The organism is Micromonospora sp. CPM1, from assembly GCF_023896895.1.
Lineage (GTDB): Bacteria > Actinomycetota > Actinomycetes > Mycobacteriales > Micromonosporaceae > Micromonospora > Micromonospora tulbaghiae.
On sequence record NZ_JAMHIU010000008.1, the window covers coordinates 113,484 to 167,817 of the forward strand.

Annotated in this window: 64 protein-coding genes and 1 riboswitch (2 of these 65 only partly in view); of the genes, 50 read left to right on the forward strand and 14 right to left on the reverse strand. The window is 72.5% G+C overall.

The window, feature by feature from the left end:
- The 26 genes from rpsC to truA all read left to right on the forward strand — a co-directional run.
- A protein-coding gene (gene rpsC, locus M8C11_RS12055; RefSeq protein WP_013473694.1) for a 30S ribosomal protein S3 crosses the window boundary here: on the forward strand, positions 1-574 show its 3' portion. 314 nt of this gene lie to the left of the window's left edge; only the last 574 of its 888 coding nucleotides appear in the window; its start codon lies off the left edge, out of view; its stop codon occupies positions 572-574.
- Positions 575-577: 3 nt separating this feature from the next.
- Positions 578-1,003, forward strand: a complete 426-nt coding sequence (rplP, locus tag M8C11_RS12060) for a 50S ribosomal protein L16 (RefSeq protein ID WP_007465292.1) — start codon at positions 578-580, stop codon at positions 1,001-1,003.
- Positions 1,003-1,239 (forward strand): 50S ribosomal protein L29, encoded by a 237-nt coding sequence (gene rpmC / locus M8C11_RS12065; protein WP_013288628.1) that lies wholly within the window; start codon positions 1,003-1,005, stop codon positions 1,237-1,239. The genes rplP and rpmC overlap by 1 nt, the downstream gene beginning before the upstream one ends.
- Positions 1,236-1,511, forward strand: a complete 276-nt coding sequence (gene rpsQ / locus M8C11_RS12070) for a 30S ribosomal protein S17 (protein WP_013288627.1) — start codon at positions 1,236-1,238, stop codon at positions 1,509-1,511. The genes rpmC and rpsQ overlap by 4 nt, the downstream gene beginning before the upstream one ends.
- A 98-nt stretch (positions 1,512-1,609) precedes the next feature.
- On the forward strand, positions 1,610-1,978 hold the full coding sequence (rplN, locus tag M8C11_RS12075) for a 50S ribosomal protein L14 (protein ID WP_007073026.1): 369 nt from the start codon (positions 1,610-1,612) through the stop codon (positions 1,976-1,978).
- Complete coding sequence (gene rplX / locus M8C11_RS12080; protein ID WP_013288626.1) at positions 1,975-2,295, forward strand: 50S ribosomal protein L24; 321 nt, start codon at positions 1,975-1,977, stop codon at positions 2,293-2,295. Before rplN ends, rplX begins: the two co-directional genes overlap by 4 nt.
- Positions 2,295-2,864 carry a 50S ribosomal protein L5 gene (rplE, locus tag M8C11_RS12085; protein ID WP_135242072.1) on the forward strand — a complete coding sequence of 190 codons (570 nt, stop codon included), beginning with the start codon at positions 2,295-2,297 and terminating at the stop codon, positions 2,862-2,864. The genes rplX and rplE overlap by 1 nt, the downstream gene beginning before the upstream one ends.
- Position 2,865: 1 nt before the next feature.
- The gene (locus M8C11_RS12090; protein ID WP_007073023.1) at positions 2,866-3,051 is read left to right on the forward strand and encodes a type Z 30S ribosomal protein S14; all 186 of its coding nucleotides are present in this window, start codon (positions 2,866-2,868) and stop codon (positions 3,049-3,051) included.
- Between the two features lie 98 nt (positions 3,052-3,149).
- On the forward strand, positions 3,150-3,557 hold the full coding sequence (gene rpsH / locus M8C11_RS12095; RefSeq protein WP_013288624.1) for a 30S ribosomal protein S8: 408 nt from the start codon (positions 3,150-3,152) through the stop codon (positions 3,555-3,557).
- 16 nt (positions 3,558-3,573) lie between these two features.
- Positions 3,574-4,116, forward strand: coding sequence for a 50S ribosomal protein L6 (gene rplF / locus M8C11_RS12100; RefSeq protein ID WP_073828942.1), 543 nt, complete (start codon positions 3,574-3,576; stop codon positions 4,114-4,116).
- Entirely contained in the window at positions 4,113-4,502 is a 390-nt protein-coding gene (rplR, locus tag M8C11_RS12105) for a 50S ribosomal protein L18 (RefSeq protein ID WP_013288622.1), read from the forward strand. Before rplF ends, rplR begins: the two co-directional genes overlap by 4 nt.
- Before the next feature lie 33 nt (positions 4,503-4,535).
- Positions 4,536-5,150 (forward strand): 30S ribosomal protein S5, encoded by a 615-nt coding sequence (rpsE, locus tag M8C11_RS12110; protein WP_013288621.1) that lies wholly within the window; start codon positions 4,536-4,538, stop codon positions 5,148-5,150.
- The gene (rpmD, locus tag M8C11_RS12115) at positions 5,150-5,332 is read left to right on the forward strand and encodes a 50S ribosomal protein L30 (protein WP_013473693.1); all 183 of its coding nucleotides are present in this window, start codon (positions 5,150-5,152) and stop codon (positions 5,330-5,332) included. Before rpsE ends, rpmD begins: the two co-directional genes overlap by 1 nt.
- Entirely contained in the window at positions 5,332-5,775 is a 444-nt protein-coding gene (rplO, locus tag M8C11_RS12120) for a 50S ribosomal protein L15 (RefSeq protein ID WP_091426377.1), read from the forward strand. Before rpmD ends, rplO begins: the two co-directional genes overlap by 1 nt.
- A gap of 235 nt (positions 5,776-6,010) precedes the next feature.
- Positions 6,011-7,339 carry a preprotein translocase subunit SecY gene (gene secY / locus M8C11_RS12125; protein ID WP_091426376.1) on the forward strand — a complete coding sequence of 443 codons (1,329 nt, stop codon included), beginning with the start codon at positions 6,011-6,013 and terminating at the stop codon, positions 7,337-7,339.
- Positions 7,340-7,993 carry an adenylate kinase gene (locus M8C11_RS12130; RefSeq protein WP_013288618.1) on the forward strand — a complete coding sequence of 218 codons (654 nt, stop codon included), beginning with the start codon at positions 7,340-7,342 and terminating at the stop codon, positions 7,991-7,993.
- A gap of 96 nt (positions 7,994-8,089) precedes the next feature.
- Complete coding sequence (gene map / locus M8C11_RS12135) at positions 8,090-8,944, forward strand: type I methionyl aminopeptidase (protein WP_120573090.1); 855 nt, start codon at positions 8,090-8,092, stop codon at positions 8,942-8,944.
- A gap of 81 nt (positions 8,945-9,025) precedes the next feature.
- The gene (locus M8C11_RS12140; protein ID WP_194801540.1) at positions 9,026-9,550 is read left to right on the forward strand and encodes a DUF1707 domain-containing protein; all 525 of its coding nucleotides are present in this window, start codon (positions 9,026-9,028) and stop codon (positions 9,548-9,550) included.
- Between the two features lie 232 nt (positions 9,551-9,782).
- Entirely contained in the window at positions 9,783-10,004 is a 222-nt protein-coding gene (gene infA, locus M8C11_RS12145) for a translation initiation factor IF-1 (RefSeq protein ID WP_007073013.1), read from the forward strand.
- Positions 10,005-10,094: 90 nt separating this feature from the next.
- Entirely contained in the window at positions 10,095-10,208 is a 114-nt protein-coding gene (gene rpmJ / locus M8C11_RS12150; RefSeq protein ID WP_012184307.1) for a 50S ribosomal protein L36, read from the forward strand.
- 211 nt (positions 10,209-10,419) lie between these two features.
- Positions 10,420-10,800: a 30S ribosomal protein S13 gene (rpsM, locus tag M8C11_RS12155; protein WP_013288614.1), complete on the forward strand. Its 381-nt coding sequence runs from the start codon at positions 10,420-10,422 to the stop codon at positions 10,798-10,800.
- 18 nt (positions 10,801-10,818) lie between these two features.
- A complete protein-coding gene (gene rpsK / locus M8C11_RS12160; protein WP_013288613.1) occupies positions 10,819-11,226 on the forward strand; it encodes a 30S ribosomal protein S11 in 408 nt (135 codons plus the stop codon).
- A 14-nt stretch (positions 11,227-11,240) separates the two neighbouring features.
- The gene (gene rpsD, locus M8C11_RS12165; RefSeq protein ID WP_120573092.1) at positions 11,241-11,867 is read left to right on the forward strand and encodes a 30S ribosomal protein S4; all 627 of its coding nucleotides are present in this window, start codon (positions 11,241-11,243) and stop codon (positions 11,865-11,867) included.
- Between the two features lie 95 nt (positions 11,868-11,962).
- Positions 11,963-12,985: a DNA-directed RNA polymerase subunit alpha gene (locus M8C11_RS12170; RefSeq protein ID WP_007073009.1), complete on the forward strand. Its 1,023-nt coding sequence runs from the start codon at positions 11,963-11,965 to the stop codon at positions 12,983-12,985.
- A gap of 34 nt (positions 12,986-13,019) precedes the next feature.
- Positions 13,020-13,580 carry a 50S ribosomal protein L17 gene (gene rplQ / locus M8C11_RS12175; RefSeq protein WP_013288611.1) on the forward strand — a complete coding sequence of 187 codons (561 nt, stop codon included), beginning with the start codon at positions 13,020-13,022 and terminating at the stop codon, positions 13,578-13,580.
- Between the two features lie 70 nt (positions 13,581-13,650).
- Positions 13,651-14,484 carry a tRNA pseudouridine(38-40) synthase TruA gene (gene truA, locus M8C11_RS12180; protein WP_120573093.1) on the forward strand — a complete coding sequence of 278 codons (834 nt, stop codon included), beginning with the start codon at positions 13,651-13,653 and terminating at the stop codon, positions 14,482-14,484.
- Positions 14,485-14,491: 7 nt separating this feature from the next.
- Here the strand turns inward: truA and M8C11_RS12185 are convergent, their stop codons facing one another.
- On the reverse strand, positions 14,492-15,721 hold the full coding sequence (locus M8C11_RS12185; RefSeq protein WP_252449593.1) for a hypothetical protein: 1,230 nt from the start codon (positions 15,719-15,721) through the stop codon (positions 14,492-14,494).
- A gap of 125 nt (positions 15,722-15,846) precedes the next feature.
- Between M8C11_RS12185 and M8C11_RS12190 the strand changes: the two genes are divergently transcribed.
- From M8C11_RS12190 to M8C11_RS12205, 4 genes are read left to right on the forward strand one after another with little or no spacing between them, the layout of a single operon-like run.
- Entirely contained in the window at positions 15,847-16,452 is a 606-nt protein-coding gene (locus tag M8C11_RS12190) for a class I SAM-dependent methyltransferase (RefSeq protein ID WP_121685025.1), read from the forward strand.
- A gap of 41 nt (positions 16,453-16,493) precedes the next feature.
- The gene (locus M8C11_RS12195) at positions 16,494-18,173 is read left to right on the forward strand and encodes an ABC-F family ATP-binding cassette domain-containing protein (protein ID WP_252449594.1); all 1,680 of its coding nucleotides are present in this window, start codon (positions 16,494-16,496) and stop codon (positions 18,171-18,173) included.
- Entirely contained in the window at positions 18,170-18,976 is an 807-nt protein-coding gene (locus M8C11_RS12200; protein ID WP_252449595.1) for a nucleotidyltransferase family protein, read from the forward strand. The genes M8C11_RS12195 and M8C11_RS12200 overlap by 4 nt, the downstream gene beginning before the upstream one ends.
- Positions 18,977-18,997: 21 nt before the next feature.
- A complete protein-coding gene (locus tag M8C11_RS12205) occupies positions 18,998-19,960 on the forward strand; it encodes an aldo/keto reductase (protein ID WP_252449596.1) in 963 nt (320 codons plus the stop codon).
- 270 nt (positions 19,961-20,230) lie between these two features.
- Here the strand turns inward: M8C11_RS12205 and M8C11_RS12210 are convergent, their stop codons facing one another.
- A complete protein-coding gene (locus M8C11_RS12210) occupies positions 20,231-21,142 on the reverse strand; it encodes a DUF559 domain-containing protein (RefSeq protein WP_252449597.1) in 912 nt (303 codons plus the stop codon).
- 118 nt (positions 21,143-21,260) lie between these two features.
- A riboswitch (TPP riboswitch) is annotated at positions 21,261-21,372 on the forward strand.
- On the opposite strand from M8C11_RS12210, the gene thiE reads away from it, so the two are divergent.
- The 7 genes from thiE (at position 21,370) to thiC (ending at position 27,183) form a co-directional block, all read left to right on the forward strand.
- A complete protein-coding gene (gene thiE / locus M8C11_RS12215; protein ID WP_374668009.1) occupies positions 21,370-21,993 on the forward strand; it encodes a thiamine phosphate synthase in 624 nt (207 codons plus the stop codon). It overlaps the preceding riboswitch by 3 nt.
- Positions 21,990-23,075: a glycine oxidase ThiO gene (thiO, locus tag M8C11_RS12220; protein ID WP_252449599.1), complete on the forward strand. Its 1,086-nt coding sequence runs from the start codon at positions 21,990-21,992 to the stop codon at positions 23,073-23,075. Before thiE ends, thiO begins: the two co-directional genes overlap by 4 nt.
- The gene (gene thiS / locus M8C11_RS12225) at positions 23,066-23,266 is read left to right on the forward strand and encodes a sulfur carrier protein ThiS (RefSeq protein ID WP_013288601.1); all 201 of its coding nucleotides are present in this window, start codon (positions 23,066-23,068) and stop codon (positions 23,264-23,266) included. Before thiO ends, thiS begins: the two co-directional genes overlap by 10 nt.
- Positions 23,267-23,271: 5 nt before the next feature.
- Positions 23,272-24,045 (forward strand): thiazole synthase, encoded by a 774-nt coding sequence (locus M8C11_RS12230; RefSeq protein WP_252449600.1) that lies wholly within the window; start codon positions 23,272-23,274, stop codon positions 24,043-24,045.
- 71 nt (positions 24,046-24,116) lie between these two features.
- Positions 24,117-24,788: a thiamine phosphate synthase gene (locus tag M8C11_RS12235; protein WP_252449661.1), complete on the forward strand. Its 672-nt coding sequence runs from the start codon at positions 24,117-24,119 to the stop codon at positions 24,786-24,788.
- On the forward strand, positions 24,785-25,573 hold the full coding sequence (thiD, locus tag M8C11_RS12240) for a bifunctional hydroxymethylpyrimidine kinase/phosphomethylpyrimidine kinase (protein ID WP_252449601.1): 789 nt from the start codon (positions 24,785-24,787) through the stop codon (positions 25,571-25,573). Before M8C11_RS12235 ends, thiD begins: the two co-directional genes overlap by 4 nt.
- A 17-nt stretch (positions 25,574-25,590) precedes the next feature.
- The gene (gene thiC / locus M8C11_RS12245; protein ID WP_252449602.1) at positions 25,591-27,183 is read left to right on the forward strand and encodes a phosphomethylpyrimidine synthase ThiC; all 1,593 of its coding nucleotides are present in this window, start codon (positions 25,591-25,593) and stop codon (positions 27,181-27,183) included.
- A 46-nt stretch (positions 27,184-27,229) separates the two neighbouring features.
- Here the strand turns inward: thiC and M8C11_RS12250 are convergent, their stop codons facing one another.
- From M8C11_RS12250 to M8C11_RS12265, 4 genes are all read right to left on the reverse strand, one after another.
- Complete coding sequence (locus M8C11_RS12250; protein WP_252449603.1) at positions 27,230-30,034, reverse strand: hypothetical protein; 2,805 nt, start codon at positions 30,032-30,034, stop codon at positions 27,230-27,232.
- A gap of 74 nt (positions 30,035-30,108) precedes the next feature.
- The gene (locus tag M8C11_RS12255; protein WP_013288595.1) at positions 30,109-30,417 is read right to left on the reverse strand and encodes a cupin; all 309 of its coding nucleotides are present in this window, start codon (positions 30,415-30,417) and stop codon (positions 30,109-30,111) included.
- Positions 30,414-31,364 carry an LLM class F420-dependent oxidoreductase gene (locus M8C11_RS12260; RefSeq protein WP_252449604.1) on the reverse strand — a complete coding sequence of 317 codons (951 nt, stop codon included), beginning with the start codon at positions 31,362-31,364 and terminating at the stop codon, positions 30,414-30,416. Before M8C11_RS12260 ends, M8C11_RS12255 begins: the two co-directional genes overlap by 4 nt.
- A gap of 2 nt (positions 31,365-31,366) precedes the next feature.
- Positions 31,367-32,149 carry an ABC transporter ATP-binding protein gene (locus tag M8C11_RS12265; RefSeq protein WP_252449605.1) on the reverse strand — a complete coding sequence of 261 codons (783 nt, stop codon included), beginning with the start codon at positions 32,147-32,149 and terminating at the stop codon, positions 31,367-31,369.
- 286 nt (positions 32,150-32,435) lie between these two features.
- Here M8C11_RS12265 and M8C11_RS12270 point away from each other — a divergent pair, with 286 nt between their 5' ends.
- Both M8C11_RS12270 and M8C11_RS12275 read left to right on the forward strand, forming a co-directional pair.
- Positions 32,436-33,464: an ABC transporter substrate-binding protein gene (locus tag M8C11_RS12270; RefSeq protein WP_091426339.1), complete on the forward strand. Its 1,029-nt coding sequence runs from the start codon at positions 32,436-32,438 to the stop codon at positions 33,462-33,464.
- Between the two features lie 105 nt (positions 33,465-33,569).
- Positions 33,570-34,400 carry an ABC transporter permease gene (locus M8C11_RS12275; protein ID WP_120573107.1) on the forward strand — a complete coding sequence of 277 codons (831 nt, stop codon included), beginning with the start codon at positions 33,570-33,572 and terminating at the stop codon, positions 34,398-34,400.
- A 161-nt stretch (positions 34,401-34,561) separates the two neighbouring features.
- Here the strand turns inward: M8C11_RS12275 and M8C11_RS12280 are convergent, their stop codons facing one another.
- Entirely contained in the window at positions 34,562-35,743 is a 1,182-nt protein-coding gene (locus M8C11_RS12280; RefSeq protein WP_252449606.1) for an ABC transporter substrate-binding protein, read from the reverse strand.
- Positions 35,744-36,190: 447 nt separating this feature from the next.
- Between M8C11_RS12280 and M8C11_RS12285 the strand changes: the two genes are divergently transcribed.
- From M8C11_RS12285 to M8C11_RS12300, 4 genes are all read left to right on the forward strand, one after another.
- A complete protein-coding gene (locus tag M8C11_RS12285; protein ID WP_252449607.1) occupies positions 36,191-39,253 on the forward strand; it encodes a nitrate- and nitrite sensing domain-containing protein in 3,063 nt (1,020 codons plus the stop codon).
- Entirely contained in the window at positions 39,250-39,657 is a 408-nt protein-coding gene (locus tag M8C11_RS12290) for a roadblock/LC7 domain-containing protein (RefSeq protein WP_013288588.1), read from the forward strand. The genes M8C11_RS12285 and M8C11_RS12290 overlap by 4 nt, the downstream gene beginning before the upstream one ends.
- Before the next feature lie 62 nt (positions 39,658-39,719).
- The gene (locus M8C11_RS12295) at positions 39,720-40,082 is read left to right on the forward strand and encodes a DUF742 domain-containing protein (RefSeq protein WP_013288587.1); all 363 of its coding nucleotides are present in this window, start codon (positions 39,720-39,722) and stop codon (positions 40,080-40,082) included.
- A complete protein-coding gene (locus tag M8C11_RS12300) occupies positions 40,063-40,680 on the forward strand; it encodes an ATP/GTP-binding protein (protein ID WP_013288586.1) in 618 nt (205 codons plus the stop codon). Before M8C11_RS12295 ends, M8C11_RS12300 begins: the two co-directional genes overlap by 20 nt.
- Positions 40,681-40,691: 11 nt before the next feature.
- Here M8C11_RS12300 and M8C11_RS12305 read toward each other — a convergent pair whose 3' ends face one another.
- The 5 genes from M8C11_RS12305 to M8C11_RS12325 are packed head-to-tail and all read right to left on the reverse strand — an operon-like array spanning position 40,692 to position 48,232.
- Positions 40,692-41,780, reverse strand: a complete 1,089-nt coding sequence (locus M8C11_RS12305; protein ID WP_252449608.1) for a uroporphyrinogen-III synthase — start codon at positions 41,778-41,780, stop codon at positions 40,692-40,694.
- Complete coding sequence (gene nirD, locus M8C11_RS12310; protein ID WP_120573111.1) at positions 41,780-42,127, reverse strand: nitrite reductase small subunit NirD; 348 nt, start codon at positions 42,125-42,127, stop codon at positions 41,780-41,782. The genes M8C11_RS12305 and nirD overlap by 1 nt, the downstream gene beginning before the upstream one ends.
- Entirely contained in the window at positions 42,124-44,655 is a 2,532-nt protein-coding gene (gene nirB / locus M8C11_RS12315; RefSeq protein WP_252449609.1) for a nitrite reductase large subunit NirB, read from the reverse strand. Before nirB ends, nirD begins: the two co-directional genes overlap by 4 nt.
- Entirely contained in the window at positions 44,652-46,124 is a 1,473-nt protein-coding gene (locus tag M8C11_RS12320; protein WP_252449610.1) for an FAD-dependent oxidoreductase, read from the reverse strand. The genes nirB and M8C11_RS12320 overlap by 4 nt, the downstream gene beginning before the upstream one ends.
- Positions 46,121-48,232, reverse strand: coding sequence for a molybdopterin oxidoreductase family protein (locus M8C11_RS12325; RefSeq protein WP_252449611.1), 2,112 nt, complete (start codon positions 48,230-48,232; stop codon positions 46,121-46,123). Before M8C11_RS12325 ends, M8C11_RS12320 begins: the two co-directional genes overlap by 4 nt.
- A 147-nt stretch (positions 48,233-48,379) precedes the next feature.
- On the opposite strand from M8C11_RS12325, the gene M8C11_RS12330 reads away from it, so the two are divergent.
- Entirely contained in the window at positions 48,380-49,090 is a 711-nt protein-coding gene (locus tag M8C11_RS12330; protein ID WP_252449612.1) for a class I SAM-dependent methyltransferase, read from the forward strand.
- Here M8C11_RS12330 and M8C11_RS12335 read toward each other — a convergent pair.
- Together M8C11_RS12335 and M8C11_RS12340 are read right to left on the reverse strand one after the other, a co-directional pair.
- The gene (locus M8C11_RS12335; protein WP_121685008.1) at positions 49,063-49,662 is read right to left on the reverse strand and encodes a PIN domain-containing protein; all 600 of its coding nucleotides are present in this window, start codon (positions 49,660-49,662) and stop codon (positions 49,063-49,065) included. The two genes, M8C11_RS12330 and M8C11_RS12335, sit on opposite strands and share 28 nt — an antisense overlap.
- A gap of 40 nt (positions 49,663-49,702) precedes the next feature.
- Positions 49,703-50,170, reverse strand: coding sequence for a helix-turn-helix domain-containing protein (locus M8C11_RS12340; protein WP_121685007.1), 468 nt, complete (start codon positions 50,168-50,170; stop codon positions 49,703-49,705).
- 175 nt (positions 50,171-50,345) lie between these two features.
- Between M8C11_RS12340 and M8C11_RS12345 the strand changes: the two genes are divergently transcribed.
- The 6 genes from M8C11_RS12345 to glmM all read left to right on the forward strand — a co-directional run.
- The gene (locus tag M8C11_RS12345) at positions 50,346-50,603 is read left to right on the forward strand and encodes a DUF6364 family protein (protein WP_181726592.1); all 258 of its coding nucleotides are present in this window, start codon (positions 50,346-50,348) and stop codon (positions 50,601-50,603) included.
- Positions 50,593-50,886, forward strand: coding sequence for a type II toxin-antitoxin system PemK/MazF family toxin (locus M8C11_RS12350; RefSeq protein ID WP_120573117.1), 294 nt, complete (start codon positions 50,593-50,595; stop codon positions 50,884-50,886). The genes M8C11_RS12345 and M8C11_RS12350 overlap by 11 nt, the downstream gene beginning before the upstream one ends.
- Positions 50,887-51,009: 123 nt before the next feature.
- Positions 51,010-52,377 (forward strand): MFS transporter, encoded by a 1,368-nt coding sequence (locus M8C11_RS12355; protein ID WP_252449613.1) that lies wholly within the window; start codon positions 51,010-51,012, stop codon positions 52,375-52,377.
- Positions 52,378-52,586: 209 nt separating this feature from the next.
- A complete protein-coding gene (gene rplM, locus M8C11_RS12360) occupies positions 52,587-53,030 on the forward strand; it encodes a 50S ribosomal protein L13 (protein WP_013288574.1) in 444 nt (147 codons plus the stop codon).
- Between the two features lie 20 nt (positions 53,031-53,050).
- A complete protein-coding gene (gene rpsI, locus M8C11_RS12365; protein ID WP_018784602.1) occupies positions 53,051-53,515 on the forward strand; it encodes a 30S ribosomal protein S9 in 465 nt (154 codons plus the stop codon).
- 117 nt (positions 53,516-53,632) lie between these two features.
- Positions 53,633-54,334, forward strand: the 5' portion of a protein-coding gene (gene glmM, locus M8C11_RS12370) for a phosphoglucosamine mutase (protein ID WP_073828911.1). It continues 654 nt past the right edge of the window; only the first 702 of its 1,356 coding nucleotides appear in the window; its start codon is at positions 53,633-53,635; its stop codon lies off the right edge, out of view.

Below are 54,334 nucleotides of genomic sequence, written 5' to 3' on the forward strand. Positions count from 1 at the left end.
GAAGAACCCCGAGTCGGACGCGCAGCTGGTCGCCCAGGGCGTCGCCGAGCAGCTGTCCAGCCGGGTCAGCTTCCGTCGGGCCATGCGCAAGGCGATGCAGTCCGCGATGAAGAACCCCGCCTGCAAGGGCATCCGGGTTCAGGTCTCGGGCCGTCTGGGCGGCGCCGAGATGAGCCGGACCGAGTTCTACCGCGAGGGCCGGGTTCCGCTGCACACGCTGCGGGCCAACATCGAGTACGGCTTCTTCGAGGCCCGTACCACCTTCGGCCGGATCGGCGTGAAGGTCTGGATCTACAAGGGCGACGCCGTCCCGGGCCGCGAGGCCCCGGCCGAGGCCGCCCCGTCGCGCGGCCCGCGCCGCGACCGTGGCGACCGGCCGGACCGGCCGCGCCGTGGACGCTCGGGCTCGTCCGGTACGACCGCCGGTGGCACCGAGGCCGGCCGGGCTGCCGCGACCACCATCGCGCAGCAGGCGGAGACGCCGGCCGGTGAGCCGGTCGACAGCAGCGCTGTCGCCGCAGCCGCCTCGGCTCCGGTCGGTAACCAGCCGGCAGAAACGCAGCAGGAGGGCTGACAGATGCTGATGCCGCGCAAGCCCCCGAAGGGCTTCCGCAAGCCGCACCACCCGGACCGCAGTGGCGCGTCCAAGGGTGGTAACCGGGTGGTGTTCGGCGAGTTCGGGATCCAGGCTCTCGAGCCGGCGTACGTGACCAACCGCCAGATCGAGTCGGCGCGTATCGCGATGACCCGCCACATCAAGCGTGGCGGCAAGGTCTGGATCACGATCTTCCCGGACCAGGCCCTCACCAAGAAGCCGGCCGAGACCCGGATGGGTTCCGGTAAGGGTTCGCCCGAGTGGTGGGTCGCCAACGTGAAGCCGGGGCGGGTTCTCTTCGAGATGTCCTTCCCCAACGAGCAGATCGCGCGAGAGGCGATGCGTCGCGCGATCCACAAGCTCCCGATGAAGTGCCGCATTGTTACGCGCGAAGTGGGTGAATCCTGATGGCAGCGGGCGTCAAGCCCTCCGAGCTGCGTGAGCTCTCCGAGGAGGAGCTGGTCACGAAGTTGCGCGAGGCGAAGGCGGAGCTGTTCAACCTCCGCGTGCAGGCCGCAACCGGGCAGCTGGACAACAACCGGCGGCTGCAGGTCATCCGTCGGGAGATCGCCCGGATCTACACGATCATGCGTGAGCGTGAGCTGGGTCTCTCGGCCGCGCCGACTGAGGTGACTGCATCATGAGTGAGAACACCACCGCCCCCGCGCGGTCCCGCCGCAAGGTCCGCGAGGGCCTCGTGGTCAGCGACAAGATGGACAAGACCGTCGTGGTCGAGGTCGAGGACCGCGTCAAGCACGCGCTGTACGGCAAGATCATGCGCCGTACGAGCAAGCTGAAGGTGCACGACGAGCAGAACTCGGCCGGCATCGGCGACCGGGTCCTGATCATGGAGACCCGGCCGCTGTCCGCCACCAAGCGCTGGCGGCTCGTGGAGATCCTCGAGAAGGCCAAGTAGCGAAGGCTCGAGCTCGGCCGGGTCTCGGTCGGGCGCAGGTTCCGCCAGGCTCCGGCCGCCCCGAGCGGCCGGAGAACCGGCAGACATAGGAGATAGACGTGATTCAGCAGGAGTCGCGACTGCGCGTCGCCGACAACACGGGTGCCCGGGAGATCCTGTGCATCCGGGTGCTCGGCGGCTCCGGTCGGCGCTACGCGAGCATCGGCGACGTCATCGTGGCGACCGTCAAGGACGCGATCCCCGGTGCCGGTGTGAAGAAGGGCGACGTCGTCAAGGCCGTCGTCGTTCGGACCGCCAAGGAGAAGCGGCGGCCGGACGGGTCGTACATCCGCTTCGACGAGAACGCCGCCGTCATCATCAAGGACGGTGGGGACCCGCGCGGTACCCGTATCTTCGGCCCGGTGGGCCGGGAGCTGCGGGACAAGCGGTTCATGAAGATCATCTCTCTCGCGCCGGAGGTGTTGTGACCGTGAAGGTCAAGAAGGGCGACACGGTCGTCGTCATCGCCGGCAAGGACAAGGGTGCCAAGGGCAAGGTCATCGCGGCCTACCCGCGGCAGGACAAGGTCCTGGTCGAGGGCGTGAACCGGGTCAAGAAGCACACCCGTATCAGCACCACCCAGCGTGGCGCCAAGACCGGTGGCATCGTCACCCAGGAGGCCCCGATCCACGTCTCGAACGTGATGGTCCTGGACTCCGACGGCAAGCCGACCCGCGTCGGCTACCGGATCGACGACAACGGCCAGAAGGTCCGCATCGCGCGTAGCACCGGTAAGGACCTCTGATGACCACGGCTACCGAAACCAAGACCCTGCCGCGCCTCAAGGAGCGGTACCGCAACGAGGTGGTGGCCGAGCTGCAGAAGCAGTTCGAGTTCGGCAACCCGATGCAGGTGCCGCGGCTGGTCAAGATCGTCGTCAACATGGGTGTCGGCGAGGCCGCTCGCGACGCCAAGCTGATCGACGGGGCCGTCCGCGACCTGGCCACCATCACCGGCCAGAAGCCGCAGGTCCGGCGGGCCACCAAGTCCATCGCGCAGTTCAAGCTCCGCGAGGGCATGCCGATCGGCGCGAAGGTCACCCTTCGCGGCGACCGGATGTGGGAGTTCCTGGACCGGCTGCTCTCGATCGCGCTGCCGCGTATCCGTGACTTCCGCGGCCTGGACGGGCGCAAGCTCGACGGGCACGGCAACTACACGTTCGGCCTGACCGAGCAGTCGGTGTTCCACGAGATCGATCAGGACAAGATCGATCGCCAGCGGGGCATGGACATCACGGTGGTCACGACCGCCACGACCGACGACGAGGGCCGGGCGCTGCTCAAGCTCCTGGGCTTCCCGTTCAAGGAGAACTGAGATGGCCAAGAAGGCGCTGATCCTCAAGGCGGCCGCGAAGCCGAAGTTCTCGGTTCGCGCGTACACCCGCTGCCAGCGGTGCGGGCGTCCGAAGGCGGTCTACCGCAAGTTCGGTCTCTGCCGGGTGTGCATCCGGGAGATGGCCCACCGCGGTGAGCTGCCCGGCGTGTCCAAGGCTTCCTGGTAATAGCCCGGCGCGCTCCGGCGCGTCAGCTGAACTGTCTCTTCGCCGTAGGCCCCGGGCCTGGCCCGGGGAACCCCGGCGAGAAAGGTTGACGAGTTTTCATGACGATGACCGACCCGATCGCAGACATGCTCACGCGTCTGCGTAACGCCAACCAGGCGTACCACGACCGGGTGACGATGCCCTACTCGAAGATCAAGGCGAACATCGCCGAGGTCCTCAAGGCCGAGGGTTACATCGCCACCTGGTCGGTCGAGGAGCCCGAGGAGGGCGCCGTCGGCAAGCGACTGGTCGTCGAGCTGAAGTACGGCCAGAACCGCGAGCGGAGCCTGGCCGGCATCAAGCGCGTGTCCAAGCCCGGTCTCCGGGTGTACGCCAAGTCGGACGGGCTCCCGCGGGTGCTCGGCGGGCTGGGCGTGGCGATCATTTCGACGTCCCAGGGGCTGCTCACCGACCGGCAGGCCCGCAAGCGGAGCGTTGGCGGGGAAGTCCTCGCCTTCGTCTGGTAACGGGAGACAGGTAGAAATGTCGCGTATTGGACGTAAGTCGATCCCGGTGCCTGCCGGCGTCGACATCACGATCGACGGCCGGACCGTCAAGGTCAAGGGCCCCAAGGGCGAACTGAGCCACGTGCTGGCCGAGCCGATCACGGCGGAGCGGGGCGAGGACGGCGAGCTGCACGTCAACCGGCCCAACGACGAGCGCAAGGCCAAGGAGCTGCACGGCCTGAGCCGTACGCTGGTGGCCAACATGATCGTCGGTGTCACCGAGGGCTACCGCAAGAGCCTGGAGATCGCCGGCACCGGTTACCGCGTGACCGCCAAGGGCAAGGACCTGGAGTTCGCGCTCGGGTTCTCGCACCCGGTCCTGGTGCAGGCGCCGGACGGCATCACCTTCACGGTCGAGAAGCCGACGCTGTTCCACGTGGCCGGCATCGACAAGCAGCAGGTCGGCGAGGTCGCCGCCAACATCCGGAAGATCCGTCCGCCGGAGCCCTACAAGGGCAAGGGCGTGAAGTACCAGGGCGAGGTCATCCGCCGCAAGGCTGGAAAGGCAGGTAAGAAGTGAGCGCCACGCTGCTCAAGCGCCGCCGCGGCGTCGCCGCCAAGCGTGCCGTCGGGCGTGCGCGTCGGCACTTCCGGGTCCGCAAGAACGTCAGCGGCACCGCCGAGCGTCCCCGCCTGGTCGTCACCCGCTCCCTGCGCCACGTGGTGGCCCAGGTCGTGGACGACACCAAGGGTCACACCCTGGCGTCGGCCTCGACCATGGACGCCTCGCTGCGCGGCGCCGAGGGCGACAAGAGCGCCCTGGCCGGCAAGGTCGGCGCCCTGCTCGCCGAGCGCGCCAAGGCCGCCGGCGTCTCGAAGGTCGTCTTCGACCGCGGTGGCAACCGGTACGCGGGGCGTGTCGCCGCGCTTGCCGACGCCGCCCGCGAAGCCGGGCTCGAGTTCTAGAAACCCCGTCACGAGAGAGAAGGAAGGCTGCTGATGCCAGGTCAACAGCGCCGTGGCGGCGGGTCCGGTGGCAACGAGGGTGGTCGCCGCGACAACCGCCGTGAGGGCGGCCGCGGAAACGCGCCCGTCGAGAAGACCCCGCACCTCGAGCGGGTCGTCGCGATCAACCGCGTCGCCAAGGTCGTGAAGGGTGGTCGTCGCTTCAGCTTCACCGCCCTGGTGATCGTGGGCGACGGCGACGGCACCGTCGGTGTGGGCTACGGAAAGGCCAAGGAGGTGCCCGCGGCGATCGCCAAGGGTGTCGAGGAGGCCAAGAAGCACTTCTTCAAGGTGCCGCGGATCGGTCAGTCGATCCCGCACCCGGTCACGGGCGAGGACGCGGCCGGTGTGGTGCTGCTCAAGCCGGCTTCCGCCGGTACGGGCGTCATCGCCGGTGGTCCGGTGCGTGCCGTGCTGGAGTGCGCGGGCATCCACGACGTGCTCTCCAAGAGCCTCGGCTCGTCCAACCCGATCAACATCGTGCACGCCACGGTGGCGGCCCTGAAGGGGCTCGAGTCCCCGGAGCAGGTCGCGGCCCGTCGTGGTCTGCCGGTCGAGGACGTCGCGCCGGCCGCCATGCTGGCGTCGCGGGCGGGGGTGGCGTCCTGATGGCACGCCTGAAGGTCACCCAGGTCCGGTCCGAGATCGGGACCAAGAAGAACCAGCGTGACTCGCTGCGTTCCCTCGGTCTCAAGCGGATCAACGACGTGGTGGTCAAGGAGGACCGGCCGGAGATCCGCGGCATGATCTTCACGGTCAACCACCTCGTGAAGGTCGAGGAGGTCGAGTAATGACGATCAAGGTGCACCACCTGCGTCCGGCTCCGGGTGCCAAGACCGACAAGACCCGCGTGGGTCGCGGTGAGGGCTCGAAGGGCAAGACCGCCGGTCGCGGTACCAAGGGTTCGAAGGCCCGGAAGAACATCTCGCCGGCGTTCGAGGGTGGGCAGATGCCCATCCACATGCGCCTGCCGAAGATGAAGGGCTTCAAGAACAAGTTCAAGGTCGTGTTCCAGGTGGTCAACCTGGACCGGCTGGCCGAGCTGTTCCCGAACGGCGGCCAGATCGGCCCGGTCGAGCTGGTCGAGGCCGGCGCGGTCCGCAAGGGTCACCCGGTCAAGGTGCTCGGCACCGGCGACCTCGGTGGCGTGTCTCTCCAGGTCTCGGCGCACGCGTTCAGCGCGTCGGCCAAGGAGAAGATCACCGCCGCCGGTGGCTCGGTCACCGAGCTGTAAGGCGATGTCCACGGCGCCCGCTCAGTTGTTCGCAACTGGGCGGGCGCCATGGTCTACCGGCCACGTGTGCGCCGGGTAACATCGGATTCGTTTTATGTAGCCGGGCACATCTGCCCGGACCGGGATCGGACTGTTAGAGTCCGTTCCCAGCCATGGATACCGGGCATGCCGCCCGGCACCACCCCGCCCCGCCAGGATTCGTCACCGGCGGCCCGCGTCGCGCAGGAGGAAGAAGTTGCTGTCCGCCTTTCTCAGTGCGTTCCGTACGCCTGACCTGCGCAAGAAGCTGCTGTTCACAGTAGGCATCATCGCGGTCTACCGGTTGGGCGCCACGCTGCCCAGCCCGGGCGTCTCGTACGGCAACGTGCAGAAGTGCCTCGACACGATCCAGGGTGGCAGCACGGGAGTGCTCAACCTGCTGGATCTGTTCTCCGGTGGCGCGCTGCTCCAGCTCTCGGTCTTCGCGCTGGGCATCATGCCCTACATCACCGCGTCGATCATCCTGCAGCTGCTGACGGTGGTGATCCCGCGCCTGGAGCAGCTCCGCAAGGAGGGCCAGGCCGGGCAGGCCAAGATCACGCAGTACACCCGCTACCTGACGCTGGGCCTGGGTGTACTCCAGGCCTCGGCGTTCGTGGCGCTGGCCCGCTCCGGCCAGCTGTTCAACAACCAGTGCGACCAGTTCCCGATCGTGCCCGAGGGCACCGGCATCCCGAACTGGCTGACCCTGGGCATCCTGGTCATGACCATGACCGCCGGCACCGGCGTGGTGATGTGGCTCGGTGAGCTGATCACCGACCGGGGCGTCGGCAACGGCATGTCCGTGCTGATCTTCACCTCGATCGCGGCCCGCCTCCCCAGCGAGGGCTGGAAGATCAAGACCACCAAGGGCTGGGGGATGTTCCTCCTCGTCATCGCCCTGGTGCTGGTGGTCATCACCGCTGTCACGTTCATCGAGCAGGCGCAGCGCCGCATCCCGGTGCAGTACGCCAAGCGCATGATCGGCCGGCGGATGTACGGCGGCACGTCGACCTACATCCCGCTGAAGGTGAACCAGGCGGGTGTCATCCCGGTCATCTTCGCCTCGTCGCTGCTCTACCTGCCGCAGCTCGCGCTCCAGTTCTTCGATCAGAACGACCCGGGCAAGGCCCAGGCGTGGATCCAGAACCACATCGTGAAGGCGAGCGCGCCGGAGCACATCGCGATCTACTTCCTGCTGATCATCTTCTTCACGTACTTCTACGTGTCGATCACGTTCAACCCGACCGAGGTCGCGGACAACATGAAGAAGTACGGCGGCTTCGTGCCGGGCATCCGCCCCGGCAAGCCGACCGCCGAGTACCTCGACTTCATCCTCAGCCGGATCACCCTGCCGGGCGCGCTCTACCTGGGCATCGTCGCGATCCTGCCGAACTTCTTCTTCATCTGGCTCGACAACCAGCAGTTCCAGAACTTTCCGTTCGGCGGCACCGCTGTGCTCATCATGGTCGGCGTCGGTCTGGAGACCGTGAAGCAGATCGAGAGCCAACTCATGCAGCGGAACTACGAAGGGTTCCTGCGGTAGATGCGACTCGTTCTGGTTGGCCCGCCGGGCGCGGGCAAAGGCACACAGGCGGAGTTCGTCGCCGCGCACCTCTCGGTGCCGAAGATCTCGACCGGTGACATCTTCCGGGCGAACGTCTCCCAGGGCACGCCGCTGGGCGTCGAGGCCAAGCGGTACATGGACGCCGGCAAGCTGGTCCCGGACGAGGTCACCATCAACATGGTGCGGGACCGGCTCGCCGAGCCGGACGCGAGCGAGGGCTTCCTGCTCGACGGCTTCCCACGGACCACGCCGCAGGCCGCCGCGCTGGACAAGCTCCTCGCCGACCTCGGCACCGCGCTGGACCTGGTGCTGGAGCTGGTCGTCGACGACGACGAGGTGATCCGGCGCCTGTCCGGCCGGCGCACCTGCCGCGGCTGCGGCAAGATCTGGCACGTCGAGTTCGACTCGCCGAGCCGGGAGGGCGTCTGCGACCGCTGCGGCGCGGAGCTGTTCCAGCGGGACGACGACAAGCCGGAGACCATCGCCGCCCGGCTGCGGGAGTACGCCGAGAAGACCGCGCCGCTGGTCGACTACTACGGCGCCCAGGGCAAGCTGGTGGGCATCGACGCGACCGGCCCGGTGGAGGACGTCACCGTCCGCGCCATCGACGCGCTGCGCTCGTACGGCGGCTGAGGTCCCACCGCCACCCGGCGGATAGAGTGCGAACAGCGGGGTACGTGCGACGTGCCCCGCTGCTCCGCGTACGCGCAACGAAAGGTAAACACCACCATGCGCCGTCCCCAGCTGGACATCCAGCTGAAGACCCCCGAGCAGATCGAGCTGATGCGGGCCGCGGGTCTGGTCGTCGCCCGTGCCCTGCGCCGGATGCGCGAGGCGGTGGCGCCGGGCGTGTCGACGGCCGACCTGGACGCGATCGCCGAGTCGACCATCCGCGAGGCCGGCGCCGTGCCGTCGTTCAAGGGCTACCACGGCTTCCCGGCGTCGATCTGCTCCTCGGTGAACCAGCAGGTGGTGCACGCCATCCCGTCGCCCGCGCAGGTGCTGCGCGAGGGCGACCTGATCTCGATCGACTGCGGCGCGGTGCTGGACGGCTGGCACGGCGACGCGGCCGTCACGGTGCCGGTCGGCGAGGTCGACCCGGCGCTGCTGAAGATGACGGCGGTGGCCGAGGACGCCATGTGGGCCGGGATCGCGGCGGCGGCGCGGGGTGCCGCCTCCGGCAAGGGCCGGCTCACCGACATCTCCCACGCGGTCGAGACCGCGGTCCGTAAGGGCGGCCGGTACGGCATCGTCGACGGCTACGGCGGCCACGGCATCGGCACCGAGATGCACCAGGACCCGCACGTGCTCAACCACGGTCGCCCCGGCAAGGGCCCGCGCCTGGTGCCCGGCCTGGCACTCGCCATCGAGCCGATGATCACCATGGGCTCGCCGCGTACCGTCGAGCTGTCCGACGGCTGGACCGTGGTGACCCGGGACGGGTCGATGGCGGTGCACGTGGAGCACTCGATGGCGCTGCTGGACGACGGCGTGTGGGTGCTCACGGCCGAGGACGGCGGACGAGGCCGTCTGGGTGACCTGGTGACCGCCCGGCAGACGTCCGTCGACTCTCCGGCGGTCTGAGCGGGCTGCCCCGTACCCGGTCGAGTGCTGCCGCCTTGGCGATCGGGTGCCATGCTTGTTCCCATGGATGAGCGCAACCGGATGCGGGCGGCCGACGCGGACCGGGAGGCCACCGCGGAACGACTCCGGGTGGCGCTGGCCGAAGGCCGGCTCGACCTGGGCGAGTACGACGACCGGCTGCGGCAGGCGTACGGCGCCAAGACCTACGGCGAGCTGGACGAGTTGCTGACCGACCTGCCCGGTCCCCGGCCGGCGGAGAACTCCCTGCCGGCTCCGCGCGCGACCGGCAAGAGCGGGGTGGCCGAGCCGGGCCGGGCGGCCGTCAGCGCGCGTAACGCCTGGCTGCTGGGGGTCTGGGGCCCCTGGCTGAAGGTGGCCCTGATCCTCAGCGCGATCTGGTTCGTCTCCCAGCTCGGTGAGGGTGAGTTCGAGTTCGACGACTACTGGCCGATCTGGGTGCTCGGCCCGTGGGGCGCCGTGGTGCTCTACCAGACGATCCAGGGGCTGGCCCACGGGGCGCCGGAGCACGACGCCGAGCGCCGGCGGCGCAAGCAGGTCGAGCGGGAGGCCCGCCGGCGGGCGAAGCGGGAGCTGCCGGAGACGTGACCTGCGTCATATTCGAGCCGTCCGGGTGACCGTCGCGCCGGTCGGTTTGGCGAGCACGTACGGGTCGGCGTACACTTTTGGATCGGCGCACAGCGTCCACTCCGCCATGCCCACCCAGCGCTTCGGTGGGAGTCGGAGCCGCGGCTGGCGCGGGTTTCCTGATCTTGGTCAGTTCACCCGTGTAAGACGTTGTGAGCCGTCCGGAGCAACCGACGTCAGGACAGCGGAGGACATGCCGAAAAAAGACGGAGCAATCGAGATCGAGGGTCGGGTCATCGAGCCCCTGCCGAACGCCATGTTCCGGGTGGAGCTCGCGAACGGCCACAAGGTGCTCGCTCACATCAGCGGCAAGATGCGGCAGCACTACATCCGCATCCTGCCGGAGGACCGGGTCGTCGTCGAACTCTCGCCGTACGACCTGACCCGCGGGCGCATCGTCTACCGCTACAAGTAAGCCTGACGGCGGCCGGGAGACCCGTGTCCGTCTTCGACGTCCGGATCGCGCACCGCCGCGGCTCCGGGCCAGATGGGAAGTAAGGCAACCGTGAAGGTCAAGCCGAGCGTCAAGAGGATCTGCAACAAGTGCCGGGTGATCCGCCGGCACGGCCGGGTCATGGTCATCTGCACCGACCCGCGCCACAAGCAGCGCCAGGGCTGACGCCCCACACATCACCAGCTCGTCCCAGCCGCGGTCGGGTGCGCAGCGCGTACCCCCTCGTGGTTGACCCCCGGTCGGAGGCCGGGGCCCGCTCGGGCAGCGACCGATCCCGGTCGCCGGCGTTCTTGACGCCGGAAGGACAGGGACGGCCGGTAGCGGGGTGGGACGGGTCCAGACCTCCGCCACAACATCACGAGGAGTACGCCCGCACATGGCACGTCTAGTCGGCGTGGATCTCCCCCGCGAGAAGCGGATGGAGATCGCGCTCACCTACATCTTCGGGGTCGGTCGTACCCGCGCCCTGGAGACGCTCGCCGCGACCGGCATCTCGCCGGACAAGCGCGTTCGGGACCTCACGGACGAGGAGCTCGTCGAGCTCCGGAACCACATCGAGGGCAACTACAAGGTTGAAGGCGACCTGCGCCGCGAGGTCGCCGCTGACATCCGCCGCAAGGTCGAGATCGGCTGCTACGCCGGTATCCGGCACCGTCGCGGTCTGCCCGTGCGTGGCCAGCGCACCAAGACCAACGCGCGGACCCGGAAGGGCCCGAAGCGGACCGTGGCCGGCAAGAAGAAGCCCGGCAAGAAGTAACTAGGAGCGCACAGACTTATGCCACCGAAGGCTCGTGCCGGAGCCGCCGTCAAGAAGGTCCGGCGCAAGGAACGCAAGAACGTCGCCCACGGGCAGGCGCACATCAAGAGCACCTTCAACAACACCATCGTGTCCATCACGGACCCGACCGGTGCGGTCATCTCCTGGGCCTCCTCCGGCCAGGTCGGCTTCAAGGGCTCCCGCAAGTCGACTCCGTTCGCCGCGCAGCTCGCCGCCGAGGCCGCCGCGCGCCGCGCGATGGAGCACGGCATGCGCAAGGTCGACGTGTTCGTCAAGGGCCCCGGCTCCGGCCGGGAGACCGCCATCCGTTCGCTGCAGGCAGTGGGCCTCGAGGTCGGGCAGATCTCCGACGTCACGCCGCAGCCGCACAACGGTTGCCGTCCGCCGAAGCGTCGCCGGGTCTGAGAGGTTAGAGAGAGATGGCTCGTTACACCGGTGCTGACTGCCGCCGTTGCCGGCGGGAGAAGATGAAGCTGTTCCTCAAGGGCAGCAAGTGCGATGGTCCGAAGTGCCCGTTCGAGTCCCGGCCGTTCCCGCCCGGGCAGCACGGCCGCGGCCGCACGAAGGAGACGGAGTACCTGCTCCAGCTCCGTGAGAAGCAGAAGGCCCGTCGTGTCTACGGCGTGCTGGAGAAGCAGTTCCGCGGCTACTACGAAGAGGCCGTGAGCAAGGAGGCCAAGACCGGCGAGGTTCTGCTGCAGATCCTCGAGTCGCGGCTGGACAACGTGGTCTACCGGGCCGGCTACGCCAGCTCCCGGGACATGGCCCGCCAGCTGGTCAAGCACGGCCACTTCACGGTGAACGGCAAGAAGGTCGACATCCCGTCGTACCGCGTCAAGGAGCACGACATCATCGAGGTCCGGGGCAAGAGCAAGGAGCTCACCCCGTTCCTGGTGGCGCAGGCTCAGGCCGGTTCGCGGTCGGTTCCGGCGTGGCTGGAGGCCATCCCGAGCCAGATGAAGATCCTCGTGCACTCGCTCCCGGCCCGCCAGGTGATCGACACCCAGGTCCAGGAGCAGCTGATCGTCGAGCTCTACTCCAAGTAAGGGCTCGTTGCGGTGGCCCGTCCTTCCGGGCGGGCCACCGGAACAGTTGTGTCGTGGGCGTCAAATAGCGGGCGCCCCGGAAGAGAAGAGAAAAGATGCTCATCAGCCAGCGACCGTCTCTCTCCGAAGAGTCGATCAACGAGACCCGCTCCCGGTTCACCATCGAGCCGCTGGAGCCCGGCTTCGGTTACACGCTGGGCAACTCGCTCCGGCGTACGCTGCTGTCCTCCATCCCGGGTGCGGCGGTCACCTCGATCAAGATCGACGGTGTGCTGCACGAGTTCACCACGATCCCCGGGGTCAAGGAGGACGTGGTCGAGCTCGTCATGAACATCAAGGAGCTGTGCGTCAGCTCCGAGCACGACGAGCCGGTCAGCATGTACCTGCGCAAGCAGGGCCCGGGCGACGTGACCGCCGGTGACATCCAGCCCCCGGCCGGTGTCTCGGTGCACAACCCGGACCTGAAGCTCGCCACCCTCAACGGCAAGGGCCGGCTCGACATGGAGCTGACCGTCGAGCGGGGTCGCGGCTACGTCACGGCGGCGCAGAACAAGCAGGCGGGCGCCGAGATCGGCCGGATCCCGGTCGACTCGATCTACTCGCCGGTGCTCAAGGTGACGTACCGGGTCGAGGCGACCCGCGTCGAGCAGCGGACCGACTTCGACCGGCTGATCATCGACGTCGAGACCAAGCCGTCGATGGGCCCGCGTACCGCGCTGGCCTCGGCCGGCTCGACGCTGGTGGAGCTGTTCGGGCTCGCCCGGGAGCTGGACGAGACCGCCGAGGGCATCGACATCGGGCCGTCCCCGCAGGACGCCCAGCTGGCGGCGGACCTGGCCCTGCCGATCGAGGAGCTGGACCTCACCGTCCGCTCCTACAACTGCCTCAAGCGCGAGGGCATCAACTCCGTTGGTGAGCTCATCGGGCGTACCGAGGCCGACCTCCTCGACATCCGCAACTTCGGTCAGAAGTCGATCGACGAGGTCAAGATGAAGCTCGCCGGGATGGGCCTGGGGCTGAAGGACTCGGCTCCGAACTTCGACCCGGCGCACGTCGTGGACGCCTTCGGCGAGGCGGACTACGACACCGACGACTACCGCGAGACCGAGCAGCTCTAGTCCGCGCTGCCGCCACACCTGAGGAGCACCAAGCATGCCCACGCCCACCAAGGGCCCCCGCCTCGGCGGCAGCCCCGCGCACGAGCGGCTGATGCTGGCCAACCTGGCCACTGCGCTGTTCCAGCACGGCAAGATCCAGACCACCGAGACGAAGGCCCGGCGGCTGCGTCCGCTGGCCGAGCAGCTCATCACCAAGGCCAAGCGCGGCGACCTCGCCTCGCGCCGCCGCGTGCTGGGCGTCGTCAAGGACAAGGACGTGGTCTACGCCCTGTTCGACCAGATCGCGCCCCGGTACGCCAACCGCAACGGTGGCTACACCCGGATCGTGAAGACCGGTCCGCGCAAGGGTGACGCCGCTCCGATGGCGATCATCGAGCTGGTGGAGGAGCTTCAGGTCGCCGAGCCGAAGGCGAACAAGAAGACCGCCGCCCGCAAGGCCGCCCAGCAGGACAAGGTCGAGGCCCTGGCCCCGGCCGAGGAGACCCCGCGCTCCAGCGCCGGTGACCAGGACGCCGAGGCGCCGGTCTCCGCGTCGGGTGACACCGCCGCCGCCCGTGAGGACAGCGACGAGGCCACCGAGAACGACAAGGCCTGAGATCAGGCTCGACCGGGCCCGGCATCCCCTCGGGGGTGCCGGGCCCGTCGCCGTCGACAGGAGGTACGAGGTGGACGAGCGGACCCGGCTGCGGCTGGACGTCTCGTACGACGGCACCGACTTCTCCGGCTGGGCGCCCCAGCCGACCCGGCGCACAGTGGCCGGCGTGCTCATGCAGACGCTGGACCTGGTGCTCGGCGCGGGCACGGCGACCGGCCTGACAGTGGCCGGGCGTACCGACGCCGGCGTGCACGCCACCGGGCAGGTCTGCCACCTCGACCTGCCCGCCGCGGTGTGGCGGGAGCACGAGGGGCGGTTGCTGCGCCGGCTGGCCCGGCTCCTGCCGCCGGACGTGCGGGTCCGCGCGATGACCGAGGTGCCCGCCGACTTCGACGCCCGGTTCTCGGCCACGTTCCGGCGCTACGAGTACCGGGTCACCGACGCACCGTGGGGCGCCGAGCCGCTGCGTCGCGGGGACACCCTGGCCTGGCCGAAGCCGCTGGACCTGGCGGCGCTCAACGCCTCCGCCGCCGGACTGGTGGGCGAGCACGACTTCGCCGCGTACTGCCGGCGCAAGGAGAACGCGACCACGCTGCGCGAGGTGACCCGGCTGGACTGGCGGCGCGACCCGGACGGGATCCTGGTCGCCACCGTGCAGGCCGACGCGTTCTGCCAGAACATGGTGCGCAGCCTGGTCGGGGCGATGCTGGTGGCGGGCGACGGGCGGCGTCCGGTCCAGTGGCCGGCCGGCCTGCTGACCCGGCGCGAGCGCTCCAGCGAAGTGACAGTGGCGCCCGCACACGGCCTCGCCCTGGTCGAGGTGGGCTACCCGGCCGACCCGGCCGAGTACGCCCGCCGCGCCGAGGAGACCCGCCGGTTGCGGGTGCCGGTGGCCGAGGGCTGAGCCCGGCTCAGTCCGTGCCCCGCTGACCGGCGCTGTCCCCGGCCGAGTCCGCGTCGGGCTGCCCGGCCGTGCCGGCGGCCGCACGACGGTCCAGCACACCCCGGTTGAGGTGCAGCTCGACCAGGTCGTACATGATCTCGCGGGCGGTCGCGTCGTCGCTCGGGATGCGTTCCCCGTCGGCGCGGGTGACCAGGCAGAAGGCGACGTAGTGTCCGCGTACCTGCCAGGCGACCCGGGCGGCGGCCTTCTCCACCGACTCGGTGCCGTCGCCCGCCGCCATGCCGCGGAACCGTCCCTGGCGCCCGTCGAGCAGCGGCCGGATGCGGTCGCGTACCCGCTGGGCGGTGGCCACGTCGGTGAGGTTGAACAGACCGGCGGTGATCAGGTGGTCGCCGTCGGGGGAGCGGAGCGTGCCCCGCACGACCTGGTTGCAGCCGAGCCGGGTCAGCAGCTCGGCGATCTCGCCGGTGGCCGCGACCTGGCACTTCGTGCTGGCCTGGGTCTTGAGCACCCGGTAGGCCGGCTTCCCGTCGGTGACCACGAGGTCCTTGGCCGGGAAGACCTCCTTGGCGGTGAGCGCCGCCTGGTCGGTGTCCCGGGAGTCCAGGTCGGTAACGCCGGACGGGGTGCTCGACTCGGTCGGCTGCGGGGTCGCCTGCCCGGCCGGCGGTGTGGCGGTGCGTTCGTCGAGCAGGGCCGCGACGGCCAGGCCGGTGAGCGAGAGCAGGAGCAGTACGGCGGCGCCGCCGACGAGCGTCTGCCAGAACCGGCCGCCGCCGCGGCGCTCGGCGCGCCGGGTCCGGGGCAGCTCGGTGACGTCGGCGGCGCGGGCGGTCGGGCTGGCCGGGATCGGCACCGTCGGCCGGTTCGCCGCCGCCGGTACGGGTGCCGGCGCGGGCGGCGCGGGCTGCGGCACGGGCGAGGGCTCCCGGGGTGGCGCGGGCCGTCCCGGTGTCGGCGCCGGGGCCGGGGGCGCGGGAACCGGGGCACGGGCGTCGTCGGCCACCGCCTGCTCGTCGGGTCCGGTCGGTGGCAGCGCCTGCTGCTCGGCCGCACCGGACGGCGGCAGCGCCGGCTGGACGGTGGGCCGGGGCGGCCGGGGCAGCGACGGCGTGGGGAAGCGGGAGCGTGACGGACCCGCGGGCGGGGGCGTCGCGGCTGCGGGCCCGTTCGGGGCCGACCCGGGCTTCGGGTACTCCAGGAAGGCGTCCTCATCGGACTCGTACCGGTACACCATGTGGCATAGAGTAGGTCTGATTGTCCCTTTCAGGGGTAATATCGGGAAAATCTGGCGGAGTGGCGCGCGACCCCGCCCGTGACACCGTCGCCGGAACCGCTCCGCCCCGGTGCGAGAATGCGGGCGTGACCGGCGACCACTACTTCACCGCTGAGCCCTCGACCCCGGCCCGCCCGCGCGAGGTCGAGTTCACAGTCGCCGGGCGCGACTACACGCTCGCCTCGGCCGGCGGCGTCTTCTCCGCCGACCGGCTCGACCCGGGCACCGCCGTGCTGCTGCGCAAGGCCGACCTGCCGGCCGCCGACGTCACCGGCGCGCTGCTCGACATCGGCTGCGGCTTCGGCCCGATCACCTGCGTCCTGGCCACCACCGCGCCGAAGGCGACCGTCTGGGCGGTGGACGTCAACGAGCGCGCCCGCGCCCTCACCACCGCCAACGCGGCCCGGGTCGGAGCCGCCGACCGGGTACGCGCCGTCGCGCCCGACGAACTGCCCGACGACGTCACCTTCACCCAGATCTGGTCCAACCCGCCGATCCACATCGGCAAGGCGGAACTGCACGGCCTGCTGCTGCGCTGGCTGCCCCGGCTCGCCCCGGACGGCGTGGCCTGGCTCGTCGTCGCCCGGCACCTCGGCGGCGACTCGCTGCACCGCTGGCTGGTCGAGCAGGGCTGGTCCGTCGAGCGGCACGCCAGCCAGAAGGGCTACCGGGTGCTGCGGGTCACCCGGTAATCCGGTGTCGTCCACCGCCCCGGCTCGGGCAGGATGCCCGCGTGGGATACGTGGACGTGGCAGGAGCCGGGCACATCCTCCCGGACGGGCGTGAGCTGTTCAGCGACGTCTCGTTCCGGGTCGGTGAGGGTGCCAAGGTGGCGCTGGTCGGCCCGAACGGCGCCGGCAAGACCACGCTGCTGCGGATGGTCGCCGGTGACCTGCCGGTGAAGACCGGCGCGATCGCCCGCTCCGGCGGGCTCGGCGTCATGCGGCAGTTCATCGGCATGATCGGCGACGAGTCCACGCTCGCCGACCTGGCCCTGTCGCTCGCGCCGCCGGCGCTGCGCGACGCCGGACGGCGGCTCGCCGAGACCGAGGCGGCCATGCGGGCGGCCGAGGTCCGCGGCAAGTACAGCTCCGCCGCCGCCAAGACCCAGCTCGCGTACGCCGAGGCGCTCGCCGCCTGGGGCGAGACCGGCGGGTACGACGCCGAGGTGCTCTTCGACACCGTCGCCACCATCGTGCTGGACCTGCCCTGGGACAGCGCCCGGGAACGGCCGGTCCGCACGCTCTCCGGCGGCCAGCAGAAGCGCTTCGCGCTGGAGCTGCTGCTGCGCGGCCCGGACGAGGTGCTGCTGCTCGACGAGCCGGACAACTTCCTCGACGTACCCGGCAAACGCTGGCTGGAGGCGCGGCTGCGCGAGTCGGGCAAGTCCGTGCTCTACGTCTCGCACGACCGGGAACTGCTGGCGCAGACCGCCGACCGGGTCGTCGCGGTGGAGGGCGGCAGCGCCTGGGTGCACCCGGGCGGATTCGCGAGCTGGCACGACGCCCGGGTGGCCCGGCACGCCCGCCTCGACGAGCTGCGCAAACGCTGGGACGAGGAACACCAGAAGCTGCGCGAGCTGATGCTGATGTACAAGCAGAAGGCCGCGTACAACGACGGCATGGCCTCCCGCTACCAGGCCGCGCAGACCCGGTTGCGCAAGTTCGAGGAGGCCGGGCCGCCGCCCGTACCCCCGAAGGACCAGGACATCCGGATGCGCCTGACCGGCGGGCGGACCGGCAAACGCGCGGTGATCGCCGAGCAGCTGGAGCTGGACGGCCTGACGTACCCGTTCGACCTGGAACTCTGGTACGGCGACCGGGTCGCGGTGCTGGGCGCGAACGGCACCGGCAAGTCGCACTTCCTGCGCCTGCTGGCCCGGGGCGGCACCGACCCGGAGCCGGGCAACACCCCGGTCGACGGCGCCGCCGCGCTCGCGCCCGTCGCACACGGCGGCATGGTCCGGCTCGGCGCCCGGGTCCGGCCCGGGCACTTCTCGCAGACCCACGACCGGCCCGAGCTGACGGCCAAGACGCTCGTCGAGGTGCTGTGGCGCGGCGACGACCACCGCGCCGGCATGGACCGGCACGCGGCCATGGCGGCGCTGTCCCGGTACGAGCTGGCCGGTCAGGGCGACCAGCGGTTCGGCACGCTCTCCGGCGGGCAGCAGGCCCGTTTCCTGGTGCTGCTGCTGGAGCTGTCCGGGGCGACGCTGCTGCTGCTCGACGAGCCCACCGACAACCTCGACCTGGCCTCGGCCGAGGCGCTGGAGGCCGGGCTGACCGCGTTCGAGGGGACGGTGGTCGCTGTCACCCACGACCGGTGGTTCACCCGTACCTTCGACCGGTTCGTGCTGTTCCGCGGCGACGGCGACGTGGTCGAGACGCCCGAGCCGGTCTGGGACGTGGGGTGATCGACCAGGACGTGGTCGACCGGCTGTGCGCGGTCGACGGGGTGGTCGCGGTGGCGCTCGGCGGCAGCCGCGCCCGCGGCGACCACCGGCCCGACTCCGACTGGGACCTGGGCCTCTACTACCGGGGTACGCCCGACCTGGCCGGGCTGCGCGCGGTGGCCGCCTCGATCGCCGACGGGCCGGTGGACCTCACCGCCCCGGGCGGCTGGGGACCGTGGGTCGACGGGGGCGGCTGGCTGCGTGTCGGCGGGGTCGCAGTGGACTGGATCTACCGCGACCTGGACCGGGTGCACCGGGTCTGGGCGGACTGCCGGGCCGGCCGCTACACGGTCGAGGCGCAGGCCGGGCACCCGCTCGGCTTCTACTCCCACGCGTACGCCGGGGAGGTGGCGCTCGGACGGGTGCTCGGCGACCCGACCGGCGAGCTGACCGCGCTGCGCGCCGAGACCGTCGACTACCCGCCCGCGCTCGGCGCCGCGCTGGTGGCCGGTGGCTGGGAGACCGGGCTGCTGCTCGACGGCGCGGCCAAGGGCGCGGCCGGGGGCGACGCCGGCTACGTGACGGGCTGCCTGTTCCGGGTGGTCGGGGTGCTGGTCCACGCGCTGCACGGCCGGGCCGGACGGTGGCTGGTGAACGAGAAGGGCATGATCGCCTCCGCCGGGCGCCTGCCGGGTGCGCCGCCGGACTTCGCCGAGCGGGCGCAGGCGCTGCTGGGCGCGGTGGGGCGTACCCCCGAGGAGTTGGCGGCCACCATCGGTGACGCCCGGGTGCTGGCCGCCGAGGTGCCCCCGCTCTCCGGGTGACACCCGCGGAGCGGGCATAGGGTGGATCTCGTGAGTGAGATGACCTATCGCCGGCTGGGCGACTCCGGGCTCGTGGTGTCAGTGGTCGGTATCGGCTGCAACAACTTCGGCCGCAAACTCGATCTCGACGGCACCCGCGCGGTGGTGGACGCCGCGCTCGACGCCGGGATCAACTTCTTCGACACCGCCGACATCTACGGCGAGCCGCAGGGCGCCTCCGAGGAACTGCTCGGCCAGGCGCTCAAGGGTCGCCGCGACGACGTGGTGGTGGCCACCAAGTTCGGCATGGACATGAACGGCGCGAACGGGCCCGACCACGGCGCCCGGGGCGCCCGCCGCTACATCGCCCGCGCCGTCGAGGCGTCGCTGCGCCGGCTCGGCACCGACCACATCGACCTGTACCAGATGCACGAGCCCGACCCGGGCACCCCGATCGACGAGACGCTCGCCGCGCTGGACGACCTGGTGACCGCCGGCAAGGTGCGCTACCTGGGCAACTCCAACTTCGCCGGGTGGCAGATCGCCGACGCCGACTGGACCGCGTCGTCGCAGGGGCGTACCCGGTTCATCTCCGCGCAGAACCACTACTCGCTGGTGGAACGCGGGGTGGAGGACGAGGTGATCCCGGCCTGCGAGCGGTTCGGCCTCGGCATGCTGCCGTTCTTCCCGCTCGCCAACGGGCTGCTCACCGGCAAGTACAAGCGGGGCGAGGCACCCCCGGCGGGCAGCCGCCTGGCCGGTGGCGGCCGGTACGCCGAGCGGCTTGCCGCCGCGCGCTGGGACGTCATCGAGGCGATCGAGGCGTACGCGGCCGAGCGCGGGATCAGCATGCTCCAGGTGGCCATCGGCGGACTGGCGGCCCGTCCCGCGGTGACCTCGGTGATCGCCGGGGCGACCACTCCCGAGCAGGTGAAGGCCAACGCCGCCGCCGGCACCTGGCAGCCCACCGACGAGGACCTGGACGCCCTGGACGCCATCCTCTGACGTCCCCGCCAGGTACCGACGCGCCCTCCCGCACGTCGGGCGTGCGCCCGCGCGTCGGGCGTGCCCGCGCATCGAGGCACCCACGGCGTGCCACTCCCCGGCAGCGTTCACGGCGAGTGGAACACCGTGGGTGTCAAGCGGGCCTTGAGGCACCCATGGCGTTCCACTAGCGGCTGATTCTGACGGTGAGTGGAACGTCATGGGTGTCTGCGAGTGGGCCTGACGGCCGTGGTGTTTTCGGGCGAGCGGGCGGCGGGCGGCGGGCACGGGTCAGTGGTGCGCCTCGGCGGTGCGACGTTCTGCCAGGGCCTGGCGTACCAGGGCCACTGTGGCGTCGGGACGGCGGAGCACGTCGTCAGCGGTGAACCGCAGCACGACCCACCCGGCGGCGCGGAGCGCGTTCAGGCGTGCCACGTCCCGCCGGAAGTGAGCCCGTTCGCGGTGGTGGTCGCCGTCGTACTCGACCGCGAGGCGCAGAGCCGGCCAGGCCAGGTCCACCCGGGCCACGAAGCGCCCGCCGGCGCGTACCTCGTGCTGGGCGGTGAGCGGGCCGAGGCCGGCGTCGAGCAGGAGCAGCCGCAGCCGCGTCTCCATCGGGGACTCGCTCAGCGGCTCGGCCAGCGCCAGCACCTCGCGCAGCAGTGGAGCGCCCGGCCAGCCCGGCCGGTCGGCGGCGTAGGCCCGCAGGACGGGCAGCTCCACGACCCGGCGGCGCAGCAGCGCGTCGACGGCGACCAGCGCCTCGGCGAGTGGGCCCTGCCGGCCCAGGTCGAACGCGGTACGCAGCGGGGTGGTGACCGGCAGCCCGCCGGCGAGGGTGCGATCCCGATCGGGCAGCGGCGACCGGGCCACCCGCATCCGTGGGTGCGGTCGCAGTCGCGCGGCCGCCGGCAGCAGCACTGTCACCGGCGCGTCGCGGGTGAGCACGTCCGCGCCGGACAACCACGCGGCGCTGCGTCCCGCCAGCACGGCACCCGGCGGCAGGCGCAACGCCACCGCCTCGCACCACATCCGGTGGTCGTCGGCGCGGTGTCCGTCCCGGTGCACGTACACGTCCGGGAGCAGGCGGATCCACGTCGGCCCGCGCAGCATCGTCCAGGTGAGCAGCCCTTCGGAGACGGCACGGCCGCCCCGGAACGGCACTGTCGCCAGGCGGCGCGGGACACGGGCGGGAACGGACATCCCGGCAGCGTGTCGTGACGGGACGGTCACCCGCTGCCCCGATCCGGCGGACGGCTGGTTCCTGGGAAAAACCTCACCCGGGCTTCCGTCCGGGCGGGAGGCGTCGTACGGTAGGCCGCAAGTGACCCACGGGAGCCCGGTGCGGACCGGGCTGAGAGGGGGGCTGGGAGCCCCCGACCGTCGAACCTGATCCGGGTAATGCCGGCGCAGGGAGGAGCGTTGCCGTGCTGTCCCTGGGACGACTGCATCTCATCACCGACACGCGGCCGGGGCGTGACCCGCTCGCCGTGCTGCGTGCCGCGCTGCCCGTGGCGGGCGCCGAGCTCGTCGTGCAGGTGCGTGTGGAGGACGACGCCACCGACCGGGAGGCGTACGAGCTGGCGTGCCGCGTGACCGAGGCGTGCCGGCCGTACGGGGCACGGTGCCTGGTCAACGACCGGCTGCACGTGGCGCTCGCGGTGGACGCCGCCGGTGGGCACGTCGGCGCGGACGACCTGCCGGTGGCCGCCGCGCGCCGGGTGCTCGGCCCGGACGCCGTGCTCGGCGCGACCGCCCGCGAACCGGTGGGCGCCCGCGCGGCGGTGGACGCGGGCGCGAGCTACCTGGGCGTGGGCCCGTGCCACGCCACCACCACCAAGTCCGGCCTGCCGGACCCGATCGGCCCCGAGGGGATACGCGCGGTCGCCGAGGCGGTGAGCGTCCCGGTGATCGCGATCGGCGGGGTGACCGCCGCGACGGTGCCGGCGCTGCGGGCCGCCGGGGCGTACGGGGTGGCGGTGGTCGGGGCACTCAGCCTGGCCGCCGATCCCGCGCACGCCACCGCCGAGCTGCTGCGGGCGCTGACGCGATGAGCCCGGCCGACGTGGCGGTGGTGGGCGCCGGGCCGGTGGGACTCGCGATCGCGTGGCGGTGCGCGCAGCGCGGACTGCGCGTGGTGGTGCACGACGACCGGCCCGGGTCGGGCGCGTCCTCCGTGGCGGCCGGGATGCTGTCGCCGGTCGCCGAGGCGTACTTCGGTGAGCACGAGCTGACCGGGCTGCTCGTCGAGTCGGCCGCCCGCTGGCCCGGCTTCGCCGCCGAACTGGCCGGGGCGAGCGGCGTCGACGTCGGCCACCGCACCGAGGGCACGCTCGTCGTCGGGCTCACCGCCGACGACCTGGCCGAGGCGGGGCGGCTGTGGTCGTACCAACGGGGGTTGGGACTGCCGATCACGCCGCTGCGCCCCTCGGAGCTGCGCGACCGCGAACCGGCGCTGGCGCCGCGCGTGCGCGGCGGCGCGGTGGCGCCCGGCGACCACCAGGTCGACCCGCGGCGGCTGGTCGCCGCGTTGCGCACGGCCGCCGAGCGCGCCGGCGTGGAGCTGCGCCCGGCGCGCGTCGGCGCGCTGTCCGAGGTGGACGCGCGGGTCACCGTGGTCGCGGCCGGCTGCGGCGCGGCGGCGCTGACCGGCCTGCCGGTCCGGCCGGTGAAGGGCCAGGTGCTGCGGCTGCGCGCGCCCGGCGGCGGTCCGCCGGGCTTCCGGCACGTGATCCGGGGGTACGCGGACAGCGAGTCGGTCTACCTGGTGCCCCGGGACAGCGGCGAGGTCGTGGTCGGGGCGACGGTCGAGGAGCGCGCGGACACCGAGGTCACCGCCGGTGGCGTGCTGACACTGCTGCGCGCCGCCGCCGAGCTGGTGCCGGAACTGGTCGAGTACGAGCTGGTGGAGGCCGTGGCCGGGTTGCGCCCCGGCACGCCGGACAACGCGCCGATCATCGGGCCGCTGCCCGGGCAGCCGGGCGTGCTCGCCGCGACCGGGCACCACCGGCACGGCATCGTGCTCACCCCGGTCACCGCGGACCTGGTCACCGAGCTGATCGTCACCGGCGAGCCGGATCCCGCGCTCGCCCCCTTCACCCCGGACCGCTTCGGGAAGGAGCGCACGTGGAACTGATCGTCAACGGCACCGGCCGGACGCTGCCCGAGGGCGTCACCGTCGCCGAGGTGGTCCGCACCGTCACCGACCGGGAGCGCGGGCTCGCGGTCGCGGTGAACGGCGAGGTGGTGCCGCGCGGCGGCTGGTCGGCGAGCGTGCTGCGCGACGGCGACCGGGTCGAGGTGCTCAGCGCCACCCAGGGCGGGTGAGCGTCATGTCCACGTTGGAGATCGGCGGGGTCACGTTCGGCTCCCGGCTCGTCCTCGGCACCGGCGGCGCGGCCAACCTGCACGTGCTGGAGCAGGCGATCCGCGCCTCCGGCACCGAGCTGGTGACGCTGGCGCTGCGTCGGGTGGACACCACGCCCGGCGGGTCGGGCGGCCTGCTCGACCTGGTGGAGCGGTGCGGCGTACGGCTGCTGCCGAACACGGCCGGCTGCCGGACCGCCGTCGAGGCGGTGAAGACGGCGCACCTGGCCCGGGAGGCGTTCGACACCGAGTGGGTGAAGCTGGAGGTGATCGGCGACGAGCGCACACTCCTGCCCGACGGGGTGGAGCTGCTGCGCGCCGCCGAGGAGCTGGTGGCGGACGGGTTCACGGTGCTGCCGTACACGTCGGACGATCCGGTGCTGGCCCGGCGGCTGGCCGACGTGGGGTGCGCGGCGGTGATGCCGGCCGGGTCGCCGATCGGCTCCGGGCTGGGCATCGGCAACCCGCACCACATCCGGCTGATCCGGCAGGCCGTCGACGTGCCGGTGGTGCTCGACGCGGGCATCGGCACCGCCTCCGACGCCGCGCTCGCGATGGAGCTGGGCTGCGACGCGGTGCTGCTTGCGAGCGCCGTGACCCGGGCCGCCGACCCGGTGGCGATGGCCACCGCGATGCGGTACGCGGTCGAGGCGGGCCGCCTGGCGTACGGCGCGGGCCGCATCGCCCGCCGCTTCCACGCCCTGGCGTCCACCCCGGACGAGGGGCGGCCCGACCTGTGACCGCTTCACGCGCCACCGTTCCCGGCGATCTTGGTACGCGCGCGCCCCTGGACGGGCGGCCGGGTACCAAGATCTACGCCGGGCCGACCGGAATCGTGCTGCTGACCGACCGGCGGGTGGCTCGGGGGGCGCTCGTCGACGTGGTGGCGGGTGCCGTCGGTGGGGGAGTGCGGTGGGTGGTGCTGCGGGAGAAGGACCTGCCCCGCGCCGAACGCCTCGCGCTCGCCGCCGACCTGCGCGCGATCCTCGCCGAGGCCTGCGGCACGCTCGTCGTCGCCGGACCCGATCCGCTCGACGGGGACGCGGTGCACCTGCCCGCCGCCGGCCCGTACCCGCCGCCCGCCGTCGGACTGGTCGGCCGTTCCTGCCACGACACCGCCGAGCTGGCCCGGCTCACCACCGAGCACTACGCGACGCTGTCCCCGGTCTACGAGACGAGGACGAAGCCCGGCTACGGCCCGGCGCTGCGGCCGGCCGGACTCGCCGCGCTGGTGACAGCCAGCCGGGTCCCGGTGCTCGCCCTCGGCGGCATCGAAACCCCGGCCCAGGTCACCGCATGCGTCGAGGCGGGCACCGCCGGAGTAGCCGTGCTGGGCGCGATCATGCGCGCGGACGACCCGGGAGAAACCGCCACCACGCTGGGCAGAGCCTTCCAGGAGGCGGCCACCACCCGTGTCACCACGCCTGCACATTCCGGCGGAGGTCCGCAGCCCCGAACCGCAACCGAGGAAGAGAACCAGTGACGCCGAAAACAGTTCTCAGCATCGCCGGCTCCGACTCCGGAGCGGGAGCGGGCATCCAGGCCGACCTCAAGACGTTCGCCGCGCTCGGGGCGTACGGCACGACAGTGCTCACCGCCGTCACCGCGCAGAGCACCCGGGGCGTGGACGCCGTCCTGCCGCTGCCCCCGCAGACCGTGCGCGACCAGATGGACAGCGTGCTCGGCGACTTCGACGTGCGGGCCGTGAAGAGCGGCATGCTCGGCACCCCGGCCGTCGCCGACGCGGTCGCCGAGGCGGCCCGCGCCGGGCGGCTGCCGCACCTGGTCGTCGATCCGGTGCTGGTCGCCACGAGCGGGCACCGGCTCGGCGTGGTGGAGGCGGTCGAGCGGCTGCTGCCGTACGCGGAGGTGGCGACGCCGAACTGTGCGGAGGCCGCGGCCCTCACCGGAGGCCCGGTGGGCACCGTGGAGGAGATGGTCGCGGCGGCCGAGGCGCTGGCGGCGCGCGGCCCGGCGTTCGTGGTGGTGACCGGCGGCGACGTGGACGCCGACGGCGAGTCGGTCGACGTCCTCGCGGGCGGCGGGACCACGCGGCTGCTGCGCGCACCCCGGGTGGACACCCGGCACAACCACGGCACCGGCTGTACGTTCTCGGCCGCCGTCGCGGTCCGGCTCGCCGCGGGCGACGCGGTGCCGGTCGCGGTGGCCGCCGCCAAGGAGTACGTCACCCGCGCGCTGACCGGCGCGCGGACCTGGGAGCTGGGCGCGGGACGCGGCCCGCTGGACCACTTCGGCTGGTCCGCATGAGCGACAGGGAGGCTGTCATGCAGGCACGTCGCAAGGTGTACGTGGAAGGGTCACGCCCGGACATCCGGGTGCCGTTCGCCGAGGTGCCGCTGACCGGGGACAACCCTCCGGTACGGCTCTACGACACCTCCGGTCCCGGCTCCGACCCGGAGGTGGGGCTGCCCGCGCTGCGCGGGCCGTGGATCGCCGAGCGCGGCGACGTCGCCCCGGTACGCGGCGCCGGCACGCCGCTGGCGGGTGTGGACGGGAAGCGGCCGACGCAGCTCGCGTACGCCCGGGCCGGGATCGTCACGCCGGAGATGGAGTTCGTGGCGATCCGGGAGTCGGTGTCGCCGGAGTTCGTGCGGGACGAGATCGCGGCCGGGCGGGCCGTGCTGCCGCTGAACGTCAACCACCCGGAGTGCGAGCCGGCCGTCATCGGCAAGGCGTTCCTGGTGAAGGTCAACGCCAACATCGGCACCTCGGCGGTCACCTCGTCGGTGGCCGAGGAGGTGGAGAAGCTGACCTGGGCGACCCGGTGGGGCGCGGACACCGTGATGGACCTGTCCACCGGCAAGCGCATCCACGAGACGCGCGAGGCGATCGTGCGGAACGCGCCGGTGCCGATCGGCACGGTGCCGATCTACCAGGCACTGGAGAAGGTCGGCGGCGACCCGGTGAAGCTGAGCTGGGAGGTGTTCCGCGAGACCGTCATCGAGCAGGCGGAGCAGGGCGTCGACTACATGACCGTGCACGCCGGGGTGCTGCTGCCGTACGTGCCGCTCGCGGTGGACCGGGTGACGGGCATCGTGTCCCGGGGCGGCTCGATCATGGCCGCCTGGTGCCTGGCGCACCACGAGGAGAACTTCCTCTACACGAACTTCCGGGAGCTGTGTTCGCTGCTCGCTAAGTACGACGTGACGTTCTCCCTCGGCGACGGTCTGCGCCCCGGCTCCATCGCCGACGCCAACGACGAGGCGCAGTTCGCCGAGCTGCGCACGCTCGGTGAGCTGACGAAGGTCGCCTGGGAGTACGACGTGCAGGTGATGATCGAGGGCCCCGGGCACGTGCCGATGCACAAGATCAAGGAGAACGTGGACCTCCAGCAGGAGTGGTGCCACGAGGCGCCGTTCTACACGCTCGGTCCGCTGACCACCGACGTCGCGCCCGCGTACGACCACATCACCTCCGCGATCGGCGCGGCGATGATCGGCATGTTCGGCACCGCCATGCTCTGCTACGTCACCCCGAAGGAGCACCTCGGGCTGCCCGACCGCGACGACGTGAAGGCGGGCGTGATCGCGTACAAGATCGCGGCGCACGCGGCCGACCTGGCCAAGGGGCACCCAGGCGCGCAGGCGTGGGACGACGCGCTGTCCAAGGCCCGGTTCGAGTTCCGCTGGGAGGACCAGTTCAACCTGGCGCTCGACCCGGAGACCGCGCGGGCGTACCACGACGCGACGCTGCCCGCCGAGCCGGCGAAGACCGCGCACTTCTGCTCGATGTGCGGGCCGAAGTTCTGCTCCATGAAGATCACGCAGGAGCTGAAGGACTACGCGGCGCGGGGCATGCGCGGCAAGTCGGAGGAGTTCGTCGCCTCCGGGTCACGGGTCTACCTGCCGCTGGCGTGAGCGAGGCCGGGGCGGGCCGTGCGATCCGGCCCGCCCCGGTGCTCGTTCAGTCGCGGTGGTGCCGTCCGGTCCGCAGCGAGCGGGCGTCGTCGGCGTTGTCGTCCGAGGCGAGACCGGCGACCCAGTCCACGTACTCGTCGTCGGCAGCGGTGGTCGGCTCGGCCGTACGGTCGGCCGGCTCCGGTTCGCCCTTGGCCCCGCGGTTGCGGCGGAACAGACCACGCAGAGGCTTCGACTTCCCGGCGGGCGCGTCGGCGTCGTCCGGTTCGGCGTGCCGCCCGCGCCGGGAGTCCGGCTCGCTCGTCTCCGGCGCGGTGGCTTCCGGAAGCGCGGTGACGGCCTCGGCCGGTACGGCGGTCACCGCCTCGGGACGGGCGACCGGCCCTGCCTCCGGCCGGGCGACCGGCCCGGCGGGACGGGCGTTCGTGGCCAGCGCGTCCCAACCGGCGCTCGCGCCCGGCTCGGGCAGGCCCCGGTGCCGGGGACGCGGCGCCGGCTCGGCCGGGACGCTCGCCTCCGCGCCGTCGCGGAGCGGTGCGTCCGGTTCGGTGGTGGCGGCGCGGTGCGGACGGGTAGCCGGGGTGATCGGCCAGGCCGGGCGTACCTCGCCGGGCGCGCCGGTGACGTCCTCGAACATCGGGAACCGGGGCCGGGATGACGGGGCCGGCGCCGGGTCGTCGAAGAAGAAACTGCGTCCGGTACGCCCGGACGATGCGCCATCCCCGGTGGGGGTGCCGGTGTGGGGAGCCGGGCCGCCCTGCGTGCCGGGGTCCGGGTGGCCCGGTGCCGAGGTGGTGCCCGCGTCGTCCTGGACTGCGTCCGGGGCCGGTGGGATCGCGGCGGTGTTCGTGGCGTCCGGGGCCGGACGGGTCCGCCGCCCGGTCGCCGTCGACGCGGCGTCGGTCGAGCCGGCCTGGGCGTCGGTGCTTTCCGGCCTGGCGTCGGCCTGCCCGCTCGGCGTCGTCGGCGCGGCGTCGGCCGGGCTGTTCGGCGTCGTCGGCGTGGCGTCGGCCGGGCTGCTCGGCGTCGTCGGCGCGATGTCGGCCGGGGCGGACTCGGGGGAGGCCGGGGCGCCGGCACGCGGTCCGGCCTTCGGGGTACGGGGGCGACGGGAACGGGTGGAACGGCCGGTTCCGGCAGTGGACTCGGCCGGTGGCGCGGCGGGGGTGTCGCCGTCCGCGTCGGCCGGGACCGGTCCGGCGAGGGCACCGCTGTCCGTACGCGGGCCGGGAACGTGGCTCTCGGTGGTGCCGCCGGTGGCCGGTGACGCGTCCTTCGAGGCGGCGTCCCCGGTGCGGGGTGCTGCTGTGGTGTCGTCCGCGGGTGACGCCGGTCCGTCGGTCGTCCCGCCGGACCGGCCGGCGCGGGTACGGCGCGGCCGGGTCACCCGTGGCGCGGTCGCCGCCGCTTCCTGAGCCGGTTCCGGTGCGACATCGCCAGTTGCGGAGCCGTAGCCGGTGGCCGGTGCGGCTGCGGAGGTGTCCTTGCTGTCCGCCGGGGTGACTGCGGTGGTGTCAGAGGCGCGGTCGCCGGTGGCCGAGGTGGTGGCGGGTCCGGAACCGGCGACGGCCCGGTCGGCGGTGGCTGTGCGGTCCGTGGTGACCGCCTCGCCGGCACTGTCCGTGCGTGCCGTGCCCGCGCCCGTGCCCGCGCCTGGGACCGGGTCGGGGCGGCCCGCGGCGAGGACGTCGATGGCCGACGTGCGGCGCCCCGGGGGCAGCAGGCCCGGCATGGGCTGGCCGTGGCCCGTGTCGACGACGGCCGGACGGTCGCCCACCGGCTGTCCCGTGACGGCCGGCTGATCGGCGGCGGGAAGATCGGTACCGGCCGGTGCCGACACCGTGGCCGAGCCGCCGGCCTCCGGCCAGTTCCAGTGCGCCGGCGCGGCTGCGCCGCTGGTCACCGGAGGCGCGGGCGGGGCGGCCGGAACGCCCGGAGTGGACGAGTGCGGCAGCGGCGCGAGGATGTCGGTGGCCTCGACGGCGTCGGGATCACCCGTGGTGACCGGCCGGGGCAGCACAGTGGTGGCGGTCGAGCCGAGCGCGCCGGCGATCACGGCGATCAGCGCGCCGTAGTAGGGCGCGACCTGGTAGCGGTCGGTCGCCGAGCCGGGACCGGCGGTCAGGTAGGCGAACGCGACGAGCACCGGGCCGGCCGCCCCGGCCGCGCCGCCGACGAGCGGCGGCCATTCGGCCCGGCGGGCGAGTACGCCGACCGCCCCGCCGGCCAGCAGCGCGAGCACCGGCAGCAGCAGCATGGACAGGCGTTGCGCCGCCTCCGGGTCGAGCCAGGAGGGTTCGAGGACGCCGAGCCGTACCGTGGCCAGCGGGCGGCTGGAGACGATCGTGGGCGCGACGGAGAGCAGCGCCATCAGCCAGACGATCCCGGCGGTGATCGCGACGCCCCAGCCGAACGGCGGCTTGAGCAGGACGGCGATCGCGGCGCCCGCTCCGACCACCGCGCCGAGGGCGGCGCAGATGCCGGCGGCCCACACCGGGTCGACGGATCCGCCCAGCTCGGCCGCGCGGGCCGGTTGCATGCACAGCGGGGCGACCACCATCGCGCCGAGCGCGCTCACGCCGGCGATGGAAAGCAGTTCGGTGGTGCCGCCCTGATCGTCGTCGCGGCGGGCGAAGCGCTCGGTGAGGACGGCTCCGGCGACCGTGGCGACCGCGGCGAACCAGCCCACCCAGACGAGCTGGGCGGGCCACCGGTTGACCGAGACGTCCACGAACGCGCCGTCGAGGCGTACGACTCCGAAGCCGTACGCGATGCCCAACTGGCCGGCCCCGGCCAGTACGCTCACGCCGAGCGCCGTGAGCAGCAGCCTGCCCCACGTCCGAAAGGCCATGTCGGGCACGTTACGGCCCGGTGCCCCCGATCGCCACCTTGCCGCCGCGCGGCGCGGCGAACCTGCCGGTGCGGCTACTTCAGCTCGACCAGGCGCGCGAGGTAGGTGGTGTCGCCGACGTTGGTGAGCATGTGCACCGCGCCCGGGTCGCGGTAGACCACGCCGCCGGTCGGCTCGTCGGCGTCGATAGTGGTGCCGTCGATCGTCTGCACCACGTTCTTGGCGCCCTGGATCGCCACCACCAGGTACGGGTGGTCGTGCCGGTGCAGCGGCTGCCGCTCACCCGGCTCCAGCCGGATGTGCCAGACGCGTACGCGGTCGTTCTCGTACACGATCTCCTGGCCCACCGGGCCGAGTTCGAGGTCGGCGGAGAGCTCGGTCATCGTGGTCCGTCCAGTCGGGGGAGCACCTCGGCGGCGATGAGCTCCACGTGGTCGAGGTCGTCGAAGTCGATCAGGCGCAGGTGCACCCGGGTGGCCCCGATCGCGGCGAACTCGCCGATCCGCTCGACGAGCTGGGCGGGGGAGCCGACCACCGGGTCCTCCGGCGGCAGCGCGCTCGTGACGTGCAGCGGCGCGGCCCGGCGCTGCGCCTCGGCGTCGGTGCGTCCGATCGCCACCACGATGCCGGCGGAGAGCGTCAGCGGCGCGCGGCCGGAGGCGTCCCGTCCGGCGCGGTCGCACGCCTCCCGCACCCGCTCGTACGCGGCGGCGGTCTCGGCCACGCTCTTGAACGGCATGTTGAACTCGTCGGCGTAGCGGGCGGCCAGGTCGGGCGTGCGCTTCGGTCCCCGTCCGCCGACGATCACCGGCGGACCGGGCTGCTGCACCGGCTTGGGCAGCGCGGGCGCGTCGACCAGGCGGTAGTGCTCACCGGTGAAGCTGTACGTCTCGTCGGACGGGGTGCGCCACAGCCCGGTGACGATCTCCAGTTGCTCGGCGAGCCGGTCGAAGCGCTCGCTCACCGGCGGGAACGGGATGCCGTACGCGGTGTGCTCGCGCTCGTACCATCCGGCGCCGATGCCCAGCTCGACCCGGCCGCCGCTCATCCGGTCGACCTGGGCGACCATGACCGCCAGCGGCCCGGGGAGCCGGAACGTGGCGGACGTGACCAGCGTGCCGAGCCGGATCCGGGAGGTCTCCCGGGCCAGCGCGGCGAGCGTCAGCCAGGCGTCGGTGGGGCCGGGCAGCGCCGGCTCGTCCCCCATGGCCCGGTAGTGGTCGGCCCGGAAGAAGCCCTCGAAGCCGGTCTCCTCGACCAGCCGGGCGAACCGGAGCTGGTCGTCGTAGTCCGCACCGCGGTGCGGCTCGGTGAACACCGAGACCCGCATGGTCAGCGGCCTCCCACGGGTACGCCCGGGCCGTCCCGTTCCATCAGCAGCTCGTGCAGCTCGGCGCTGATCCGCGCGACGTCGGCGAGGTGTTCGTGGCGGCCCAGCGTGCGGGGCCGGGGGACGTTCACCTCGACCACCTGGCGGATCCGGCCGGGGCGCGGGCTGAGCACGACGACCCGGTCGGCGAGCAGCACCGCCTCGTCGATCGAGTGGGTGACGAAGACGATCGTCGCCTTCGTCTCCATGTGCACCCGCTGGAGTTCGCCGGAGAGTTCCTCGCGGGTGAGCGCGTCGAGCGCGGAGAACGGCTCGTCCATGAGCATCACCCGGGGCGAGCCGATCAGCGACCGGCACAGCGAGACGCGCTGCTGCATGCCGCCGGACAGCTCGTGCGGGAGGCGCTTCTCGAAGCCGCCCAGCCCGGCCATCTCCAGCAGCTTGCGGGCCCGGTCGCGGTGCTCGGCGCGGCGCCAGCCGAAGATCTCCACCGGCAGCAGCACGTTGTCCAGCACCGAGCGCCAGGGCAGCAGCGCCGGCCGCTGGAACAGCATCGCCACGTCGCGGCGGGGCTTCGTGATCGGCGTACCGCCCACGGTGATCTCACCGCCGGTGACCGGCAGCAGCCCGGCGATCATGCGCAGCAGCGTGGACTTGCCGCAGCCGGATCGGCCGAGGACGGCGACGAACTCGCCTTCGGCGACGTCGAGGTCGATGCCGCGCAACGCCTCCACCCGCCCCGAACGGCCGTCGAAGGTGCGGGACACCCCGGACAGTCGGATCATCTCCCGCCGGCTCCCTTCCACGTCGTCCCCAAATGCGAGCCGGGCTAGCGTAGCGGACGGTGCTTATAGCACCGTCCGGGGTGGACGTCAGTCCGCTTTCCGTCACGCAACTTCGTTTCCGTTCCGCAACCGGGACGGCGGCGGCAGGTCATCTGCCTTCTCGTACGCTGTTGCGCGCGAAGAGTCCCCTCACGACGGTCCAGTCGGCCGAACCCACATGCCGACCCCGTCGGACCCACGACCCGACCGGCGAAGAAGTCCTGGTCGGAAAGGACATGGTGCACTGATGAGAAGGCTGACCCGTACGGTCGCCGCCGCGGCTCTGGCCACCGCCCTCGCCCTGGTGGGCGGCTGCAGCAGCGACTCGGAGAAGTCCGAGAGCGGCGGCGGCAACGGCGCGGCGCTGGAGAAGGTGACGTACCTCACCTCGTTCGGCAACTTCGGGCGTGACTCCTACGCCTGGGTGGCGAAGGACAAGGGCTTCTTCAAGGAGGCCGGTTTCGACGTCGACATCAAGCCCGGTCAGGGCACCGGCTCCGTGATCCAGACCATCACCGGCGGCCAGGCCGACTTCGGCCCGATCGACCTGACCGGTGGCATCCTCCAGCTCGGCAACGGCCAGGCGAAGGACTTCGTGGCGGTGGCCGCGATCCAGCAGCGCACCATGGCCGCGATCGTCACGGTCGAGGGCAAGAACATCGCCACCCCGAAGGACCTCGAGGGCAAGAAGCTCGCCGACACCCCGACGTCCGTCGTGCGCAACCTCTTCCCGACGTACGCGCGGCTCGCCGGCATCGACGGCAGCAAGGTGACCTGGGTCAACGGTGAGGCGCAGGGCCTCATCGGCATGCTCGGCTCGGGCTCGGTGGACGGCATCGGCCAGTTCGTCGTCGGCCAGCCGACGGTGGAGACGGTGACCAAGAAGAAGCCGGTCGTCCTGCCGTACAGCAACGTGATGCAGGACCTCTACGGCAACGCGCTGATCACGTCCTCGAAGATCGCCAAGGAGAAGCCGGAGATGGTGAAGAAGTTCACCGCCGCGCTGCTCAAGGGCCTGGAGTACTCGCTGGCCAACCCGGACGAGGCCGCCGAGATCCTGAAGAAGAACGTGCCGGCCGCCGTCCCGGCCGCGGCCTCCGCCGAGCTTCAGCTGATGGCCGCGTACGTCCGGTCGAGCAACTCCGGCACCGCGATCGGCACGCTGGACAGCGGCCGGGTGGCCAAGAGCATCGCGCTGCTCCAGGGCGCCGGTGCGCTCAAGCAGAACCTGACCCCGGACCAGATCATCGACTTCAACCTCGCGCCGAAGGCCTGACCGGTCCGCTCGGGCCAAACGGGGGTGCGACCCGCCGGACACCCCGGTGGGCGCACCCCCTTCGCGTGCCGCCGGTCACGTCGACCGGCGCAGAGAGGAGACACGTTGACACAGTCGACCGAGGCCCGGCCGGAGGCGCCGCCGCGCCCGGCGGTCCGGCGCGGGATCGCCGTACGCCCGGCGGCGGTCGGGTTGCCGGCGCTGGGCCTGGTGATCGCGGTGGCGGCCTGGTGGCTGGTCACCTCGGGCCTGAACCTGGTGCACCCGGCCGCGCTGCCCCCGCCGCAGGCGGTGGGGAAGTCCCTCACGAGCACCACCGAGGTGCTGCTGCCCGCGCTGGGCATCACCACCTGGATGACCCTGTTCGGCTTCCTGCTCTCGTCGGTGGCCGGGGTGCTGATCGGGATGGCGCTGGCCGCCTCCCGGCGGGTGGAGCGGATGTTCGCGCCGCTGCTGGTGGCGGTGAACGCGGTCCCGAAGATCGCGTTCGGGCCGTTGCTGGTGGTGGCGGTGGGCTGGGGGCAGAAACCCATCCTGACCATGGTGTTCCTGCTCTGCTTCTTCCCGATCGTGCTCTCCACGGCGACCGGGCTGACCACCACCCCGGCGGATCTGGCGGAGCTGGGCCGGTCGCTCAACGCCTCGTGGTGGCAGTCGTTCCGCAAGGTGCGCTTCCCGGCGGCGCTGCCGCAGATCTTCGTCGGGCTCAAGGTGGCCATGCCGCTGGCCGCGATCGGCGCGGTGATCGGGGAGTTCTACTCCGACCGCCCGGGCCTGGGTTACCAGATCCTCCAGTACAACGGCGTCGGTGACACCGCGACCGCCTGGGCGGCGATCGTGCTGGTGGCGCTCATGAGCATCGTGCTCTACGCCGTCCTGAGCCTGGTCGAGCGCCTGGCCCTGCCCTGGGTGCGGGCCACCACCTCAGCCCGCTGACCCACGAACCCAGAAGAAGACACCAACCCACGGCTGGCGGCCGACCACGACAGGCGTGGCCCCACCGCAACCGGCGCAGGGATCAAGCCTGACCGCCCGGAGCCGGTTGCGGTGGGGCCACGCCCCCACAGTGAGATGCCGGGGCCCACGCCCCGACAGCGCTAGCCAGCCAACCGCCAGCGCCCACCCCGAGCCACCAGCGTCGTCAACGCCTGCGGCATCAACCCGGAGTGGTTGTCCGGCGTCATCCGGATCGGGCCGGACAGCCCGTCGAGCTGCGAGGTCTCCAGCACGTCGCGCAGCGCCTCCCGGTCGACCCTGCCCGGCTCGCCGCCCGCCCGCTGCTCGGCGTCGGCGATCAACTGGACCGCGTCCGCCGCGAACGAGGAGAAGCCGTTGTAGCCGCCGAACCGGGCGGTGTAGTCCTGGAACCACTGCCGCCGCGCGGCCTTGGCCGGGGTGGTGGCGATGACGTCGTCGATCACCATGGTCTGGGTGAAGATCAACGTCGCCTCGTCCGTGGAGCGGGCCGACGGGCCGAGGAAGAGGTCCCCGGCGGCCGTGGCGTCGAAGAACAGCGACCCGCGGAACTTGCTCTGCCGGGCGGTGGTGGCGGCGAGCATCGCCTGCTCCGGCGTGGTCCACAGGACCAGTGCCTGTGGCTTGCCGGCGATCAGCTCGTTGATCTGCGTGCCGACCTCGGTGTCGGTGACCCGCACCGACTCGTTGCGGACCAGCTTGACCGGGGTCTTGCTCAGTTCGCGGCGCAGGGCGGCGAGCCCTTCCTGGCCGTAACCCTCGGCGCTGTGCAGCAACGCCACCTTGCGGATGTTGCGCCGGTCCAGTTCGCCGGCGAGGGCGGCGGCGCTGTCGGTGGCGTTCGGGGCGAGCTTGAAGACATATCGACGCTCGGCCACGGGCTCGGTGATGGCGCTCGACGAACCCAGTGCGATCGTCGGAATGCGCTTCTCACCGATCGTGCGGGCCGCGCCGACGGCGCATTCGTTGCAACCGCCCATGATGACGGCGCTCACGCGTGAGTCACCGCTGAAATCATTGATGTTCCGCAAGGATTCCGCGGCGTCCGAGCGGTTGTCCTTGACCCGCAGATCGATCTTCCGGCCGCCCAGTGCGCCGGAGGCGTTCAACTGCTCGACCTTCAGTTGCAGAGCCCGTTGGTAGACCTTGCCGACGGGCGCCGAGGCGCCGGAGAGTTCCAGGTCGGCGGCGATCACGATCGGGCTGGTGTCCTGCGGTTCCCCGCCGATCCCGCAGCCGGTGAGCGTGGTGGCCAGCACGGCCGATGCGAGCGCCGCGATGCTCGCGGAGCGGATGGGGCTCAACTCAGTCCTCCAGGTGCGGCGCGGGCCGACGCCCGATCACCGCCGCTCGTCCGTCCTCAGTGGAGGAACGGGATTGGTTTGCCGTACGGTGTGCGCGAAGCCTGCAAAACCTTGCCAATGCCGAGGCCTGTGGTCAAGCCGGGCTGACGAGTGCTGTTTCGGGACAGCCATCCCACATGCTGGGGACACGGAACATTAACTGACAATTACTGCACAGAAGCGCGTGACCACTCTGGAGTGACATCCCCTGATCAGGGGGTTGGAGAAAAGAAGGTATTAGGTGATCGGATCCCGGGATGCGTCGGCCGCGACCGTTTCCTGCCTCACTGCGGCTTCCCAAACTGGATCTCGTCTGATGAAATCGCGGCCGTGCCGCGCGTGGCGGTGGCCGCTGCACCAGGCACGGGTCAGCGGGTCGCGCGTGGAAGAAACGACGGAGGCGATGTCGTGAGCACCGGACCTACGACCCTGCCCGGGAGCCCCAACGCCGAACAGCCGAACCGGCGCCGGCGCCTGCCCAGGCTGCGCGACGCGCGGATCCGCTCCAAGCTCGCCCTCATCCTGGTCGTTCCGGTCGCGGCTGTCATCGCGCTGGCAACTATCCGACTCATCTCGGTCGGTCAGGGCGCGTACGAGGCGGACCGGGTCCGGTCGCTGAGCGCGGTGTCGGTCGACGTCTCGGCGCTGACCCAGGACCTGCACAAGGAGCGGATGGCGGCGGCGGTCTTCCTGGCCGACCCGAACCAGAAGCCGGACGCGTACAACCTGCGGGTGCGCCAGACCGACGAGCGCATCGCGGCGTACCAGGAGGAGCGGAGCAAGCTCGGCGAGGTGCCGGCCGCGATCAGCAACCAGCTCAAGGTGATCGACGCCCACCTGTCCACGTTGAACGGCACCCGCCAGGAGGTGCTGGACCGGTTGCAGATGCCGGTGGCCGAGGCGACCCTGCGCTACGGCATCGTGCTGGACGACCTGGTCGCGTACGGCGACGCGCTGGCGCAGCAGCCGGGCGCGGAGAGCCTGGCCGACGCCCGCCGCGCGGTGGCCGCGTTCGCCCACGCGAAGTCCGAGGTGGCCGAGGAGCAGGCGGTGGCCTTCACCGCCCTGGAGGGCGGCCAGATCGACGAGGAGCAGTTCTCGTCCTTCGTGGCCACGCTCACCGGTCAGCAGGAGGCGCTGCTCACCTTCTCCCGGACCGCGACGCCGAGCCAGCGGGCACTGGTGGACCGCACCGTCTCCGGTGACGCCGTCCAGCTCGCCGACCGGGTCGCGGGCGACATCTCCCGCTCGATCGAACGACCCTCGCTGGTCACCCGCGACGAGGCGTCCGCCGCCATCGGCGCGGTCGACGACCTGATGCGGTGGGCCGAGATCCAGCTCCTGGACGAGATGCTGGCCGACGCCGACGAGGTACGCGCCGACGTGATCCGGCAGGCGATCGTGGAGAGCCTGCTCGTGCTGCTCACGCTCGCGGTCGCGGTGACGCTCGCCGTGGTGCTCGCCCGCTCGCTCAACGACTCGCTGCGCCGGCTGCGCGAGGGCGCGCTCGCGGTGGCGAACCACGACCTGCCGGACGCGGTGAGCCGGCTCCAGAACGTCAACGCCATCGGTGACGGCGGCGTGGACGAGATCGTCCAGCAGGTACGGGACCCGATCAAGCTGAGCAACCGCGACGAGGTCGGCCAGGTGGCGGTGGCCTTCAACGTGGTCCACCGGGAGGCGGTCCGGGTCGCGGCCGAGCAGGCCGCGCTGCGGACGAGCGTCTCGGCGATGTTCCTCAACCTGGCCCGCCGCTCGCAGAGCCTGGTCGACCGCATGATCGGTGAGCTGGACGCGATCGAGCGCTCCGAGGAGGACCCGAAGCGGCTGGCGCAGCTGTTCGAGCTGGACCACCTGGCCACCCGGATGCGCCGCAACGACGAGAACCTGCTGGTGCTCGCCGGCGCCGACTCGGCCGTGCCGCGTCGCGACGACGCGCTCCTGGTCGACGTGCTGCGCGCCGCGCAGTCCGAGGTCGAGCTCTACAACCGGATCGAGTTCGGCACCGTCGACACCGACATCTCGGTCGCCGCGCACGCCGTCAACGACGTCGTCCGGCTGGTCGCCGAGCTGCTCGACAACGCCACCCGGTTCTCGCCGCCGAACACCAGTGTGGTGGCCGACGGCCGCCGGATCCGCGACTACGTGCTGATCCAGATCGAGGACCGTGGTCTGGGCCTCAGCGACGACCAGCTCGACTCGCTCAACCGGCGCCTGGCCGCGCCGCCGACCGTCGACGTGGCCGCGTTCCGGCTGATGGGTCTGGCCGTGGTGAGCCGGCTCGCCTCCCGCTACGGGATCCGGGTCGAGCTGCGCCGCAACGTCGAGGGCGGCACCGTCGCCCAGGTCACGCTGCCGAACTCGACAGTGGTGCTGCCGGCCAACCGGGGCCAGGCCCCGCTGACCCGGCCGCGTCAGCCGCTCGCCGTCGAGCAGTCGCCGCTCAGCCAGGCCGGCGCCGCCGACGCGCTGGCCGGCGCCGGGCGGGGCGCGGCCACCGCGACGCTCGCCGACGGGTGGCGCGGGGCGAGCACCGCCCCGCCGTCCAGGTGGCAGACGCCCGGCGAGACGCGCGACACCATGCCCGCCGTACATCTGGGTGGGGCGACCGGCGCGCTGCCCACCGTGGCGGCGCCCGCCCCGGTGGCCGCGGCGCCCGCCACCGCACCGGCTCCGGTCTCCGGAGCGGGCTGGTCGGCCGGCGGACCGACGGTGGCGTACCCGGCGCTCGACCCGCTGCCCAAGCGGACGCCGGGTGTCGAGAGCGCGCAACCCGCGACCCAGGCCGCACCTCCGGCCTACCAGCCGCTCGCCGCGGCGCCGGCGGTGGAGAGCACCCCGGCGACGCCGGTGGTGGCCCGGCCCGAGCAGCGGGCCGAGGCGCCGATATTCCGCGAGATGGAGGCGGTCTGGTTCCGTTCGCACGGAGAGGACGAGACCACCATCTTCACCCGTCCCACGTTCGACGAGCCGCCCGCGCCGGCGCAGCCGGCCGTGGCGCCCCCCGCGGCGTCGGCTCGTCCGAAGCTGCCCACCCGTACCCCCGGGGCCCAGGCGTCGGGGCTGACCACGTCGACCACGCCGCCCGCGTACAGCCCGCCGGAGGTTCCGTCCACGCCGCCGGCGGCCGTGACGCCGCCCCCGGCGCCGCCCGCCGCCGATCCCGCACCCGCGCCCACGGCGCCGATCGACCCGGAGGCCTGGCGTACGGCGGCCGACGAGGGCTGGTCGCGGGCCAGCCGTGCCGCGGAGCCCACCACCGGCGGCACCACCCGCTCCGGCCTGCCCAAGCGGGTGCCGCAGGCCCAGCTCGTGCCCGGCGGGATAGAGCCGAAGAGCGGCCGGGACCGCAGCCGGCGCACGCCGGACGAGGTACGCGGTCTGCTCTCCGCCTACCACCGTGGCGTCCAGCGGGGCCGTACGGCCGGCGCCGACCTGAACAGCACCTCGACCAAGGAGACGAACCGATGAACAGGCCGGCGGCCATGCAGGACATGGGGTGGCTTCTCACCAACTTCGCCGACAGCGTTGCGGGCATCGCGCACGTGGTGGCGGTGTCCGCGGACGGGCTGCTGCTCGCCTCCTCCCGGGACCTGCCCGGCGACCGGGCCGACCAGCTCGCCGCGATCACCTCCGGCGTGGTGAGCCTGACCGAGGGCGCGGCGCGGATGTTCAGCGCCGGCGGGGTGTTGCAGACCGTCATCGAGATGGACAGCGGCTATCTGTTCCTGATGTCCATCAGCGACGGTTCGTCGATGGCCGTGCTGGCGGCGCGCAGCTGCGACGTCGGCCAGGTGGGTTACGAGATGGCGCTGCTGGTCGAGCGGGTCGGCCAGGCACTGGTCCCGCTGCCGAGAGACGCGGTCCGGTCCTGATCGGGCCGGAGAGCTGACGACCGGAGCCGGTGCGGCTCCGAACGAGGGGAGGTGATCGCGAGATGGACCCGCGACGTGATCCACGTGGCGCGCTGGTGCGGCCGTACGCGGTCACCCGGGGCCGCACCGAGCCGTTGCAGAACATCGCGCTCGAAGCGGTGCTGTCGAGCACGCCTACGCAGTCGGCCGAGGCGCGCTTCGCCGGGCACGACAAGTACCGCATCTCCTCGGTCTGTGAGGGCCGGGCGCAGTCGCTTGCGGAAATCGCCGCTTACACCCGGATGCCGCTGGGCGTCACCCGGGTGCTGGTCGCCGACATGGTGGCCGAGGGCCTGCTGACGCTACACACTGCCGCTCCCGCGACGGGTTTCGCGGCGCGGATGAACCTGCTTGGAAGGGTGCTAAGTGGACTTCGCGAACTATGACCCCGACGGGGTGAACCGCGGCCGGGAGATCATCTCCGCGAAGATCGTGATCGCGGGTGGCTTCGGCGTGGGCAAGACGACACTTGTCGGGGCGATCTCCGAGATCCAGCCGCTGACCACCGAGGCGCTGATGACCGCGGCGGGCGTGGGCATCGACGACGCGTCGAAGGTGCCGGGCAAGGAGACCACCACGGTCGCCATGGACTTCGGCCGTATCACCATGGCCGAGGATCTGATCCTCTACCTGTTCGGCACGCCGGGCCAGACCCGCTTCTGGTTCATGTGGGACGAGATCATCCGGGGCGCGGTGGGCGCCGCGGTGCTGGTGGACACCCGCCGCATCACCGACGCGTTCGCGCCGCTGGACTACTTCGAGAACCGCAAGCTGCCGTACGTCGTGGCGTTGAACCGCTTCGGCGACGCGCCGCACTACGAGCTGGAGGAGGTCCGGGAGGCGCTCGCCATCTCCCCGGACGTGCCGATGGTCCTGTGCGACGCCCGCCAGCGGGACTCGGTCAAGCAGGTGCTGGTCACGGTGGTCGAGCACGCGATGCTCCGCCTCCAGGCCGAGCACGGCTACCCGGCTTCGGTCGGCTGACCGCCTGCGGGTCAGTCGACCCGCAGGCGGTACCCCCGCTTGACCACCGTCTGCACCACGCGGGGCGCCTTCAGCCCGGCCCGCAGGCGGGCGACAGCCATCTCCACCGCGTGCTCGTCGGCACCGCGCGGCAGCGTACGCAGCAGCGCGGTGCGGGAGAGCACCTTCCCGGGGGACGCGGCCAGCGCCCGCAGCACGGCCATCGGCGCCGGCGCGAGCTGACGCAGTTCCCCGTCCACCACCGCGGCGTGCCCGCGCAGCGTCAGCACGTGCCCGGCCGCCTTCACCGAGACCGTGCGCCGGGGCAGTTCCTCGACGATGGTGCGGACCAGGGCGCCCAGCCGGGCCCGGCTCGGCGCGCTCACCGGCACCCCGCGCCGGACCAGCGGCTCGGCGGTGACGGTGCCGACGCACCCGGCCAGCACGTCGCCGCGCAGCGCCTCCAGCACCGTCTCGGTACGGTCCCCGGCCGCCCGCAGCAGGGCCTCGGCCGCCGGTGCCGAGGTGAACGTGACCGCGTCGACGAGACGCCCGGCGACCAGGTCGATGAGCCGGTGCAGCGGTGCCGGGTCGGCCGGCGGCGCCCACCGGTACACCGGCACCTCGATCACCGTGGCGCCGGCCGCCACCAGCGCGTCGGCGCACTCGGGCTGCCGCTCGCCGTGCAGCTGCATCGCCACCACCTGGCCGGCCACCCCGCGCCGCACCAGATGCTCGACCACCTCGTCGCAGCTCTCCGACTCCGGGGACCAGTGCTCGCGCAGCCCGGCGGCCCGGATCGCACCGGTCGCCTTCGGACCGCGGGACACCACGTACGTTTGGGCGAGCGTGGTGCGCAGCGGCTCGGCCAGCCCCCAGCCCTCGGCCGCCTCCAGCCAGCCGCGCATGCCGATGCCGGTGTTGGCCATCAGCACGTCCGGCGGGTGTTCCAGGCAGGCCCGGGTGGCCTCACGCAGGTCGGTGTCGTCGGCCAGCGGGACGATCCGCAGCGCCGGGGCGAGCACCACCCGCGCCCCGCGCCGCTGGAGCAGCGCGGCCAGTTCGTCGCGCCGCCGGTCGGCGGTGACGCCGATGGTGAAGCCGGCCAGCTCGTCCCGCATCATTCCTCCTGCCGTAACCGCACCTCGACCAGGCCGTCCCGGCAGCGCACCGGGTGCCGGCGCAGCGTCACGCCCGGTAGGTCCAGGCACCGCCCGGTGGTGAGGTCGTAGACCTGCTTGTGCAGCGGCGAGGCGAGCGTGGGCACCCCGCCCCGGCTGCCGACCAGGCCCCGGGACATGACGTACGCGCCGCCGACCGGGTCGAGGTTGTCCACCGCGTACAGGCCGTGCGCGGTGCGGAAGACCGCGACCTGTACGCCGTCGACGAGGGCGGCCACACCCCGGTCGGGGTCGAGCCGGTCCAGCGGGCAGACCGGGGTCCAGTCCAGCGTGACGACGGGGCTCATCGGCGTACCTCCGGCAGGCCCAGCACGACGGGCTGGCGGCGGTGTCCGCCGTCCGGGGGCGCGCCCCGGGCCGGCACCGGCTGACCCCGTTCCTGGGTGAACGTGATGGACGGGTCGGGCACGTCGGGCGCGTTGACGAAGGAGGTGAAGCGGCGCAGCCGGTCCGGGTCCTCCAGCACGTCGCGCCACTCGTCGGAGTAGCTCGCGACGTGCCGGGCCATCGCCGCGTCGAGGTCGGCGCAGAGCCCGAGCGAGTCGTCCACGAGCACCGACCGGAGGTGGTCCAGGCCGCCGTCCATGGCCTCGACCCAGGCGGCGGTGCGCTGCAACCGGTCGGCGGTGCGGATGTAGTACATGAGGAACCGGTCGATCAGTGTGACCAGCTCGGCGGTGCTCAGGTCGGTGGCGAACAGGTCGGCGTGCCGGGGCCGGAAGCCGCCGTTGCCGCCGACGTACAGGTTCCAGCCGCTCTCGGTGGCGATGATCCCGAAGTCCTTGCTCCGGGCCTCGGCGCACTCCCGGGCGCAGCCGGAGACCGCCGACTTGAGCTTGTGCGGCGCCCGCAGGCCCCGGTACCGCAGCTCCAGCGCGACCGCCAGCCCCACCGAGTCCTGTACGCCGTAGCGGCACCAGGTGTCGCCCACGCAGGACTTCACCGTGCGCAGCGCCTTGCCGTACGCGTGGCCGGACTCGAAGCCCGCGTCGACGAGCCGGCGCCAGATCTGCGGCAACTGGTCGACCCGCGCGCCGAACAGGTCGATCCGCTGCCCGCCGGTGATCTTCGTGTACAGCCGGAAGTCGCGCGCCACCTCGCCGATCGCGATCAGCTTCTCCGGGGTGATCTCCCCGCCGGGAATCCGCGGCACCACCGAGTAGCTGCCGTCGCGTTGCAGGTTCGCCAGGAAGTGGTCGTTGGTGTCCTGGAGCGACGCCTGCTCACCGTCGAGCACGTGCCCGGTGCCCAGCGAGGCCAGGATCGAGGCCACCACCGGCTTGCAGATGTCGCATCCGCTGCCGCGCCCGTGCTCGGCGACGAGCCGGGAGAACGTGCGGATGCCCCGCACCCGGATCAGGTCGAACAGCTCCTGCCGGCTGTGGTCGAAGTGCTCGCACAACGCCGTCGACTGGCGTACCCCGGCGGCGTCCAGCAGCTGCTTGAGCATCGGCACGCAGGAGCCGCAGCTCGTACCGGCCCGGGTGCACGCCTTCAGCGCCGGCACGTCGGCCGCGCCGCCGGCGATGGCCGCGTCCAGGTCGGCCCGGGTCACCGCGTTGCAGGAGCAGACCTGCGCGCCGGCCGGCAACGCGCCCGCACCGGCGCCCGCGCCGCCGGCCGGCGCCAGCAGGGCCAGCGGGGGAGCGGGCAGCGGCCCGCCGACACTGGCCCGCAACGCCGGATACGCGCTCGCGTCGCCGACCAGCACGCCGCCGAGCAGTGTCCGCGCGTCGTCGGAGAGGACCAGCTTCGCGTACGAGCGGGTGGCCGGGTCGGTGTACGTCACGTCGAGGCAGCCCGGGGTGACGCCGTGCGCGTCACCGAACGAGGCCACGTCCACGCCGAGCAGCTTGAGTTTCGTCGCTGTGTCCGCGCCGGGGAACGTCGCCGCGCCGCCGAGCAGCCGGTCCGCCACCACCTCGGCGGTGGCGTACCCGGGCGCGACCAGTCCGTGGCAGACGCCGTCCACCGCCGCGCACTCGCCGACCGCCCAGATCCGCTCGTCGGCGGTCCGGCAGGCCGCGTCCACCAGCACGCCGCCGCGCGGGCCCAGCGGCAGCCCGGCCGCGCGGGCCAGCTCGTCGCGCGGCCTGATCCCGGCGGCGACCACCACCAGCTCCGCGTCGAGCGTGCGCCCGTCGGCCAGGTCGAGCGCGGCCACAGTTCCGTCCGGCCCGGGCCGCAGCGCCGTGGTGGCCACCCCGAGGTACGGCGTGACGCCCAGCTCCTCGACGTACCGCCGGAGCATCGCCCCGCCCGCCTCGTCCACCTGCACCGGCATCAGCCGGGGCGCGAACTCGACCACGCTGGTGGCGAGCCCGAGCAGCCGCAGCGCGTTCGCCGCCTCCAGCCCGAGCAGCCCGCCACCGATCACCGCACCGGTGCGGCGGCCCCGGGCGTGCTCCCGGATCGCGGTCAGGTCGTCCAGCGTCCGGTAGACGAAGACGCCTGGCAGATCGGTGCCGTCGACCGGCGGCACGAACGCGTACGAGCCGGTGGCGAGCACCAGCGCGTCGTACGGGTACTCGCCGGCCGCCGTGGTCACCACCCGCCGTGCCCGGTCGACGCCGGTGGCCGGTTCGCCCAGGCGCAGGTCCACTCCGGCGTCGAGGGTGTGCACCGTCAGCTCGTCGGCGTCCACCCCGTCGAAGACGGCCGAGAGCCGCACCCGGTCGTACGCCGGACGCCGTTCCTCGGCGAGCACCGTGACCCGCCACCGCCCGTCGGTGTCCCGGGCCCGCAGCGCCTCGACGAAGCGCTGCCCCACCATGCCGTTGCCGACGACGACCAGCCTGCTGATCCGCTCGGTCATGACGCCACCTCCACCGTCTCGCGTACCTCGTCGGTTGTGGACGGATCCGCCTCGGCGAGCCAGCCGGCGATGCCCGCCACCGCGTCCCGGCAGCTGCCGCAGCCGGTGGCGGCCCGCGTCGCCGCGGACAACGCCGCCGCCGTCCGGGCGCCCGCCCGCCAGCACGCCACCAGCGCGCCCTTGCTCACGTCGTTGCACCGGCACACGGTCGCGGCGTCCGGCATCAGCGCCGGTGACGCGGCCGGCCCGGCCGGCGTCTCGCCGAACGCCCGGCCGAGCAGCAGCGAACGCCGGTCCGCCGGCACCGGCGCGCCCCTGTCGAACAGCTGCACCACGGTGCCGACCGCCGGGTTGTCGCCGAGCAGGATCGCGCCGGTCAGTCGCTCGTCCCGGATGCGCAGCCGGGCGTAGGTGCCCCGGGCCGGGTCGGCGAAGGTCAGCTCCTCGACCGGCCCGCCCGGGTCGCCCGTGCCGGCCACGTCGCCCATCGCGGCCAGGTCGATGCCGGCCGCCTTGAGCCGGGTCACTGCCGGCCGGGGCCGGTAGCGGGCCAGCGGGTCCGCACCGGTCAGCACGTCGGCCACCACCCGGGCCTGTGCCCAGGCGGGCGCGACCAGCCCGGTCAGCGTGCCGTCGTGCTGCGCGCAGTCGCCGATCGCGGAGATCCGCCGATCGCTCGTCCGCATCCGGTCGTCCACCACCACGCCCCGCTCGACGGCGAGCCCGGCCGCCGCGGCGAGCGCGGTGTCGGGGCGTACCCCGCAGCAGAGCACCAGCAGGTCGGCGGCGAGCGTCTCGTCGTCGCCCAGATGCAGGCGGACGCCGTCGGCGCCGGCGGTCACGGCGGTCGCCGGCACCCCGAGCCGGGACCGGACGCCCAGGCCGGCGAGCGTGCCCGCGAGGACCGCGCCGGCGGGCGGATCGAGCTGGCGTTCCATCAGGTGCCCGACCGGGTGGACCACAGTCACGTCGAGACCCCGGGCGGCCAGCCCGCGGGCCGCCTCCAGCCCCAGCAGCCCGCCGCCGAGCACGATCACGCGCCGCGCGCCCTCGGCGGCGGCGAGGATCCGGCGGCAGTCGCCGAGCGTGCGGAACGGGACGACCCGCTCGGGCAGCGGGGCGAGGCCCGGCAGCGGCGGCACCACGGCCCGGCTGCCGGTGGCGAGCACCAGGTGGTCGTACCCGTGCCGCTCGCCGTCGTCGGTGACCACCTCGCGGGTGGCCCGGTCCACGGCGGTGACCGCCGCGCCCGTGCGGACCCCGACCTCCGGCCCGATTGCTTCGACCAGCTCCACGTCCGGCTCGCCGATGCGTCCGGCGAGCAGCGTGGAGAGCATGATCCGGTTGTACGCGCGGTGCGGCTCCGCCCCGAGCACTGTGATCCGCCGGTCCCCACCGCGCGCGTGCAGCTCGGCGGCGAGGCGGGCGCCGGCCATGCCGTAGCCGACGACGACGATGCGCTCGCTCATGCCGCCTCCACCCGGACCGCGCAGATCTTGAACTCGGGCATCCCGGAGACCGGGTCGAGGGCGTCGTTGGTGACCGAGTTGGCGCGTTGCGCGCCGGGCCAGTGGAACGGCGCGAAGACGGTGTCCGGCCGGATCGCGGTGCTGAGCCGGGCCGGTGCGCGCAGCTCACCCCGGCGGGAGACCACCCGTACCGGCGCTCCCTCGGTCACGCCGATCCGTGCCGCCAGGTCGGGATGCAGCTCGACGAAGCCGCCCGGCGCGGCGCGGCGCAACGCGGCCACCCGCCGGGTCTGCGCGCCGGACTGGTACTGCGCGAGCACCCGGCCGGTGGTGAAGTGCAGCGGGTAGTCGGCGCACACCGGCTCGGCGGCCGGCCGGTGGGTCACGGCGTGGAACCGGGCCCGGCCGTCCGGGGTGGGGAAGCGGTCGGCGAACAGCCGGGGGGTGTCCGGGCCGTCCCGGTCCGGGCAGGGCCAGAACACGCCGGTGTCGGCGTCGATGCGGTCCCAGGTGATCCCGGCGTAGTCGGCCGGCCCGCCGGCCGAGGCCCGGCCCAGCTCCGCGAACACCTCGCGCGGATCGGCCGGCAACGGCGTCCCGCCGCCGCTCAGCCGTTCCGCGAGCGCGGCGAGGATCTCCAGCTCGGTACGGACGCCGGCGGGTGGTTCGCGCAGCGCCCGGCGGCGCAGCACCCGGCCCTCCAGATTGGTCATCGTGCCGTCCTCCTCGGCCCACTGGGCGACCGGCAGCACCACGTCGGCCAGCTCGGCCGTCTCGGAGCGGACGAAGTCCGCCACCACGAGCAGGTCCAGGGCACGCAGCCGGGACTCGACCCGCGCCGCGCGGGGCGCGGACACGACCGGGTTGGAACCGAACACCAGCAGCGCCCGCGCTCCCGACGGCGTGCCGAGCGCGTCGAGGAGCTGGTACGCCGGAACCCCCGGCCCGGGCAGCGTGTCCGGGTCGACGCCCCACACCCCGGCGACGTGCTCCCGGGCCGCCGGGTCGTCGATACGCCGGTAGCCGGGGAGCTGGTCGGCCTTCTGCCCGTGCTCCCGGCCGCCCTGCCCGTTGCCCTGCCCGGTCAGGCAGCCGTAGCCGGATCCGGGACGGCCGGGCAGACCCAGGGCGAGCGCCAGGTTGATGAAGGCGGTGACCGTGTCGACCCCCTTGGCGTGCTGCTCGGCGCCCCGCGCGGTGAGGACGACCGCGCGGTCCACGCTGGCCAGCGCGCGGGCGGTCGCGTACAGGTCGGCCACCGGCACGCCGGAGAGCCGTTCCACCTCCGCCGGCCAGTAGCCGGCCACCGTCCGCCGGACCTCGTCGAAGCCGGTGGTCCGCTCCGCGACGTACGCCCGGTCCAGCCAGCCCTCGGTGAGCGCGATGTGCAGCAGCGCGTTCGCCACCGCGAGGTCGGTGCCGGGCAGGGGTTGCAGGTGCAGGTCGGCCTGGCGGGCGGTGGCGGTGGCGCGCGGGTCGACCACGATCAGCCGGCCGCCGCGTTCCCGCAGGTCGGTGACGTGCCGCATCAGCGGTGGCATGGTCTCGGCCGGGTTCGCGCCGACCAGCAGCAGCGTGTCCGCGCGGCCGAGGTCGGCGAGGGGGAACGGCAGTCCGCGGTCGATCCCGAACGCCCGGTTCCCCGCCGCGGCGGCCGACGACATGCACCAGCGCCCGTTGTAGTCGATGTGCCGGGTCCGCAGCGTCACCCGGGCGAAGCGGCCGAGCGCGTACGCCTTCTCGTTGGTGAGTCCGCCGCCGCCGAAGACGGCCACCGCGTCCGGCCCGTGGCGGTGCTGCACGTCCCGGACCCCGGCGGCGACGCGGTCCAGTGCCTCGTCCCAGGTCGCCGGCCGCAGCTCGCCGCCGGGCCGGTCGCGCAGCAGCGGCGTGGTGAGCCGCTCCGGGTGGTCGAGCAGGTCGGCGGCGGTCCAGCCCTTCTGGCACAGCCCGCCCCGGTTGGTGGGGAAGTCGCGTGCGGCGACCTCGACACCGTCACCGGTGGCGCGCAGCACCATGCCGCACTGCAACGCGCAGTACGGGCAGTGCGTGGCGGCCTCGACGGGGCGTGACCCCGTTCGCGTCGCCGTGCGTGCACCGTCTGTCATGTCGGAAAAGCGTGCCGTCGGGCGGTTTCCGGTCCGGGTCTGCTCTGTTTCGGTCCTGTCACGACCGCTTCACACCGCACGTGGGTGACGTCGTCCTCCGCGGGGTTTACAATGTGGGAAACTTGTCTCAAATAACGGGAGGGTCCGATGAGCGTGGCGGACGCGTTCGACGCGGTGGCCGGCAGCTACGACCAGGCCCGGCGTCGCCTGGTGCCCTGCTTCGACGCCTTCTACGGCACCGCTGTCGAGGTGGCCGCGCCGCCGCTGCGCGCCGCGCTCGCCGCCGGGCGTACCCCCGAGGTGCTGGACCTGGGCGCGGGCACCGGCCTGCTGTCCCTGCTGCTGGCCGCGGCCGTCCCCGGGGTCCGCCTGACGCTCGTGGACGGCGCCCCCGGCATGCTCGCGGTGGCCGCCGGGCACCTGGACGCCCGGGGCGTGCCGCACCGCACGGTCCACGCCGACCTGGCCGACCCGCTGCCCGCCGGCCGGTACGACGCGGTGGTGTCCGCGCTGGCCATCCACCACCTCGACGACTCCGGCAAGCGGGCGCTGTACCGGCGGGCCGCTGACGCGCTGGTCCCCGGCGGGGTGTTCGTCAACGCCGAGCAGGTGGCCGGACCGACCCCGGCGCTGGACCGCCGCTACGACGAGGTGTGGACGGCGCGGATCACCGAGCTGGGCTCCGACGCCGAGGAGATCGCCGGCGCGCGGGAGCGGATGCGGCACGACCGGCCGGCCCCGGTGGCCGATCAGTGCCGGTGGCTGGCCGAGGCGGGACTGGTGGACGTGGACTGCTTCTTCAAGGAATGGCGCTTCGCGGTCTTCGGCGGTCAGCGGCCGGGGGGATCGGCGAGATGATTCTCGAGCCGCTCGGCGAAACGGGGTGCGCCGGCCTTCCGTAAGTGGGCGATCAACTCGACCGCGTCCTTGTCCTCTGAAACGAGGCTGCGCCGGTAGTAGTCGATCTGCCGCGCCAATGCCCGCAGAACCAGGGGCATCGAACGGTCGGCCGCCCAGCCGAGGAACTCGTCGCCGGTGAGGACCGACAGGGATTCCCGTACGCATTCCGGAGGAAAGGCGCGCCGGTCGTCGGTCACCAGGATGTCGGCGCGGCCATGGACGGCGGCGGCCAGGACATGCCGGTCGTCCGGGTCCGGCGGGCACGGCACGTCGTTCGGCGAATAGCCGGTGACGAGGCCGTACGGAAATGCCTGGACGAAACGACGCCGCTGCCCACCGATCGCCTGCTCGGAATGCTCGGGCCGCTTGCGGCGCAGGCGGTACATCCATTCCGCCAGGACGTCCTCGCTGTACCGCAGATCGAAGACGGCGCAGTCGCCTTCGAGCGCGAGAAGGCTGATCCAGTCGCGAAGGGTCCTGGAATAGAGAACGTTCGCGTCCAGGAACACCAGGGCGGCGCTGGGGATCACAGTGGACACCCTACCCAGCGCCCCTTGGCCGGTCCGGGAACTACACGTCGTCGGTGAAGCCCAGCGCGTCGGACTCCCACATCAGGGCCTCGTACGACTTCCGTCGCTCTTCCATCTGTCGTTGCCGGAAAGCGAGGACGTCGCGGAGAAAGAGGCGCCGGTGGCTCCCGACCCGGTGGGACGCGATCGACCCGTTCTCCACCAGACGGACGAGTGTGGGGCGGGACATGCCGAGCAGTTTCGCCGCCTCGGTCGTCGTCAGTTCGCGGGAGATGGCGCTGATCGCGACGCCGTCGCCGCGGGCGAGCATCGCCGAGATCTGATGGAGGACGTCGAACATCTGGGCGGGAACCTCGACCTCTTCGCCGTCCGCAGAGACGAGGCGGGCCACGCCCCCGCCTGCGGCAAGGGGGTGCCGCACGAGGAACTCCTCCATGGCGGCTGCCTTCCGGCGCTCCGCTCCCTCGGTGGGCATGACCGAGGCGGCCATGCCGGTGCTGAGGCTCATGACGGCTCCCTGTGGCAGACGTGGCTCGCGTCCCAACCGTTCGGACTGACACCATCGTCGCTTCCAAGTGCAATATCCGCAACTGGCTTCGGTTGTTTCACCTGATGATGTCCTAATCCCCGATCGATGGGGACGAGGATGACTACTGGTCATACCGATGGGTAGTCTTCGCGGCATGACCGCCAAGGTGACGCTGTCGTTCTCCGACGAGACGATCGAGGAGGCGCGCCGGTTCGCCAAGCGGGAAGGGCTCTCCCTCTCCGCCTGGATGGACCAGGCCGCCCGGGAGAAGGCGCTGCGCGAGGTCTTCACCGCGCACGCCGACGCGGTCGGCCGGGCCGGCCTGGACCTGGAATCCGCCGCCCTGGCCGACGCCCAGGAGGCCGCGCTCGTCGACGACGCCCTGTTCGGCGGGCGTCCGCGTGCTGCGTAGGGGCGAGGTCTGGCGCATCTCCGGCGCCCGGGAACGGTTCGGCCTGGTGATCAGCTCCGACGTCTACAACGCCACGGCGGTGCCGATCGTGATCGTGGCCGAGGTGGTCGAGGAGTCGCTGCTGCGCGACTCGCCGCTCGCCGTGCGGATGGGCCCGTACGTGGTGATGCCCGACCGGATCTCCTCACCGATGAAGAAGTGGTTCACCGAGTGCGTGGACGTGGCCGACACCGAGACCATGCAGCGGGTCGGCCGGGCGCTGCGGATCCTCCAGGAGCTGTGACCGTCTCACCGGCGCCGTCCGGCGGACGTGCGATCTCCGTTGCCGGGCCGACGCGCGCGGGGCACGCCGGGGAAACCACGGGCTGAGAGCGTCCCCCTCGTCATCGACGAGGAGGAGTCGCCCGTGAGCACGCTCGTTTCCGCACCGACCACGCCGCCGGCCACCACCGCCGGCCGGCTCACCGAATGGCGGCCGGAGGATCCGGCGTTCTGGGCGGCGGGCGGCGCCCGGGTGGCCCGGCGCAACCTGTACGTCTCGATCTTCGCCGAGCACGTCGGCTTCTCCGTGTGGAGCCTCTGGTCCGTCACGGTGCTGTTCCTCGGCCCCGAGTACGGCATCGACCCGGCCGGGAAGTTCCTGCTCACCGCCGTGCCGGCCGCGCTGGGTGCGGTGCTGCGGCTGCCGTACACGCTGGCCGTGGCCCGGTTCGGCGGCCGGAACTGGACCATCGTGAGCGCCCTGCTGCTGCTCGTACCGGCGGTGCCGATGGCCGTGCTGATCGAGCCCGGGGTGTCGTACGCCACGCTGATGGTGCTCGCCTGCCTGTCCGGCGTCGGCGGCGGCAACTTCGCCTCGTCGATGGCGAACATCAACCTGTTCTTCCCGGAGCGGCTCAAGGGCCGGGCGCTGGGGCTCAACGCCGGCGGCGGCAACCTGGGCGTACCGGCCGTGCAACTGGTCGGGCTGGCGGTGCTGGCGACGGCCGGCGCCGCGTACCCCCGGCTCGTGCCGGCGGTCTACCTGCCGCTGATCGTGCTGGCCGCGCTGGCCGCGGCCCGCTGGCTGGACAACGTGCCGGGCGCGCGCAACGAGCCGGGCGCCCTGCGCGCGGCGGCCCGCGACCCGCACACCTGGGTGATGTCGGTGCTCTACGTGGGCACGTTCGGCTCGTTCATCGGTTTCGGGTTCGCCTTCGGCCAGGTGCTTCAGCTCCAGTTCCACGACCGGTTCCCGACGCCCGTCGACGCGGCCTGGCTGACCTTCCTCGGCCCGCTGATCGGGTCGCTGATCCGGCCGGTGGGCGGTCAGCTCGCCGACCGGCTGGGCGGGGCCCGGGTGACGTTCTGGAACTTCGTGGCGATGGCCGCCGGCGCCGGGCTGGTGCTGTACGCCGCCCGGGAGCGGTCGTTCCCGCTCTACCTGGCCGGGTTCCTGGCGCTGTTCGTCTTCTCCGGCATCGGCAACGGCTCGACGTACAAGATGATCCCGGCGATCTTCCGGGCCCGGGCCGTCACGGAGAGTGAGCTGACCGGCGACCCGGAGGCGGCGCAGCGGCGGGCCCGGCGCCTGTCCGGCGCGGTGATCGGCATCGCCGGCGCGGTCGGCGCGTCCGGTGGGGTGCTGGTGAACGTGGCGTTCCGGCAGTCGTTCCTGACCTCCGGCACTGCCGACGCCGCCTATCTGGCCTTCATCGGCTGGTACGCGCTCTGCTTCCTCGTGACGTGGGTGGTCTACCTGCGTCCCGGGCCGCGTACGCTGGTCGGCGTGTGACCTGTGCCATGACGACCCCGCAGGCCACGCGCGGCGCGACCCCGTTTTGACCTGCCGCCGGGCGGCCGGGTATCGTTGCCTGCTGTTGTACGACATTCTTAGGCGTGCCGCATCAGGTACGCTTGGTCGTTCGTGCGCGCTGGTCCGGCTGGGAACTCCTGGTCACCTCGGCGCGCGACCCCAGACCGACGACGAGACAAGGTAGACCTGTGCGTACGTACAGCCCGAAGCCGGGTGAGATCGAGCGTCAGTGGCACGTCATCGACGCCTCTGATGTCGTGCTGGGCCGCCTGGCGACCCACGCCGCCACGCTCCTGCGTGGCAAGCACAAGCCGACTTTCGCGCCGCACGTCGACACGGGCGACTTCGTCGTCATCGTGAACGCGGGCAAGGTCGCGCTGACCGGCAACAAGCGCCAGACCAAGGTCGCTTACCGCCACTCCGGTTACCCGGGTGGTCTGAAGCGGGTCGGCTACGACGAGCTGCTGACCAAGCGGCCCGAGCGGGCCATCGAGCTGGCCGTGAAGGGCATGCTCCCGCACAACAAGCTGGGCCGTCAGCTTCTCAAGAAGCTGAAGGTCTACGCCGGTGCCGAGCACCCGCACACCGCGCAGCAGCCGGTGCCGTTCGAGATCAAGCAGATCGCGCAGTGAGCGCGGGCGAAGGAAGCAGCATGACCGACATCACCGCCACCGAGGTCGCCCCCGAGGCCACCGAGGCGCCGGCGCCCGTCGCGCGCGCGCCCCGTGGTGACCGCCCGATCCAGACCGTGGGTCGGCGCAAGGAAGCCATCGTCCGGGTCCGGATCGTGCCGGGCACCGGCAAGATCACCTGCAACGGCCGCGACCTCGAGGCCTACTTCCCGAGCAAGGTGCACCAGCAGCTCATCAAGGACCCGCTGGTCACCGCCGAGAAGCCCGAGGCGTTCGACGTGATCGCCAACCTGCGTGGCGGCGGCACCACCGGCCAGGCCGGCGCGCTGCGGCTCGCCATCGCCCGGGCGCTGATCGTCAGCGAGCCCGACGACCGCCCGGCCCTGAAGAAGGCCGGCTTCCTGACCCGTGACGCCCGGGTCAAGGAGAGCAAGAAGTACGGCCTCAAGAAGGCCCGTAAGGCTCCCCAGTACTCGAAGCGCTGATCACCACAAGCGTCTTGTACTTCTGACGGACGGCCGGTTCGCCTCCCCTTCCGGGAGGCGGGCCGGCCGTTCCGCGTTTCTCTCCTCTCATCGGCAGTTCCACGGAGGTTGGCGGGTATGGGCCGGTTGTTCGGCACGGACGGCGTACGCGGGCGGGCGAACGCGGATCTCACCCCGGAGTTGGCGCTGGCGGTCGCGGTGGCCGCGGCCCACACGCTGGCCGAGACCGACAAGAGTCATCCGCCGCTCGCGGTGGTCGGCCGGGACACCCGGGCCAGCGGCGAGATGCTGGAGGCGGCGGTGGTCGCCGGGCTCACCAGCGCCGGCGCGAACGTGGTCCGGGTGGGCGTGCTGCCCACCCCGGCGGTGGCGTTCCTCACCGCCGAGATCAAGGCCGACCTGGGCGTGATGCTCTCCGCCTCGCACAACCCGATGCCGGACAACGGCATCAAGCTGTTCGCCGCCGGCGGGCACAAGCTGCCCGACGAGATCGAGATGCGGATCGAGGAGGCGGTGAAGGCCAATGCCACCACCGCCTGGAAGCGCCCGATCGGCGCCGGCGTGGGCCGGGTCAACGACCTGCTCGACGGCGCCGACCACTACGTCCAGCACCTGGTCGGCACCGTGCCGCACCGCCTCGACGGGATCAAGGTCGTGGTCGACTGCGCCAACGGCGCGGCGGCCGACGTCGCGCCGGTCGCCTACCGGGAGGCCGGCGCCGAGGTGATCGCCATCCACGCCGAGCCGGACGGGCTCAACATCAACGACGAGTGCGGCTCCAACCACATCGACGCGCTGCGCGCCGCCGTGGTCGAGCAC

Coding starts and splice junctions, on each gene's coding strand:
- thiC (WP_252449602.1), top strand. CDS start 25,591: ATGCAGGCACGTCGCAAGGTGTACGTGGAAGGGTCACGCCCGGACATC.
- M8C11_RS12265 (WP_252449605.1), bottom strand. CDS start 32,149: ATGATCCGACTGTCCGGGGTGTCCCGCACCTTCGACGGCCGTTCGGGG.
- M8C11_RS12140 (WP_194801540.1), top strand. CDS start 9,026: ATGCGGGCGGCCGACGCGGACCGGGAGGCCACCGCGGAACGACTCCGG.
- map (WP_120573090.1), top strand. CDS start 8,090: ATGCGCCGTCCCCAGCTGGACATCCAGCTGAAGACCCCCGAGCAGATC.
- rplO (WP_091426377.1), top strand. CDS start 5,332: ATGACGATCAAGGTGCACCACCTGCGTCCGGCTCCGGGTGCCAAGACC.
- rpsD (WP_120573092.1), top strand. CDS start 11,241: ATGGCTCGTTACACCGGTGCTGACTGCCGCCGTTGCCGGCGGGAGAAG.
- M8C11_RS12250 (WP_252449603.1), bottom strand. CDS start 30,034: ATGGCCTTTCGGACGTGGGGCAGGCTGCTGCTCACGGCGCTCGGCGTG.
- rpmC (WP_013288628.1), top strand. CDS start 1,003: ATGGCAGCGGGCGTCAAGCCCTCCGAGCTGCGTGAGCTCTCCGAGGAG.
- M8C11_RS12305 (WP_252449608.1), bottom strand. CDS start 41,780: ATGCGGGACGAGCTGGCCGGCTTCACCATCGGCGTCACCGCCGACCGG.
- infA (WP_007073013.1), top strand. CDS start 9,783: ATGCCGAAAAAAGACGGAGCAATCGAGATCGAGGGTCGGGTCATCGAG.
- M8C11_RS12210 (WP_252449597.1), bottom strand. CDS start 21,142: ATGTCCGTTCCCGCCCGTGTCCCGCGCCGCCTGGCGACAGTGCCGTTC.
- M8C11_RS12330 (WP_252449612.1), top strand. CDS start 48,380: ATGAGCGTGGCGGACGCGTTCGACGCGGTGGCCGGCAGCTACGACCAG.
- M8C11_RS12325 (WP_252449611.1), bottom strand. CDS start 48,232: ATGACAGACGGTGCACGCACGGCGACGCGAACGGGGTCACGCCCCGTC.
- rplP (WP_007465292.1), top strand. CDS start 578: ATGCTGATGCCGCGCAAGCCCCCGAAGGGCTTCCGCAAGCCGCACCAC.
- rpmD (WP_013473693.1), top strand. CDS start 5,150: ATGGCACGCCTGAAGGTCACCCAGGTCCGGTCCGAGATCGGGACCAAG.
- rpsH (WP_013288624.1), top strand. CDS start 3,150: ATGACGATGACCGACCCGATCGCAGACATGCTCACGCGTCTGCGTAAC.
- M8C11_RS12320 (WP_252449610.1), bottom strand. CDS start 46,124: ATGAGCGAGCGCATCGTCGTCGTCGGCTACGGCATGGCCGGCGCCCGC.
- rplF (WP_073828942.1), top strand. CDS start 3,574: ATGTCGCGTATTGGACGTAAGTCGATCCCGGTGCCTGCCGGCGTCGAC.
- M8C11_RS12185 (WP_252449593.1), bottom strand. CDS start 15,721: ATGGTGTACCGGTACGAGTCCGATGAGGACGCCTTCCTGGAGTACCCG.
- M8C11_RS12340 (WP_121685007.1), bottom strand. CDS start 50,170: ATGAGCCTCAGCACCGGCATGGCCGCCTCGGTCATGCCCACCGAGGGA.
- thiO (WP_252449599.1), top strand. CDS start 21,990: ATGAGCCCGGCCGACGTGGCGGTGGTGGGCGCCGGGCCGGTGGGACTC.
- rplQ (WP_013288611.1), top strand. CDS start 13,020: ATGCCCACGCCCACCAAGGGCCCCCGCCTCGGCGGCAGCCCCGCGCAC.
- rpsK (WP_013288613.1), top strand. CDS start 10,819: ATGCCACCGAAGGCTCGTGCCGGAGCCGCCGTCAAGAAGGTCCGGCGC.
- M8C11_RS12230 (WP_252449600.1), top strand. CDS start 23,272: ATGTCCACGTTGGAGATCGGCGGGGTCACGTTCGGCTCCCGGCTCGTC.
- nirD (WP_120573111.1), bottom strand. CDS start 42,127: ATGAGCCCCGTCGTCACGCTGGACTGGACCCCGGTCTGCCCGCTGGAC.
- M8C11_RS12290 (WP_013288588.1), top strand. CDS start 39,250: ATGAACAGGCCGGCGGCCATGCAGGACATGGGGTGGCTTCTCACCAAC.
- M8C11_RS12270 (WP_091426339.1), top strand. CDS start 32,436: ATGAGAAGGCTGACCCGTACGGTCGCCGCCGCGGCTCTGGCCACCGCC.
- rpsM (WP_013288614.1), top strand. CDS start 10,420: ATGGCACGTCTAGTCGGCGTGGATCTCCCCCGCGAGAAGCGGATGGAG.
- rpsI (WP_018784602.1), top strand. CDS start 53,051: ATGACCGACATCACCGCCACCGAGGTCGCCCCCGAGGCCACCGAGGCG.
- M8C11_RS12260 (WP_252449604.1), bottom strand. CDS start 31,364: ATGCGGGTCTCGGTGTTCACCGAGCCGCACCGCGGTGCGGACTACGAC.
- M8C11_RS12130 (WP_013288618.1), top strand. CDS start 7,340: ATGCGACTCGTTCTGGTTGGCCCGCCGGGCGCGGGCAAAGGCACACAG.
- M8C11_RS12255 (WP_013288595.1), bottom strand. CDS start 30,417: ATGACCGAGCTCTCCGCCGACCTCGAACTCGGCCCGGTGGGCCAGGAG.
- M8C11_RS12170 (WP_007073009.1), top strand. CDS start 11,963: ATGCTCATCAGCCAGCGACCGTCTCTCTCCGAAGAGTCGATCAACGAG.
- M8C11_RS12295 (WP_013288587.1), top strand. CDS start 39,720: ATGGACCCGCGACGTGATCCACGTGGCGCGCTGGTGCGGCCGTACGCG.
- rplE (WP_135242072.1), top strand. CDS start 2,295: ATGACCACGGCTACCGAAACCAAGACCCTGCCGCGCCTCAAGGAGCGG.
- M8C11_RS12090 (WP_007073023.1), top strand. CDS start 2,866: ATGGCCAAGAAGGCGCTGATCCTCAAGGCGGCCGCGAAGCCGAAGTTC.
- nirB (WP_252449609.1), bottom strand. CDS start 44,655: ATGACCGAGCGGATCAGCAGGCTGGTCGTCGTCGGCAACGGCATGGTG.
- M8C11_RS12345 (WP_181726592.1), top strand. CDS start 50,346: ATGACCGCCAAGGTGACGCTGTCGTTCTCCGACGAGACGATCGAGGAG.
- rpsQ (WP_013288627.1), top strand. CDS start 1,236: ATGAGTGAGAACACCACCGCCCCCGCGCGGTCCCGCCGCAAGGTCCGC.
- rpsE (WP_013288621.1), top strand. CDS start 4,536: ATGCCAGGTCAACAGCGCCGTGGCGGCGGGTCCGGTGGCAACGAGGGT.